This is a genomic window from Nostoc sp. JL23, assembly GCF_017115065.1.
Lineage (GTDB): Bacteria > Cyanobacteriota > Cyanobacteriia > Cyanobacteriales > Nostocaceae > Nostoc > Nostoc punctiforme_A.
Map to the genome: position 1 here is coordinate 57672 of NZ_JABXKN010000014.1, position 57671 is coordinate 115342.

Below are 57671 nucleotides of genomic sequence, written 5' to 3' on the forward strand. Positions count from 1 at the left end.
AGAAAGCGCCAACTTACTAGGTACGCTAAATTCTGATTACGCCATTTTGGAAGTTGATGAAAATATTGTACCAAGAGTATTAGCACCACTCCAGCCGCGAATCATTCTCTGTTTAAACTTGTTCCGCGACCAACTTGATAGGTACGGCGAAGTAGACACAATTAGTAAGCGTTGGACAAAAGTTATTTCTACACTACCACCAGAAACGGTGGTAATTCCTAATGCTGATGACCCAACTTTATCTAATCTCGGTCAGCAGTTACCTCAACGGGTGTTATTCTTTGGCTTGAATGAACCAGAACATTATCTAGAAGCTATTCCTCACGCTGTTGATTCTATCTATTGTCCCAAATGTGGACATTCTCTAGATTACAAGGGTGTTTATTTGTCTCATTTGGGAGATTTTACTTGTCCTAAGTGTGGTTTTAGTAAAAGTAAACCGACTCTCGAAAGTGGTGAATGGTCGCAAATTCTGGTTGGTTTATACAACAAATATAATACTTTGGCGGCTGCAACTGCGGCTATTGAGTTAGGAGTTGATGAAGCAACAATCAGAGATACTATTAACAACTTCCAAGCTGCTTTTGGTCGGGCTGAAGATTTAGTAATCAATGGTAAACGAGTACGAATATTGTTATCAAAAAATCCTGTGGGAACGAATGAAACCATTCGCGTAGTTACTCAAAGCACAGATAAAACCACACTGCTAGTTTTGAACGATCGCACACCCGATGGCACTGATGTATCCTGGATTTGGGATGTGGATACCGAGAAATTAGTCGAACGAGGCGGGACTTTAGTAGTGAGTGGCGATCGCGTCTACGATATGGCACTACGTCTACGTTACAGCCAAAAGTCCCTTGAGAGCAACTTAAATTTAATTGTCGAAGAAGATTTGCGACAAGCGATCGCAACTGCATTAGAGCATACACCAGAGAATGAAACTTTGCATATTCTACCTACCTACTCAGCCATGCTAGAAGTGCGAGAAGTTCTGACTGGTCGTAAAATTCTTTAAATTTGTCATTGGATAAGAGTTTTTTCCTATGCCCAATGCCCCATGCCCCATTCCCAAAATTTATGAGTTCTCAAAATTTAGAATTAACAATTGGTTGGCTTTATCCGACGCTGATGAGTACTTATGGCGATCGCGGTAATGTAATTACTATAGAACGTCGCGCCGAGTGGCGGGGATACGATGTAAAAGTGTTACCCTTGGATCAAAATTCCACAGCCGCAGATATTAAAACTGTAGATGTAATCGTTGGTGGTGGCGCACAAGACCGTCAGCAAGAAATTGTCATGCGTGATTTGCAAGGTGCGAAAGCTGACGCGATGCGCGACAAAATCGAAAATGGCACACCGGGAGTATTTACTTGTGGTTCACCCCAATTATTGGGACATTATTATGAACCAGGCTTGGGACAACGAATTGATGGTTTGGGAATACTCGATTTAGTTTCCGTGCATCCTGGTGAAAATACTAAGCGGTGTATTGGTAACTTGGTAATTGAAGTCACAGCCTCACGTCTGGCGCGAGATTTAAAAGAGATGACGGGTAGCACACCGTATTTGGTAGGCTTTGAAAATCACGGCGGACGTACCAAACTGGGGAAAGTGGAAGCTTTGGGACGTGTGGTATACGGCTTGGGAAATAATGGTGAAGATGGAACTGAGGGAGCATTTTATCAGAATGCGATCGCTACTTATTCCCACGGCCCTTTGTTACCGAAAAATCCTTTTGTCGCCGATTGGTTAATTCAAACAGCGCTACGGCTAAAGTATCAACAGGAAATTACCTTAGAACCTTTTGACGATAGTCTAGCTATACAAGCACGAGAAGCGATGTTTAAACGATTGAAAGTGAGTTTACCAAATGCTGCGGCGGCGAAAGTTTAACCTAAGTTCGCTGATTAAGCCTCTCTCCGTGTCGGGGAGAGGTTTGGAGAGGGGTCAAATTTGAGATAAAGCATAAGGCAAAATGACTTACTTGTTTTATAACTCATGCTTATGAGGAATAATGGGAGCATCCCATTTCCTAAAGGAGCGATCGCTTCTCAGTTCGGAAATTAAAGAAGCACTCAAACCATATTTTATTGTTATTGAAGTGCAAACTTCATATCTGTCAACTCTAATTCTCCTCCGTTCGTCGTTAATACTAAATTAATTGCTAAAACACTTTTTCCTGTACTTGTATAGTTCGTCGGAAGTATTTGATTAGTCAAATCAAAATTCATAGCACTTCCATATATCATTTGATATGGAGTTGGTTTCTCGCCAACTAAAAATGATGATATAGCTATTTGTGCTGGTGCTTTCTTGACTACACCTTTTAAAGCTAAAGGCACAAGCCTAAATTGCTTTTGAGTATTAGAGATATTAATTCTAATAATACATCTAGCCCTTGGCGATTGTGCGTTTACAGTTAGATTAGAGCCAAGTGTAAACTGATTTATTTGCGGATCGAAACTTATATTACATCTCTTATTAACCAAAAATTTTGGCTGGTTATCTATTGCAGCAGCAGTGCTAGATGAATTGGCATCATAAGAATAGAAAAAAAACAAGCACATTAATATGAAAAAATTACGTGCATTACTTAATCTCAACATCATCTTATTCTCCATCAACATAAATTTATAATCTTAAAGAAGAATACATTCGGTAGATTCAATGAGTGCGGGATTTAGATCCATCACTCATTGAAGACCACCAAATTTAGAATCTGGCTCGGTGTATCACCATCTATCTATCCGCAGAATCGCTAAAAGGAAGGACTAGCAACGTTTTAGGTCAAAATAAAGTCTCACATCCCCAGCATTGATATCGGCTGTATCAACGAAAATAGAACTTCCTCGCGAGGATTGTGCAATCAGATTAATACCTAATAGTCCTTGCCCACCACCACTACATAAACCTGTAGCAGCTACAACAGTAATCTCATCTTGCTCCGCAAATGCCTTACTAGATTTAAAATTAGTAGTTTTAGGGGGAGCTACGGCTTGACCAAGAGCACCACCACTAAAGCTATAAGTTCTGTTTAAGCTGGTACCTTTACTCCCTCTATCAATATCAGTAGTTCCTTGGTACAGTACTTGTACCTCTTGGACGATGAAACCACTTGGAATAAAAGTTTGAACACGTAAAATACACTTTTGACGCTGACCACTGAATGCACTAAAGTTATCCAAGACGATCGATAAGCTTCTACCATCCTCTCCAGGAAGCTGATCGGCAACCTTACATCCACCAGAACCGAGTGCATCTCCAAAAGTAATACTAGGCTCTTCAGCCAAAACCTTGGTCGCAATCACGTTGAGTCCAAGAATTGTAGTTAGAGACAGTAATAGACCAAATTGTTTAAAGTTCATATTGATTGTACCTATGTTGTTAAAGTTGTTTTTTCATGGAAAATGCAGTCAAAATGCATCTACCCCAATTCTTTAACTAGTACAGGATAAATTGCTAGAAGGTTTACTTTATTTAGAAACTAAATCGTTTTTAACTGTGGCAGGAATTAACTTAGTGTAGGTATAGCACCACCTTCGTAGAACTCACCTGTAATAGCCTAAAGTCTTGAGATTAAAAAATGGCAATTTCTCTGTAAAATCCATGAGATAACTCTCCTGTAGATGCAAAAGTAGAATTAAGCCTCAATACTTTGCTAAAAAAAGAGGTAGTCTAGCTTTTGCCGAAAGACCCCAACGCCAGAAGGCTGTAAACTCTCAAGCTAATTACTGCAATAGTTGAGTGTCTTTATCTTGAAGTTATAAAAATAATCTGAGGAACTTGTGAGGAAATATAGTACTTATTAAAACTTAAACTTTGTCAGGACTAAGGCTATATTTTACTGGGATATCAATAAAATTAATCTTAAAATTACAGAGATATTTATGTCCTTTGTCCTTATATGTCCTTATATTAGATATCTGATGAAAAAGAATGTGAGGAACTTGTGAGGAAATACAGTACTTATTAAAACTTAAATTTTGTCTAGGATTCAGGCTAGAGTCTTCTGGGATATGAATACAACTAATATTAAAGCTAATGAACACATTACCAATATTGGCGGAACTCTCTAGTTTGAATAATTTTTAGGTAAGGGCAATACCCTGCGGGAAGCCGCTTCTCTACAAGATACTTTGCGAATGCGTCTACATGAGTTGCCCTTACCTAAAAATCTATTTCAACTCAATAATTATAAAATTTTAGGGGTGGTTATGAAACCACCCCTTTATTCTCCTAATATTTAGAATTTACTTGCAGACCCCTTAATGGGAAAGTTAATTTACTCAGAAATGTTAATCGAACTTTCAACTTGAGAAGTGGCCAATGTTGGTGCAGAGAAAATCCGCGAGTACAGACTTGATGGTTGTTGATGAGCAACAACTGGTAAAACTTGACGAGCATGAGCAGCTAATTCTACTGCTTTCACATCATAAGTCTGCGTTGCCAACTTGGGATAAAACCCGATTCCGATGATTGGTAGCAGCAAACAAGCGGTAATAAATATTTCGCGGGGTTTGACATCAGATATTACAGCATCCAAGTGCAACTCTTTATTTTGCTCGCCGTAGAACACTTGACGCAGCATCGACAGTAAATAAATTGGTGTCAAAATCACGCCAATCGCTGACAACAGCACGACTACAACTTTGAAGCTGGAACTGTAAACATCACTGGTGGCAATACCCAGAAATACCATCAACTCACCCACGAAACCACTCATTCCTGGTAAGGCGAGAGAAGCCATTGAACCAATGGTAAACAGAGCAAAGGTTTTGGGCATTACTTTAGCCATACCGCCCATTTTATCCATCATCAAGGTGTGGGTGCGATCGTAAGTCACGCCAGACAGGAAGAACAAGCTAGCAGCAATCAAGCCGTGGGAAACCATCTGTAACACTGCACCACTGATACCCAGTTCTGTGTAAGAGGCAATCCCAATCAGCACAAACCCCATGTGGGCTATTGAAGAGTAAGCCAAGCGGCGTTTGAGGTTGGTTTGAGCAAAAGCACAGCAAGCACCGTAGACAATATTAACCACACCCAAAACTGCTAACACTGGGGCAAAAGTCACATGGGCATTGGGCAACATTTCCACATTGAAGCGGATAAGAGCATAACCACCCATTTTTAACAAAACACCAGCCAAAATCATTGAACCGGGTGCTGATGCTTCACCGTGGGCATCAGGTAGCCAAGTATGTAAAGGGAAAATTGGCAGTTTCACACCGAAGGCAATCAAGAAACCTGCATAAACCAACAATTCTAAGGTCTTGGGATATTCTTTCATTCCTAGAGTCGCCATGTCGAAGGTGACGGTATTTCCAGAGAATGCCATTGCAAAACCAGCAATCAAGATAAATATTGATGCAGCAGCGGTGTAAAGAATGAATTTGGTAGCGGCATAACGGCGGTTTTGTCCTCCCCAGATGGAAATCAGCAGGTAAACCGGCACTAACTCGATTTCCCACATTAGGAAGAACAACAGCAAATCTTGGGCAACAAATACGCCAAGTTGGGCGCTGTACATCGCTAACATCAAACCATAAAATAATCGCGGCTTGGTGTTAACTTTCCAAGCCGCGAATATTGCGAGGGTATTTATTAAGCCTGTCAGAAGTAGCAAGGGCATCGATAAACCATCAACCCCCACAGCCCAATGCAAACCTAACTGCGGTATCCAAGGATAGTTTTCTACGAGTTGGAGTGTTGAGCTTTGGAAGTCGTAGTTATACCAAAAGGCATAAATCATCAGTGCAAAGTCGACAAAAGCAACTCCCAGACCATACCAGCGGACAGTTCTACCTTCCTTGTCTGGGATTAGGGGGATGGCTAAGGTAGCCACCAAGGGTAAAAGGATTATGGCTGTTAGCCAGGGAAATTCAATAGCATTCATCACTTCTGACAATCAATTTGGCTTATCGCTTTTAATTTCATTGTATTAAGGAATCAATACTTTTGTAAACATTCTTTAACTCTATGAATATTAAATTTTTGACATAGATAAGAACATATACTCATTGAATGTCAAATTATCAGGATAAATAAGAATAAATACTTATCGTTTTTTGACGATTCCATTCTAAATGTAAACTTTTGCAACGTCAACTAAAGCCACCGTTACAATACAGTTACATTTCCTGCTTCAGTCCCATTGTCAGGGCTATATAGTCTACGCTTCTAAGTTGAGTCATAGACTTAACCTCCAACCCCTTTCCGAAGCGGAGAGGTGAGCCAGATTTCTTCCCTTTCCCTTGTAGGGAGGAAGGGGGTTAGGTCTGTTGAGAACAAGCTGTGGAAATACGCATCAAAACTTTATCAAGATCGTGTCTAACTTCTTCATTTTTAATTGGCAACAAACGCAGTCCCCTAGCTGACAAAACTTTGTCCCGTTCTGCATCATATTCGGCTTGTTGTTCATGAATTTTGCCATCTACTTCTATCACTAATGCAGTTGAGTGACAGTAGAAATCTGCAATAAAGCCATTGATAATCTGCTGACGGCGAAAGTGCAAACCATTCAGGCGATTAGCACGAAGATGTTGCCAAAGAATTTTTTCTTCTGGTGTCATTTGCTGACGAAGTTCTTTGGCACGTTGCACTTTAACTAAGTCTGCTTTGTAGCCGATTACAATATTGCGAGTTCTCTCTTTTTTCGGTGGATAGGGTTCTTCGGGAGTTGGATTATTCATTTATAAAGTATGAAAATAGGTGTTTATTTTTAGATTATGATTGACCTCTCCCCCAACCCCTCTCCGAAGCGGAGAGGGGAGCCAGATTTCTCCCCCTTCCCTTGTAGGGAAGGGGGTTGGGGGGTTAGGTCAGATATGTTGGGATGGTCGTAATTTATTCTAAAGTTCCAAAGGTTTGCTACAGGCTATTAAAACTTTTCTATATATAAATTAAACTCGAATATCCAAAATATCCTCAAGCCTGGGCATCTCTTCCAACGGAATCACGCGCCCTTCATCCTCAAAACCTGCGATTTGATCAAAGTTCAAACACCGATACAAATCATCCGCAAAAGGATGAATTCTACTCGCCACAATATCCAAATATTCCTCCACTGTGGGAAGCCGCCCTAGCAGCGCACAAACTGCTCTAAATCTTCTTCTTTTTCTTCAACAGATAAAAATTCATGTAATTCATCTATTGAAACGGTAGATTTATAAATATTACTTTCAGACTCATAAACAATTTCAAAAGATTCAATTGCTTCTTTCAGTTTTTTAATTGCATCTTCTTGACTATTTTCCTGCCCGACAATGCCGTTTTCTAAACATAAAGTAACCCAATAACCAGAATTTTTTCTGAGTACGACGGTATAAAAATTCATTCCTTCCTCCAACTTAATAAGTATTTTTTAAAGTTTCTTCTAATATAAAAGGAGATTCTTGAGGAAAGAAATTTAATTTAATTCCTGTTTCCTCAGATGCTTTGAGGCGAGCTTTTTGGTAACAATCTTCAAATATTTCTGTAAGTAGAGGTTGCAAACTGGGACTATCTTCTAATAATGTTTCAATGCAGATACGTTGTTCAGAAATGGTACTGCGCCAACTTTCGCTACGTTTTTCTAATTGATATTGCCATTTCAGTAAGTGCATCAATAGTACAATTAATCTATTTTTTAACTCGCGTTTTTCACTCCTCCCTATGCTTTCAATTTCTTCGATTAAATTAGGTATATCTATTTCATTAAAATTATGTTCTTTTAACTGCTGGGCAATTGTTTGTATCCACAAATAAAAGTCTTGTTCATAGAGATTTTTTTCGTTGATAAAAGATGGACTAGTCATTAATATTCCTCTTGGAAATGCTAAATATTAGGTGGGCATAATACCCACCTAATTAAACTATACTAACAAAGCTTGCTCCTCTTTAGAAATCACGCGTCCTTCATCCTCAAAACCGAGGATTTGATCAAAGTTCAAATACCGATATAAATCATCGGCAAAAGGCTCAATTCTACTCGCCACAATATCCAAGTATTCCTGCACTGTCGGAAGGCGTCCTAGCAGCGCACAAACTGCGGCTAATTCTGCTGAACCAAGATACACTCGTGCATCTTTACCCATGCGATTATTGAAGTTGCGGGTAGAGGTAGAAAATACTGTTGTGCCATCAGCAACTCGCGCCTGATTACCCATACACAAACTGCATCCTGGCATTTCTGTTCTAGCACCCGCAGCCCCAAAAACGCTGTATACACCTTCTTCTTTTAATTGGTGTTCATCCATGCGGGTTGGTGGTGCTATCCACAGACGAGTTTTAACTTCACCTGCGCCTTCTAAAACTTTCGCTGTTGCCCGATAATGACCGATATTCGTCATACAAGAACCGACGAATACTTCTTGCACTGGATCATTAGCAACTTCTGATAATAATTTAACATTATCGGGGTCATTGGGAGCAGCAACAATTGGTTCTTTGATTTCGTTTAAATCAATTTCAATTATTTCGGCATACTCTGCATCGGCATCACCTTCTAATAACACGGGATTTGCTAACCATTCTTCCATCTTGGCCACACGGCGCAGCATGGTACGCGGATCGTGATAGCCTCGTGCTATCATATTTTTCAGCAGCGCTACGTTAGAACGCAGATATTCAGAAATTGTCTCTACACTTAGCTTAATTGTGCATCCGGCACAAGAACGTTCGGCACTGGCATCGGTGAGTTCAAAGGCTTGTTCAACTTTTAAATCTGGCAAACCTTCTATTTCTAGAATTCGCCCAGAGAAGACATTTTTCTTATTCTGTTTCTCTGCTGTCAGCAAACCTTTTTGAATTGCTACGTAGGGTATGGCATTCACGACATCGCGCAGGGTGATACCTGGTTGCAATTCTCCTTTAAATCTTACCAAAACTGACTCTGGCATATCTAAAGGCATCACACCCAAAGCAGCTGCAAAGGCTACTAATCCAGAACCGGCGGGGAAGGAAATACCCAAGGGGAAGCGGGTGTGAGAGTCGCCGCCAGTTCCCACGGTGTCGGGTAGCAGCATCCGGTTTAACCAAGAGTGGATGATACCATCACCGGGGCGGAGGGCGACGCCGCCACGAGAAGCGAAGAAGTCGGGGAGTTCGTGATGGGTTTTGATGTCTACTGGTTTGGGATAAGCTGCTGTGTGGCAGAAACTTTGGATCACTAAGTCTGCACTGAAACCAAGACAGGCGAGTTCTTTCAATTCGTCGCGGGTCATGGGGCCTGTGGTATCTTGAGAACCAACGGTGGTGATGATGGGTTCGCAAGATGTGCCGGGACGCACACCAGGTAATCCGCAAGCTTTACCTACCATTTTCTGTGCTAGGCTGTAGCCTTTGCCTGTATCAAAGGCTTGCTGGGGACGGGTGAAAACTGTGCTGGGTTCTAAACCGAGTGCAAGACGAGTTTTATCGGTGAGGGTACGTCCAATAAGTAGGGGGATGCGTCCACCTGCGCGGACTTCATCGAGGATGGTGTCAGGTTTGAGGGCAAAGGTGGAAATGACTTCGCCTGTTTCGTTGGTGATTTCGCCTTTGTAGGGATGGATGGTAATTACCATGCCGGTTTCGAGTTTGGTGACATCGCACTGAATAGGCAAAGCACCGGCATCTTCAGCTGTGTTAAAGAAGATTGGTGCGATCGCACCACCTAAAACATAACCCCCAGCGCGTTTGTTTGGCACAAAAGGTATATCATTTCCCATGTGCCACAATACGGAGTTGATGGCAGATTTACGAGAAGAACCTGTACCAACTACATCTCCCACGTAAGCTACGGGATGCCCTTTTTTCTTCAGTTCGGCAATGGTTGCCAAGCTTCCCGGTTGCCGTGACTCTAGCATCACTAAGGCGTGTAAGGGAATATCTGGGCGAGTTGTGGCGCTTTGGGCGGGGGATAAATCGTCGGTATTGGTTTCGCCAGGAACTTTAAAAACGGTGACAGTAATCGCTTCTGGAACTGTGGGGCGAAGGGTAAACCATTCAGCTTCCGCCCAAGAGTCAACCACCCGCTTGGCGAAAGGATTGGTTTTAGACAACTCTAAAACATCGTGGTAAGCGTCATACACCAAAAGGATTTTGCTTAAGGCGTTGGCGGCGTAGGCGGAAATGGGTTCCTTTCCTTGTCCGCCCATTACTAGAGGTGTTTCGGATGAGTCGGAGAGGGATACAGTGGGCAATTGCAGCAAATCGATTAAAGATTGCACGTTATAACCACCGATCATTGTGCCCAGCAATTGCACTGCTTCAATGGGCGCAATCAAGGGACTGGTGATTTCTTCCTTGGCAATGGCGGTGAGAAATCCAGCTTTGACATAAGCTGCTGGATCAACACCAGGAGAAACGCGATCGCGCAATAAATGTAATAATATATCCTCTTGACCCTTGGGCGGATTTTTCAGTAATTCACATAATTCTGAGGTTTGCTTCGCGTCCAATGGTAAAGGGGGAATACCGAGTGCTGCTCTTTGGGCAACGTGTTTACGATATTGTTCTAGCATTTTTATCTTCTCCATTGGGATTTTCTCCCTTCAATTATGAAATATTTTTAGGCAATACTCGGCTATAAAAGTTTAGCTTACTTTTATTAGTGAAAGCCTTACTGTTAATCGGTTATTAGCAACTTTTTTATACTGAAGGTATAGCTTGAAAAGTATTAGGCGAATAAAATTCGCTACTAGGCAAACATTCGCCCTTGGCGTTCCGCAGGGTGAGCCACCTCCGTGGACTAAGAGGAAATCAAGGATTTTTAACCCACGTAGGTGGCTTTTGTATGTATAGCCGCGACTTTTAGCCGCCAGGTGTAGTAATAATGAATTAGATTGATTGTTGGTTTAACCAAGTTTCTAAATCAGCAACACTAGAAAAATCTAGCAATGCCTCTCTTAAATTCTCTAATTGTTCAATGGATAAACCTTTAATTCGCCCAATTAATGATGCATCAATTTCACCAATACGGCGATTTAGTAGACGCAGTATTAAGTCTTCTTTTCCTTCTTGCCTTCCCTCTTATTTGGCTTGTTCTCTGTCTCTTTGATAAAGTGGTTCTAATCGCATAATTAACTCTTTATCAATCGAAATAAATTAGATTGATTGTTGGTTTAACCAAGTTTCTAAATCAGCAACACTAGAAAAGTCTAGCAATGCTTCTCCTAAATTTTCTAATTGTTCAAGCGATAAGCCTTGAATTCGCTCGATTAATGACGTATCAATCTCACCAATACGGCGATTCAGTTGACGTGTAATTAAACGTTGTTCTCCTGACTGTACAGCTTGTTCTCTGTCTCTTTGATAAAGTGGTTCTAATCGCATAATTAACTCCCTATCATCTGCTTCTAATTCTTGGTTTACTCTCAAGTTTTCGCGCAAGTTGTAAACTAATTCGAGAGTTGCTTTCTGGTATGGATGATCTAATGGTAACGCTTGCAACTCGATAACTGCTTGTGACTGCACGCTTCCCCTACCTAAAAGCCTTAACCATAATGTCTCTGGTGTTTGGGGTAGTTGGTGTATTGCCACAATTGCTGTTCGCAAGGCATCTGGCAGAAAATGCACTCCTGATAACCAAGCTGCTTTTTGTATAGTTCCGAAGCTAGACAATCTAGTTTCAGATATGGTAGGTGTAAGAACCCACAATTTGGGAATTTCTGAGTCCTGAAGTTTGGTTTTATTTGTCTTAGCTTCTCGTCGCAGGAGAGCCTTTATTTCTAATAATTTGAGAATACAGTCGCAGATTTCATCGGTAGAAGCTGGATTGCGGTATGGTTCTATAATTGCAGGCTGTTGGGCAAATCTTCCTAACAAACCCAGTATTTGTAGATTAGAGCTTTGCTGTTTGGCAGGAGTGAATAAAACATCTATTTCTTTAATCTCTCCTGATACTTTTTCTGATGCTTTAACTTCTCCGTAATCTTTTAGTAGTTCTTCTAGATAGTCTTTGGCGAATTTATCATGTATAAACCTGGTCATTCAATTTTAATATTTCGGAAGTTCTGGGTTAATACAAAGTTTATTATATAGCATTCCTGAATCATTACTGATGGAATAGATCCTCGACTTACTTAAAAAAGTCGGGGATCTGCTGGACACTTTTAATTTTCACAGATACTATTCTAAAAAAGTTAAAAGCAGATTTTATAAGCCTTTTGACTTATCGTTAGGGCGTGGCGGTTATTGCATTTTAATTTGATGTTTTATCTGTGTTAGATTTCAAGCGTGTTAATCTGCTTTTACGGATACGTTCGCTGTCTCTAACGCCGCCTGCAAGTTCATATTCGTTGCTGTTTTTGCCGTACTTGAAACCAACCCCAGTCAGCATTTTGTCAGAAACCTGACTTAAGGTTTTTTCCATCTCATCCAGCTTTTTTCTAGAAGAGTCAATCATAGCTAGAGCAGCGTTATACTCATCAAGCATATTGTGAAAATTGTCTATTAATTGAGTCAGGTTTTGCAAGTTGCAAGTATCATCAAAATTGATATTCGGATCGATAGCTTTCAGCCCGGCAACTCTAAATTCAGCTTTTTCTAAAATCCGAGAACTACGTTTTTTTCGAGGCATAATTTTACGCTTTTAATAGCTTTACAGGGCTATTTTCTCTCAATTAACCTGGATTCTGGTTCAGCAAAAAACGCATTTTTTTAGTAAAAGTTTTTATTTATGTCCGTGATTTCTCGGAATTTAATCATCAAAGGTTGATTTTCAGCAAAATAATATTATGTTTAAGCAATAGACAATCTGGCTTTTCACGTTATGTGGAAAAGCTAACGATTGACCTAACCCCCTAACACCGTAGCCTTAGCAAGGGGAGGGGTAAAATAAATGCCTGTGGAATAAGAGTTTAAGCTTAAGTTGATACCAATGATGCTGTGCCCCTACAAATGGTCTGTATTCCATGTTGCTTTAACTTTAAGGCTTAATGTTGTAACCTTAAGCCTTTATGTTTTAGCTCTAAGGCTTAATGTTGTAACCTTAAGCCTTTATGTTCTAGCTCTAAGGCTTAATGTTGTAACCTTAAGAGTCAACCTTATAACATTGATGACTAAAGTTTCTTGGTGAGTGCAATCATCGCTACATAGTGTATATTGTTGATTTACAGCGATCGCAGAGTTGGAAAAAATTTCAATAAAAATGAAAAGCTTATTCTATAAGCCTTTTGGCTTCCGCGTAGGGTATTAGTCTGTGATACATTAACAGAGATACTGCCAAAAATCTCAATAGTATGACAACTACTACAAACTCTCGCTATGTTACCCGACAACCTGATATTTTATCAGGTGAACCGATTATTAAGGAAACGTAGAACGCCTGTGAGAGCAATTGTTGAAAATTGGCGTTTAGGTATTAGACCAGAAGAAATTCCGCTACATTTACCTCATTTAACTTTAGCGCAAGTCTTTGATGCTTTGAGTTTTTACTTAGATAATCAAGCAGAAATTAATGAATATATCGAGCGTAATCATGTCCCTGATGAATTAGTCCATCCAGCGATTAAAGCTAGATTAAATCAAAAATGACGATTTTTGCTCAAGTTTATATTGATGAAGATGTAGATGTTCTTGTAGCTACCTTACTCTTAGGCAGAGGTTTTGATGCAACATCCGTGTCACCAATTCCACATAAAGCGACCAAGCCACCTTGTTTTGTATGGTGTCAACTTTCCAAGACATGGAACCAATGCCAAAAGGCTGACTTAACAGATACAGTCTCTCAAGAAACGCGATGCCTACGGCGGGCTACGCCTACGCGCAATTTATAGTAAGCAAATTTAACTAATATATTTGTGTATTGTATAGTAAATAATGTTACTAATCTATAACTTATTCAGAATTAGTTGCTATAATTGTCCCTCTTTAACCTACACTTTTATAGTGACATCTGGATATTTTTAATTAATTCAGATAAAGTAATACATTTGTCCGTAGCATCACGCTTGTTTTGTATATGCCCAAAATTTACACCGTAGAAATTGATCACCAAGGCAAAATTCATACCTTGCAAGTTCCTGAAAATGAAACGATCTTATCAGTTGCTGATGCTGCCGGTTTGGAACTGCCGAGTTCTTGCAATGCTGGTGTTTGCACAACTTGCGCCGGTCAAATAAGCGAGGGAACTGTGGATCAAACTGATGGTATGGGCGTTAGTCCAGATTTGCAAAAGCAAGGTTACGTATTGCTTTGTATTGCCAAACCCCTTTCTGATTTGAAAATTCAGACAGAGAAAGAAGATGTAGTTTATCAGTTACAATTTGGCAAAGGCAAATAATCAGCGAACAGTTATCAGTATATCGAATGATTAGCATAACTGAATAACTGTTCACTGAGATTACCAAATCTGATAAATTACGCAAGGATTTCATCGCAGATGAAGTCAGCTATTCTAGAAACTACAAATCAACAGGATTTACCAAAATGACGACTCATTTTATTACCGCAGAAATTGATTTACAAGAAACTCCCGCAGAATTACTAGAAGTAATTGAAACAGAGTTGAAAAAACAAGGCGAACCTCTGCGTTGGGCAGTTACTTCTGTGGATGCTGACGAACAAAAAGCGACAGTTGAAGCTGTGGTGACTACAGTCGGTAGTTAGAAGTAATTCAATTTTGGATTGATGGAAAAATCTAAAATCCAAAATTTGAACAGTTAGAGGTTGTTTGAAAAGTAGTTGGCTGTGATTTTAGGCACTTATTGATCCCCCCTAACCCCCCTTAAAAAGGGGGGAACCCGGAATCAAAGTCCCCCTTTTTAAGGTGGATTTAGGGGGATCAAAAATGTTTGCTACCAAGAAGAGGATTTTTCAAACATCCTCTTATAATTTTATAGCTTCTGATTTTTATAAGACATCTTTATAAATTATGTTTTAACTCAGATTGACGATAATTAATATTATGCTTGTATGCCTGACTCATCTAAAACAATTCAAAAAAAATATGACGATTGGTTCTTTAATAGTTTCAAGCTGCTAACAGTCGTTTTGATAATTACAGGGATATTGATCAGATTTATTAATATTGATGGAAAAATAACTTGGGCAGATGAAACATTTACTTATTTAAGAATTTATGGTAATACCAAAGCAGATTTAATGCAGGAAGTAGTTAATAGCCAAATATTAACTGCTGGAACATTATTAGAAAAATATCAAAGTCCTGGTGTTGGAAAAAGTATCATTGATACTGTTAAAGGTTTAGCGGTAGAAGATCCAAAACATCCACCCTTATATTTTGTGATGGCAAATTTGTGGGTGCAATGCTTTGGAAATACAGTCGCAGCCACAAGAAGTTTTTCTGCCTTTATCAGTTTATTAGTTTTTCCTGCTCTCTATTGGCTATGCCAGGAATTATTTCAATCAAAAATCGTCGGTTTAGTAGCAATTGCCATTATAGCTGTATCACCATTTCATCTTGTGTATGCCCAGGAAGCAAGAATGTATAGTTTTTATACACTAAATATCTTGCTATCTAGTGCTGCATTGCTCAGAGCAATAAGGTTAAATACAAAACCAAGCTGGAGTATTTATTTTGTCACTTTATTGCTAGGATTCTACACAAATTTATTGTTTAGTTTGGTAGCGATTGGACAAGGTATTTATGTAGCTGTCAATCAAGGACTCCGAGCCAAGAAAATATTAATTCCTTATCTGAGCACATTATTAGCTGGAATATTAGCTTTTCTTCCCTGGTTATTTTTAATTATTACTCAATCAGGCAAAGTTCAAGAAACAATAAAATGGTCGAACCGTATTGTGCCGCTAAATGATTTAGTAAATACATGGCAGATTCATTGGGCGCGTATTTTTTTTGATATAACATCGGAGTATAGTTACCCAGATCAGCTAACAAATAGCCTTTGGCTTTTAATCATTAGACTTTTAGTAATTTTATTACTTTATGCAGTTTATTTTCTTTGTCGGAAAACGCCCAAGTCAACTTGGTCTTTTATTTTAATATTAATTTCATTAACAGCACTAGCTCAAGCCATACCGGATGTAATTTTTGGTGGGGTTCGTTCTGTAATTATAAGATACTCAATTTCTGTTTATTTAGGATGCCATTTAGCTGTAGCTTATTTATTAGCTCAAAAAACTATCTTATATCCAGATAAAAAAATGCGTAAGCATTTATGGAGGTTATTGCTTCTTGGGTTAATTTCTCTACAAATAATATCATGTGTGATTATTTTACCGAAAAAAACTTGGTGGAATAAAGCTTATAGTTCCGATAATATTCCGATAGTAAATATTATTAAGCAATCTGTAAATCCTTTAATTATTTGTGCAGAGTGTGGTAAAGATTGGGGTTGGGGAAATGTATTATCTATAAGTTACCTTCTAGAACCACAAACTAAATTTCAATTATTTCCTGATACAAATATTAAACAAATCCCTGATACTTTTACTGATGTATTTTTCCTCAATGCTTCTGAAGAATTACAAGATACCTTGAAAAAAAACATGACTGGAACATAGCTTTAGTTTTCAAGCGCCATCTATCTCTATGGAAGTTAAAATCAAGCACAGAGAATAACTAAACAGCAGTAGATAAATGCAAGAAAAAGTCCAACAACTTAAGTAATATCAAAAGAAACTTTAGTACTTGATCGCACCAAATTCTATAGGTAAATAAGTTTGTAATAAGCACTGAAGTGCTTACTATATACTAGGCAAAGTTGCTGTGATGGCCCTAATTCATAACTCAACACTCAATATGCGTCCATACACTGCTATTTTAATCGTACCAACTGGGGTTGGGGCTGCCATTGGGGGCTATGCAGGAGATGCTTTACCTGTTGCTAAAGTCATCGCACAGGTTTGCGATCGCCTAATTACTCACCCCAATGTCCTTAATGGCGCAAGTTTGTACTGGAATCTCCCTAACGCTTTCTATGTTGAAGGTTACGGACTTGATAAATTCGCCTCTGGGTGCTGGGGTTTGCGTCCAGTCCGCAACAACAAGGTAGGTTTGCTTTTAGATCAAGGTATTGAGCCAGAGTTACGGCTACGACATATACAAGCAGCAGATGCAGTCAGAGCAACTTTGGGATTGACCTTAACAGATTATGTAATTACTGATGCGCCATTAAATGTAGAATTACGGACTACAGCATCGGGAGCGAGTTGGGGAACAATTGGCAATCCAGATAGTTTATTACGGGCAGCTGAGATATTAATTAAAAAAGCGGGGGCAGAAGCGATCGCAGTTGTTGCTCGTTTCCCCGATGATATGGATGAGGAAGCAGTACAGAAATATCGCCAGGGTGAAGGTGTTGATTCCTTAGCGGGTGCAGAAGCCGTAATTAGCCATTTGCTAGTGCGAACCTTTCAAATTCCTTGCGCCCATTCTCCTGCCCTTTTGAGCGAACCTCCACAACCTGATTTATCTCCCCGTTCCGCCGCCGAAGAATTGGGCTATACATTTTTGCCGTGCGTCCTTGTAGGATTAAGTCGTGCCCCACAATTTATAGTAGATAAAGGAGCGATTGCATCAGAGAAAGGAGATATTTGGGCAGATGAAGTGGATGCTGCGATCGCACCAGCAAATGCTTGTGGTAGCAGTGCTTTACTGAGTTTAAGCCAAAGACAATGCCAAATAATTACAGTAGAAGAAAATAAAACTCTGATAAAAGTTCCTGCCCAATCCTTGGGGATCAAATCTATACAGGTAAACTCATATTTAGAAGCAGTAGGTGTATTGGTAGCACATAAAGCAGGCATCAATCCCTGCGCTCTCCGTCCCAAATTATTACCTTTGCAGTCAATTAGTCATTAGTTATTTGTCATTAGTCATTTGTCATTAGTTATTAGTTTTCTCCCCCTGCTCCCCTGCCTCCCCTGCCCCTCTCCCCCTAAAACCTGTGATTGAACAACAAAAGCAAGAGCCAGAAATTCCATACCTGACGCGCATCCAAGTACTTGGGGCGATGGGAGCGACTGCAATCATTTTGTTGATAGTCGCCAAACTTTCGTTATACTTTGGCAACTTTCCGCTATTTTCTTGGGACTTGAATCTAAGAGAGTTGCTGTTAGGTGTAGGGTTGGGGTTTGTACTCACCGCGTTGAGTGGCTTAACTTACCGCCTGTGGACTGCCTATCGTAAAAGTGCAGATTATTACCTAGAAGTAGTATTGAAGCCTTTAGCTTTACCAGATTTGATTTGGCTGGGGTTGCTACCAGGGTTGAGTGAAGAATTGTTATTTAGAGGTGTGATGCTACCAGCTTTAGGCTCTGATCTGACAGCTGTAATTGTTTCCAGTCTTTGCTTTGGCATCTTGCATTTTAGCGGTTCCCAACAATGGGCTTATGTAATTTGGGCAACAATTGTCGGCATGATATTGGCATATAGCGCCCTGCTCACGGGCAACTTGTTAGTGCCGATTGTCGCTCATATTATTACCAATTTGATTTCTAGCTATTTCTGGAAAATGCGGCAATTTTCGGCGATTAAAAAATAAATAAAAGTCGCGGGTCTGAATCCCCGACTGATAGCGAACGCGTTACGTCTCGTAGAGAAGCGTTAGCGAGTCCGCGTACTCTTACAGAGAAGCAAGCTACGCTTTTAACGTCTCGTAGAGAGCGTCTTGATTCTGACTCCTGAATTCTTCTTCAACACAATTTATGCTTAGTTTTTGGGCATTGGTTACATTGGATAACATCATAAGTTGATAACTGGTCTAATTTATTGTTGTAGCTGGGCAAAAGTTCAACTTTTTTTACTTTCTAGTTAGCCAACTGTGCGCTGCAACGCTTCGATACGTCTATGAGGGCGCAGTGCTGCACCGGACTATTAACCAGGAGACTACAGCAATGATGAAAGCTGAAGATATCATGACCAAAGACGTAGTTACCATTCGCGGTTCGGCAACTGTTGCTGAAGCGGTGGGGCTGATGAAGGATAAAGGATTGCGGGCGCTGGTTGTGGATCGTCGCTATGACAATGATGCTTATGGCATTGTCACAGAAACGGATATTGTTTATAAGATCACAGCCTACGGGAAAGATCCAAAGCAGGTGCGGGTTTATGAAATTATGAGCAAGCCCTGCATTGTGGTCAATCCTGATTTGGGTGTGGAATATGTAGCGCGGTTATTTGCTAATACTGGTATTCATCGCGCACCTGTGATTCAAGGCAAGTTGTTGGGCATCATCTCGATTACCGACATTTTGACTAAAAGCGACTTTGTGGAAGCGCCAAAAGCGCTACTGCTGGAGCAGAGAATTCAAAAAGCAATTGAGCAGGCTCGTGCTATTTGCACTGAACAAGGTGCTTATTCTAAAGCCTGTGCAGCTGCCTGGGATGAGGTAGAAGAACTTCAGGCAGAAGCAGCTCATCAGAAAGCTGAGGGTATGATATCAGCTAAAGTCTCTTTTGAAGAATACTGCAAGGAAAACCCCAATGCACCAGAATGTCGAAATTATCACCCGTAATTGAAGTGAGGGGATGAAGATGAAGGGGGCATTGGGAATTGGGCATTGGGCATTGGGCATTGGGCATTGGTCAATAATCAATAGTTCTTTTTCCCCTGCTCCCTGCTATCTCAATTTAACGTCTGGCAACTCGCATCAATAAGAATAAACCTATTCCTAAAAAAATAAAGTTGGGCAACCAAGCTCCCATAAAGGGAGAGAGGACACCTGCTTGTGCGATCGCTCCACTTATAAAGAAAATTAAGTAGTACGAAAATATAACTAGGACACTAATCCCAAAGCTGGTACCTCTTCCCGTCCGTTGCGGTATGCTTCCCATCGCTGCCCCTACCAAGCCAAAAACCACGCATACAAAGGGCAAAGAGATTTTTTGTTGAATCCGCACTTCAAGTTTACGAATTTTTTGGCGATCGCCACCAAGATTTTCCACTTCTAGTTGCTGTAGTGCTTCAGAAATATTCATCTCACCATAATCCCGGCTTTTTTCTGCCAGACTTAAGGGCGTGCGCGGTAGTTGCAGTTGTTGGTGTTCAAATCTCACGATGTTGCGATAAGAGCGATCGGCAGCAACAAAATAGATCGTGCCGTTGTAAAAATCCCAGACATTTTCAGAAGGATTCCATTGAGCAGATTCTGATACCACAATTTGATTCAGATTTTTTGTTGAGCGATCTATAATTGTCAACCCTTTCATCCGCTTACCATCAAATTGATCGGCGTAAAACAAGCGTGTCAATATCCGATTCTTAGAGCCATCCGGCTGGACAACATCCTGGTATTCAGGATAGAAAATATTTTGCTGTTTAAAAGTGGGCTTGTCTGATTTTAGGGCTTTCTCTAAAGTCATTGCCGCTTGATAATTGGCTGCTGGTGCAATTTCCTCGTTAAACACAAATGTCATTCCTGTGACTACAAGACTTAACATCACAGCAGTTAGCACCATGCGATAGACACTGACGCCACAACCACGCAGGGCAATTAGTTCGCTCTCGCTAGAAAGACGACTGTAGGTCATCAAAGTAGCCAGCAGCGTAGACATCGGGAAAGCTAAAACGATAAAATTGGGAAATTTTAACAAAAAAACTTGAATAGCAATGTCTATAGGTAGCCCAGATTCGACAATTTTTCTGACGAGATCGAATACAGCATCAATGGTGACGCCAATTGATGAAAAAGCTCCGACACCAAAGAAAAACGGCGCTAACAATTCGCTGGCAAGGTAGCGATCCATGATCGTAAAAGGCAGCAGCGAATAAAGACTATTAAAAAACGTGAGCTTCTTTGAGATCATAAGCAACTTGAAAATTTAGATATTGGCGACCCTGGCAAAGCAAAGCATCTCTAGTGTATTTAATATCAAAATTAAATACTTAATGGCTAAAAATTAACTAATAAATTCATGCTGAAGAATCAAAAATCAAAATTTTCTAGGAAATTATTAACTAAATAATTGTTAATTTAGACTTGAAAATTATCCCCTAAATAATATTGCCGCACGAGGGGATTGCTGTAGAGTTCGTCAGCAGCGCCAAAAGCGAGGATTTGTCCCTCACGCATGATGTAGGCGCGATCAGTGATGGCAAGGGTTTCGCGGACATTATGATCTGTAATTAAGATTCCCATGCCGCGATCGCGCAGTTGGGCGACGATTTGCTGAATTTCTGAGACTGCGATCGGATCGACTCCCGCAAAAGGTTCATCCAAAAGCAAAAATTTTGGCCCTTCTCGTCCAGCAGCTAAAGACCTTGCTAATTCCGTCCGTCGTCGCTCACCACCAGAAAGTTGAATTCCTTTACTTTTAGCTAATTTTTCCAACCGAAACTCCCGCAGTAAAGTTCTAAGTCGGATTGACCACTCCCATCGTGGCACATGAGTTTGCTCTAGCACCAGCAGAATATTATCCTCTACCGATAGTTGACGAAAAACACTTGCTTCTTGTGCTAGATAACCAATACCCAGTCGTGCCCTTTGATGCATTGGCATTCCCGTCACATCTACATTACCCAGCCAAACTTTTCCTTGATTGGGTTTTTCTAAACCTGTGGCAATATAAAAAGTCGTCGTTTTACCAGCCCCATTGGGGCCTAGTAAACCAACGATTTCGCCCTGAGCAACAGAAAGATTGACACGATTGACAATTACTCGCTTACCGTAAGATTTGTGAATATTCTCTAAAACAATTTTCACGCTGGAAGCACCCTTTCTTGGTGGTAAATGCTAATTAGAAGGCTTCAAAGGTGGTGTTTGTGGGGCAGGTGTCGCAGTTTGTCCGCTATTATTTGATTCCTCGATCATGTAGATGGACTCTACCTGACGGTTGGATTGGGGTAAAGCCACAAATCGCCCTTCATCAATTAAATAGGTTACTTTCTCTGCTCGGATACTGTTACCGCCCTGTTGCAGAATATAGACGTTACCACTGAAATCAATTCGGCGTTCTTTACTAAAATACTGTGCTTGGGCAGATGTTGCCTGAAGTTGACGAGAAGGATACAACATTTGCACGTTGCCGCGAGCGGTAATTACTTGATTTTTAGCGTCATATTCTTGCACATCAGCGCGGATAGTCAGGGGGCGATTTGCTTGAGATGTTTGTGCAGTAGCGGTTTGCACTTGGGTAGGGAAGGCAAAAGCGCCTAAGAGTGCAGCTGGCAGCATTAAAGCTAATCCAAAGCGACGTATCTGGGATATGGGCAATTGATAGCAGGGCATCATAGCAATTGGGGATTTAGGATTTCAGCTTGCATTCTAATTATCTCAAGTACTTTATCCAGATATGAAGTATACAATCTGGAGTGATTGCCGATAACTACTGGCTGAAATAGTGACGCTAGCCCCAACCTCAAGGTTTCAGGTAATTGACATCTGAGTAAAATCGACGTAGGCACAATACTCTTCTTTTAACGGAGACGCTACGGGTAGCTTGCTTCCACGTAGTGGTACAGGAAGTCGTCAGCTAGATGAATTTTCTACCAAAGATTTCAGGCAACGCAAATTAATTTCACCTGAATAGGACTTACGCAAAAACCCTCTCAAACTCTCATTCCTCCGTGACCTTGGCGCTCTCTGTGGTTCGTTTTCCGTTACCTGTGCGTAAGTCCTACTGAAGTCTAATCAGTAGTTACCACAATTCTAGGCAAAGATAAGACTTGATTTTCGCCCAGATTGCCAGCAACAATTTTATCTGGCCCTATTTGTTGTAAATTTGTCAACAACGCTGCGCTCTGACTCAATAGCTCATCTACGTCAATGCCGCCGTAACTAGATGGGTAACGGCGTAGGCGATTGCCGCCTTCTCCCAATAGAATTACCGCACCTCGCCAGTTGCGATTTTCCAAATGATACAGTGCCACAGCAATTTGGAGAATGCCTTGATAAAAGCTTTTTTCCGGTTCGCCAGCTTCAATCCACAAAGCCTCTAAAGTGTCATGACAAGCGTAGAACTCTCCAGAATTGAACTGTTCTACGCCTTGCCAAAACTCTTGGGGGATGATTTCGCTCATCCCATGCTGTCTCGTACTTCTTTGATTGTTTCCAGAGAGATTTCTTGTTTGTCTCCAGCAAACTCGTTGTCAGGGGTGAGGAATAACATGCAATGGCACTCTTTGCGTTCTCTCATTGGCACACAAGGACAGTTCCAATATGTGGCGTGAATCTCAGCTTCTTTATCTTCGTAATGGCGACAAGGACATAAAGGCGCACCCAGATCGTCTTTATGTTTGGCTAGTCCTTCAATCACGACTGCGGTGACAGAAGGTTCAGAACAGAAATATGTTCCAGTACGCTTGGCGTATTGTTCGGAAAAATGCCGCATTGCCTCTAGGCTTTTATCGCTGGATTTTGTGTTATGTTCTGATGTGATCATGTCGCTCATAATTTAAATATTTCTTTGCATTGTACCTCAGCCTCACTAAGGGATTACTGGGTGTATTTCCCCAACCTTAGCTGATCAAATTGTTTTACCTTTGCTCAAAGGCTGATATATCCTGTGTGCAGGGATCAGAGAAAATCCCATAAATCGCAGAAGCTGAACTTGTCAGCAGTCTTTGAAATTATAAAATTTGAATTGACTTATGAATGTAATGTTTTTTGTAGTTGCGGTTGCAGTGGGCGATCGCTTTGCAAAACTATACCAGTGTGTTCCCAATTAATTACCTCTGGTTCTGTTGCTAAGGATATACTTGGCCACAAAACCCAGCGACTACCTTGAGGAAGAGTAGCGAGGCTCAGGGGATTTTGAGTCAGCCAAATCAAGGGATAGCTTTTAGGAACAACTGAACTGGCATCTTCTAAGGCTGCGGTTGCTGCTAAGGTTTCTAAAACAAAGCGATCGCCTTTAATTAAACTTGTTGATGCTGTCCATAACTGCACCTGTAATTGTTGTTGTTGTGCATAAAAGTACAGCGATGCTGCGGCAATTACTGCTTGTTCAAAGTTTTCTTCTTCCCAATTGCTAGCACTGTCAAGGGCAATAACTATTTCTTGTCCACCTGTTACCATTTCTAACTCCCGCACCCTTAATTCACCATAGCGGGCACTAGTTCGCCAGTGAATCAGACGGGTAGGATCTCCGATGCGGTAAGGACGGAGCGATCGCACCAGCCCGGTTGTAGCTGTGTGCAACGGTCTACCACGAGGATCGCCCCTTTTGCTCTCTTCTTGTCCCATTTCATCTACTAAGGGGCAGGTAGCCAAGGGTAACACTGTGGGATAGACGATCGCTGTAGCAGCACAATCACGCTGACGGCGACACCAAAACAACCCTAAAGGCGCACCAGAACCCAGTTCGACTGTGTGCCAGCGATAAACACCCCGACGCTGAGTCGGGTGGTAATATACCCAACGGTAACTACCTTGGCTAGGAATTGTTTCGATTGCCTTTTGTACTGGTTTCCCTAAGATAAAGGGCAGTATATCTTCAACTTGCAATAAGCTTACAGGCTGCTGTGTCTGATTGCAGATTTCTAATTCCACCGTTAGATCGTCACCGGCTGACACTGGTTGCATGGGACGGCGGGTGATAGATAGACCTGTGAGCGATCGCGGCGGTAAGATAGCTGCTACACCCAAAAGGGCAAAACTAATGCCGCTAATGGCGTACAGCCAACCAGCCATCGTATTGATACCTGCGCCAAAAAAACAAATAGCCGTTGCTGCTAGTACCCAACCGCCATAAGTAGGGGCACAAGCACGGGTTTCTAACCAATTGGTGATGGGTTTGATGATTTTCATGTTTCTTTTTTAACCCAACGCCATCCTAAATTCACAGTGTCTCAGGGGTTCGGCAAAAAAGCTTTTAGTTGGATTCCTCAAAAAGAGATGGAAAGTTACGACGACCACTTACAACCCGTAGAATTTCGATACCATCATCTAATACTCTGTAGAAAACGATATAGCCTTGCAAGGATACACCTCGGAGGTCTGGACGAATTTTTGCGTAACTTTTACCACTGTTTGGAAAGGCAACAAGTTGTTGGCACTTACGGTTGAATTCACTGAAAAATCGCTCTCCTGCTTCAATGCTAGTTTCAGCAAAGTAGTCGGAAATTTCATTGATATCTCGGCTGGCAAGAATGTTGATGACGTAGCGACTCATGCTTGCGCCTGATGTCCTTGTCGAAACCGCTCTAGAATTTGGTTTACGAATGTCTCTCCGTCAATAGGTGGCGTTTGGTCTGAAGCTAAAATCGCCGCATCAATTTTTTCTCGCACATTTTCGACCCATTCAGCATCAGCGCGATCGTATTCATCAAGCAACCGTAAGGCAATTTCAAGGGCTTCTTCTGCTGAACGATATTTCCCAGACTGGAGCTTAGTTTGAATAAAGCGTTCTTGATCGGGTGTGAGACTGATGCTCATAAAAAACCTCTATTCAGATTATTCACCATTTTAAGTCAAAAAACTCACCAGAATATCAACGGCGAGGAGCAATCACATATTATTAAAATATGGAATAGATGTGGAAGATGCGTTTGATGCAGTTAGTCAGTCGGGAGCATATTGAAATCTCTTCTGATGTGCGAAGTGGCAAACCCTGCATTGTCAATACTCGCATTGCTGTAGAAGATGTGGCAGTGATGTATTTAAAGCTAGGATATTCCTTGCTAGAGATTGCTGGTAAGTATGACCTGTCACTGGCATCTGTTTATGCAGCAATGGCTTATTACTTTGATCACCGAGACGAGATTGATCGCCGTACAGCAGAAGAGAATGAGTTAGTTGAAGTACTGAAGCAAAATCATCCGTCACGTCTTCAAGAGAAACTCAGACAGTTGAGGAATGAGTGAGCGAATTCGCTTTCATCTTGATGAAAATGTTGATCCTGCAATTGCCCTTGGCTTGCGCCGTTATGGAATTGATGTCACGACAACTAATGATGTATAATTACGTACTCAAAGCGATGAAGTCCAGTTAGCATTTATTCAGGAAGCACAGCGAGTACTATTTTCACCCAAGATGCAGATTTTTTGATTATTGCAAGTTATAGGCTTGATCGTCCTGGTATTACTTACTGCAAGAAAGGGACTTGCTCAATTGGCGAAATCATTGAAACTTTGGTTTTGATTTATGAGGTGATGTCACCTGAAGAGATGTTGGGACGTGTAGAGTTTTTGTGAAATGAAAGTCCGGCCTGGACTTTTGCCAATAACTTCTATTGTGTATAGATGTGGTACGATTCACCACAATATCTGCACAGGATAACTTTCAAACACGCTGTCTTTAGTAATTATAGGTATGCTATCCACTAAACTTTGAGAAATTATGAGCCGATCAAATGGATCTTTATGGTAAAAAGGTAACTTTGCTAACTCATCTAAATGTTCTGGTCGTATTTCAAGCAATTCAATAGCATTACCATAAACTTGTTGCTTGACCAACTCAGTAAAAGTCATTTCCAGTTTTAGCTTGTCGATACTGACTTTGATAGAAATTTCCCAAAGACTTGCAATGCTCAAAAATCTTTGATTTCTCCGATCTTCAATCAAGTTTTTTGCTGTGTCACTGAGGTTGAAACTGCCCTCAATAAACCATAAAAACGTATGAGTGTCGAGCAGAAGCCTCATTGAGTGTATTCCTCAAAATCTGCCAACGGCTCATCAAAATCATCTGACATTTTTACTAAACCCCTAGCACTACCAAACTTGGGGCGTGCTTCTACTCCACCAAGCGGCACAATTCTGAAAGATGTCCCATCATTACGCGTGATGATGACTTCTTCTCCACCAGCCGCCTCTTCAATTAATTCTGCTAGACGAGTCTCAGCTTCTTTCAAATTAACTTGGTGCATTGATAGTCTTTACCAGTTCTCTGGATTTTGGTGGTTTGCATCTATCAATTTATAATTGTATATGATTACATTATCGAATGTAGGTAGAAGGTAAAAATATGACAATTACTACCAACTTAAAACAACTCTATGAAACCGATGAAAATTTATGGTTAGAACAAACTATTGAATTATTAAAACACAAACAGTTTAACCAACTTGATTTAGAAAACTTAATTGAGGAATTAATCAGTTTGGGTAAAAGAGATTTAGCTAAAGCCAAAGGTCTTTTAAGGCAAATTATTATTCATATATTATTACTCCAATATTGGCAGGTGGAATATGAAAGAAACTATCGTCATTGGATTGGAGAACTAAAAACTTTTAGATATGAATTAAATAATCATTTAACGACGAATTTAATAAACAAGTTACAGGATGATTTAGAGAATATTTATCAAAGTGCAGTTGATTTTGTGAAAGTTAAAACAGATTTAAATATTTTTCTAGAGAAGTGCCCTTACACTCTTGTACAATTATTAGATGAGAATTATTTACCTTAAAGATATCAGTATTATCTGACTTTTGTGAAATCAAAGCAGCACTAAAAGCGATATCTACGACGGGCTACGCCTATGCAGTTTCACGAATAGCCATCACAATTACTTCTGCAAAAATTTTTATTCTGCTAGTTTACCATCTGAATAATTCTCTATCAGATTACCTGCGCCTGCTGTCTCAATGATTGCCCCTTCATAAATTTGATCAAATAATCTGATCTGATCCAGATCGGGTCGTTGTGTTAGGCTGCTGGCGCTGGGCAACCTGGATTAACAACCTTAATGCCTCATTCACTGCTTCATCGTTGGGAAAAGCTTGGGCAACATCGGGAGCTAAAAGTACTAGGTTCGTTTTTCTACTATACCGTTCAACATATTTACCTCTAACCCCGCTTCCCATTTGAGCAAAGTCGTACTCAGAACGTAATTCATCTTCCATTTCGTTTTCAACTTCCTTGTTCATAAAACCTCTTCTCTTGGCGAGTAGCATTTCGGGCGCTGATAATTCGTATCTTTTCCCCTCTATCAGTATGTGCAACAACTAAAAGTTGTTCAAACCTAGATAAGCCAATAATAACGTAGCGACTTTCTCTAATGGAGTGGTCAGGATCAGGAAAAGTTACGGATAGAGGGTCATTAAATACGGTTGCAGCTTCCTGAAAAGAAACACCATGTTTCTCAAGGTTTAGTGTTGCTTTATCTGGATTTCATTCAAATTCCATGTAAAACTTTCCCCACCTTTTTTCCCAGAGTTTAAGAAGTTGGGGAGATACAAAATATAACCTATCGCCTTAATTCTGCCAATTGAATCAACTCGTCTACCACTAACCGAACACCTAATCGAATTTTCTCTAAGTCAGCACGGACAGCATTGTATCGCCTGTTATGTGCTGCACGATCGCCTATTACTTTTAAGTCACGCAAAACATTCTTCGTTTCACGGCCTAGAGAAAGTCCATTCTTATCAGCAGCATCCGCAATAATTCCTGACAGCATAAAATAATTGCCATCCGAATCAGCTATACGGAATTGAGTCTTCTCATGTTCGTAACACTCAATTAGAAGTGTTTCAACGAGCCGACGAATAAGTACTGATGCACTATCATAAAAACCGTATTGAAAACAACCATTAACCTGAAAAGCTATTTTTTCGATATAACCCCTTGTATTCTTCCATATTTCTTCTGGTAAGTAACCATGCTCTAAGTCAACGTCAGCAGGTGGCGTTTCAAGAATTGGTGCAAGCCAGTCTTTAATAGTACCCCGCTCAGTCGGTTTAAGCTTGAATCCTGCATTACTTTTTGTTGTGAGTTTTGTCTTAGCAATCGCTTCTTCAAGCTGTGTTGGATTAGGGTTGCCCAGCCCAGTTTTATAAATGATACGTGCCAACGTACCAGCCTTTATATAAGTACCTGGTGTTGCAGAATCATGGAACCATAAAATAGCCAGAGCGCGTTCGGCGTTCGACAGTTCAATCTGATTGAGTCGAATACAAAAATCTTCTATTTCCATCTACTATCTCACGAATCTTTTTTTATCTTGGGAGCAGGTAAGTCATGTTCAACCAAATTCTCACCGTGGTTAGTAATTTTAATGTTGCTTCGCTCCGAGGTATCAACCCATCCTTTCCTCGTCGCAGTATCTCGAATTCTTTGAGGCATATTTTTTGGTGTCCGTAGTCCGACATCCTTAAAGCATGTAAAAACGTGTTCTGCTGTTATTTTGTCTAGCTCTAGGACTCGCTTCAAGTAATAAACTGCCACAGTAATAGCTTGCTCTTGATTTTTTGGATTTTTCTGAGAATGGAAGTCCCGATATGAAGGTTCGCGTTCTGGTCGTAGGTTTAAATCTTTGACAATTGTCATTGTGGGAGGCTTGTACGAACTCTTCTTCTGTTTCGAGTTTGTAGAAACACTCTCAACACTCACATCTTCCTCTTCGTCTTCTGTGTCAAGCTCTTCGACAAGCTCATCTTCATCACTAGGAACCGCAGAAGCCGATAAAACGTTTATCGTTTTTGGAGGAGACTGAAAGATTTTGTTAGCTGCTACGTTAATTACCTGTAAACCTTCTTGAATAGTTTCATCATCGCCCTCAACCTCTGCGAAAAATACACGGATGCGCCCGCGCTCTCCTTTGTTTGCCATTTTCCTTGCTAAAAAGACTTTAATCAGTCAGTATAGCCTTAATTTTAATCAGTTTACTACTATGAGCTTATTAGCTTCACTGGATTGTTTAAACAGGAACTTGCTACTCAAGAAACTTACAAAACAAAAAGCCCGCATGAGCGGGCTTTCTAAATTAATTAAGTTATTGCTTTACTTACCGTTTTGCCAACTTCTTCGACATCTTCCGCAGACGAATCGATTGGGGTGTAACTTCCACCAATTCATCGGGGCCAATGTATTCCAAAGCACGCTCTAGACTCATGTCTATTGGTGCTTGCAACTGAACCAATTCATCACCACCAGCAGCCCGGTGGTTAGTCAACTGCTTGGTCTTACAGATATTCAATTCCAAATCTTGGGAACGATTGTGTTCTCCCACAATCATACCTCTGTAAACCTTTGTGCCGGGAGTAATAAAGAATGCTCCTCTATCTTCGGCATTTCTCATGGCGTAGAAGGTAGAAACACCCTCTTCAAAGGAGATTAAAACGCCTTTGTTACGGGCTTCAATATCGCCACTGATTTGACGATAGTCTAAGAAGCTGTGGTTCATGATACCTTCGCCACGAGTCATCCGCATGAATTCACCCCGGAAACCAATCAAACCACGGGCGGGAATGACAAACTCTAGCTGGGTGCGATCGCCACTACCTGGTTGCATATCTTGCATTTCGCCTTTGCGTTGTCCCAGGCGTTCAATACAGCTACCCACACCATCAGCAGGAATGTCTAACACCAAGAGTTCAAAAGGTTCGCAAGGTTGACCGTTGATTTCGCGGTAAATTACCTGTGGCTGAGATACCTGAAACTCGAAGCCTTCCCGACGCATGGTTTCAATTAAGATACCCAGGTGGAGTTCTCCACGACCGGAAACGAGGAATTTATCGGGAGAATCGGTTTCTTCGACACGCAAAGCAACGTTGGTTTCAAGTTCGCGGAATAGGCGATCGCGTATTTGTCTTGATGTCACCAACTTGCCTTCTTGACCAGCAAAGGGCGAATCATTCACCCAGAAGGCCATTTGCAAGGTTGGTTCATCCACTTTAATTAGTGGTAAAGCTTGTGGTTCATTGGGGTCAGTAATCGTTTCCCCAATATAAGCATCAGCGAAACCAGCCACCGCGACAATATAACCTGCGGTTGCTTCTTCCATCTCTACGCGCTTGAGTCCATCAAAGCCCATCAACTTGGTAATTTTACCCTTGACAATGGTGCCATCTTCTGTAACTAAAGCCGCTTGCTGCCCTGCGCGGATAGTACCGTTGTGAATTCTGCCAATGACAATCCGTCCCAGATATTCAGAATAATCTAGGGTTGTGACTTGCAATTGCAGAGGCTTATTGCTGTCGCCTACTGGTGGTGGAACGTGTTGCAGAATCGCATTAAACAGGGGTTGCATATCTACCGATTCGGCTTCTAGGCTTTCTTTGGCGAAACCTGCCATACCGGAGGCAAACAGATAGGTAAAATCACACTGGTCTTCATCTGCCCCTAATTCCAAGAACAGATCCAATACTTTATCGACAGCAACGTGGGGGTCAGTTTGACCACGGTCGATTTTGTTGATGATAACGATGGGGCGCAGGCCTTTTTCTAAAGCTTTTTTCAGAACAAAGCGTGTTTGGGGCATGGGGCCTTCATTGGCATCGACAATCAGAAGACATCCGTCAACCATGCCGAGTACACGTTCAACTTCGCCACCAAAGTCAGCGTGTCCAGGAGTATCAACAATATTAATTAGTGTTTCTTTGTAGCGAACTGCTGTATTTTTGGACAGGATAGTAATACCCCGTTCCCGTTCTAGGGCGTTGGAGTCCATAACGCAATCCGGAACGTCTTCGCCTTCGCGGAAAATGCCGGATTGTTTGAGGAGTGCGTCAACCAGGGTGGTTTTGCCGTGGTCAACGTGGGCGATAATGGCGACGTTGCGAATTGGGAGCGTCATAGAAGCTTTTGGTAAACTCTAGAGGGTGTTTATAAGATTTACATTTGAATGCTAGGCTGTTTTAACAGAATTGGGGATGATCGGCAAACTCTGTAAAGAACCTTTAATAATTCTAGCGTAATCGTCACAATTGCGGTGAGTTTTGTAAACCCCACAATGTAGATGTGTGGTAATTACGGCGTTGGTGGGATAAAAAAAGCTTCTGTGACAAACAGGTGTTACCTGAAGGGCAGTATTGCTTTTGAGAATTCCGGTTGATTCGCATAGAGAAATTTAGTCATTGAAATACTTTGGTGAAAAGTGCGATCTTTGTCTCAGAGAGATAAAGTTGCTGGCTGCTAAAAGTCAGGGTATTTCATGTTTGGGATCAAAGATAAGCGATCGCCAAGTTTGGTTTTTCTTGACTAGAATGGGGTGGGTATCTCTACAAAAATATTCAACTTACACAGAATTCTCACAATGTAGAGCGAGGTTAATTGTTTAGGAGAATAAAAGGCGATGTCTAGGACGGGCTATTCGGCGTCGCCATTGTCTATGTAGAGACTTTACAATGTAACGCTTCTAGGGAATTTAAGGTATATTCTAAAAACTAATAAAATGACAGCGATAATTATATGGTCTGCTGCCTAAATCCTAATTGCGAGAATCCCAAAAATCCTGACGGAGCAAATTTCTGCCTCAGTTGTGGCACAGAGTTGGTATCGCTATTGAGAAATCGTTACCGAATCATCTCACCATTAGGGAGAGGAGGGTTTGCACGCACATATATCGCAGAAGATATAGACAAGCTCAATGAACAATGTGTTGTTAAGCAGCTGGTTCTAAGTCAATTTTATGGCAGTCAGGGTAGTCAGGCACATAAAAAAGCGACTGAGTTGTTTGAACGAGAGGCCAAACGTCTCAAAGAACTAGGAGAACATCTCCAAATTCCCAATTTGTATGCATATTTTAAGGAAGCTGAATATCTTTATTTAGTGCAGCAGTTTATCGAAGGGCAAAATCTGTTGCAAGAGTTAAAACAACAGGGAGTTTTTGATGAAGCCAAAATTCGAGATTTTTTAAATGATTTATTATCTGTACTGGTAGATATACATCAACAACAAGTAATTCACCGTGATCTTAAGCCAGAAAATATTATTCGCCGTCAAAATGATGGGAAATTAGTACTAATTGATTTTGGGGTGGCAAAGCAAAAGACGGAACCTACAAACACCGCAGTGGGGACAATTATTGGTTCATTAGGTTATGCACCAATTGAGCAAATGCAAGCGGGTAAAGTTTTTCCTTCCAGTGATATTTACAGTCTAGGAATAACTTGCTTTCATCTGCTGACCAATATCTCTCCTTCAAGTTTGTGGATGAAACAAGGCTATGGTTGGACTTCTAGTTGGCGGCAGCATTTAACGCAACCCATAAGTCAAGAATTAGAGATGATTCTTAATAAGTCCCTACAAGAAAATCACGAACAGCGTTATCAATCTGCACAGGCTGTCTTACAAGACTTGAAGAAGTTGCCACCGCTAAAATATACATCAGCTCCTACAGTTATTCCGCCTACTATGCGATCAAGATCGCAACCACAAAATCAACATCAATCAACTCGATATCTACCACAATTATCTAACATTCGATTATTATCTGGAGCAATAATAGCAGGGTCGGGCAGTTCATTTTTAGCGATCGCACTTATAAGTTTTCTCGGAACTACTTGGATTAGCTCTGGATTGTGGTTGCTCATTTTAGGAGGATTAGTCTTTATTCAATCTCGCCCACTTCTAGAAAAAGCTTATTTAATTGTTATTGCTATCATCGCAAATTTACTCATTGTCTTTATTTTCAGAAATCTCCTAACTAATAATCTTCTCAACGCTGGTTTGAATGGATTGCTACTTGTAGGATTGCTAGTTATCTTGGCAGGTTTATTAACAGTTATTATTGTCGGTGTGTCTGAAATAATCAACAAACTGATTGCTAAATATCTTTAGTTTTTTGGTTTTATTCAATTGTCATAAATCTCTTTATTTAAGATAACTTTTGTAATATATTGGTAATTATTCATGACAAATAAAAAAGAAAACTTGAGACTGCTTATTTCCCTTGGTCTGGCTGGGGTAATGGTAGCAGCTATTTTATGGTTAATTAGCAAAGTTTCTTCTACTATCGTCACAACATCATCAAACCCCACACAGACTTCATCTTCATTTACAAATAAGCCTTCACTACTGAATTTGGGTACAAGAATTTTGGTGAAAGTGCAAACATCCCCTGAAAAAACAGATGGAGTTAAAGCTTTTGCTGAGAAAGATTTCAGTACTGCCGTTAAAAATTTTACTGATTCTCTGAAAAATAATCGCAACGATCCAGAAACTTTAATTTATTTAAACAATGCCAAAATAGCACGAGATAATTTAGAAGCTATAAAAGTTGCGATCGTCGCACCAATTAACTTTGATCCTAGTTTAGCAGAAGAGATTTTACGCGGTGTAGCTCAAGCTCAAAATGAAGTTAATAACCAAGGAGGAATTAATGGTAAAAAATTGCAAATTGTAATTGCAAGTGCTGATAATAGAGAAGATTCTGCACGGTTAGATAATGAATTAGTTCAAGATAAAAGCCTTGTAGCTGCCGTGGGTGTTAGACGTAATGCAGAAATATATAAAGAGAAAGGTTTGGTTTTAGTCTTACCCGTCGAGTTACCAAATCAAGCAGAAAATACCGAAAAATTAGATAATAATACAGTAAATCTTCAGCCTAATAGTTCCACAACTAACTACTTGTTTCATATCAATCCATTATATGATAATTTAGTAGATACTCATTCTCGCTACATTGCTCGACAAGCAAGAAATGTTGCTATTTGTGGCGATGTTCGTAATTCAAGAGATAATTCCACCTCTTCATCAAATCAGATACTTGTAGAACAGTACACTCAAGCTATCAAAAAATATGGCAGCAACGTTATTAGTACGCCTTGTAATTTAGCAGACAAAAATTTTGATCCTAGAGCTTTTGTGGATAAAGCCATAGAAACAGAAAATGCAAGTGGCTTTTTACTAATGCCTTCAATCAGAAATATATACTTTGCCACCAAGGTAGCACAAGAGGTTAAAGGTAGAAAGCCACTGTTTGCTTCTGAAACTATGTACAGTGCTACAACTTTACAAAATGGCAAGGATCTCGAAGGAATGGTTTTACCTGTGTATTGGCATCGTAATGCTAATAAAGATAATCCCTTTGCAAGAAATGCCTTTCAGCTTTGGAATGCACAAGTAAATCAGAGAACAGCGGGAGCTTATGATGCACTCCAAGCAATTATTGCTGGCTTAAAAAAAGACAGTACCCGCGAAGGATTACAAAGGGTATTATCTAATCCCAATTTTTCAACATCTGGAGCAACCGGAATGATTCAGTTTTCGCCATCCGGGGAGCGTCAAGGAGAAGCAATGCTAGTCAAAATTGAGCGTTGTGAGTCTTGCTCTAGTGGAACTGGTTACGATTTTGCCCTCTTGAATAAGAAGTAGTTTTGTTGATGTTAATTTTCATTCCAAAGATATAGATTACTCCCAAATCAGTAATCTATTCAATTTGAATGTCATACTAAACTACTTGATTTGATTGCAACCATGAATTGAAGCGATCGCTTTAATTTTTCTCTAACGAAAAGTTTTTTTCTCTACCCAGAGTTGTGAGCGCGATCGCTCAAAAGAAAGATGGAATCTCCCTAACCTCTGTGTCAAGGTTATATCAGTAAGAATTACGAACACTTTGCCGACGGAGAACACAGATGGTAACGACTTTAGATGATACGAAACGCAATGCTATTGCCGTAAAACTTGCAAGTCTTAAAGCTCTTCAACAGTTGGTCATCGAAAATGAACAATCGCTTTTGACGCAAGGGCTTGATGCTGAAATTGCCGATCGCATCCGAAATTTTATCAAAGATGATGAAAAAAATCTTGGTGTTTTAGAAACCGTAATTGGTCAGTATGGGATTCAGGCAGAACCCAAAAAAAATGTCACACAATTCATTGAAAAAGCTCGCGAATTGTTCAAAGGTTCTGAGTTAAGCCTGTATGAGAAAGTCTCTCAGCATGAATTGCTAAAACATCAATTAGTAATGAGTGGCTTGATTGTTCACAAAGCTGCTCAAAAAGTTGGTGCTGACATTTTACTAGCGATCGCACCTTTGAATACTATTAACTTTGAGAACCGCGCTCACCAAGAGCAACTCAAAGGCATTCTGGAAATTCTGGGTGTCCGTGAACTCACTGGACAAGATGCAGATCAAGGAATTTGGGCACGTGTTCAAGACGCTATGGCCGCAGTTAGTGGTGTAGTTGGTAGTGCTGTCACCCAAAACAGTGACAAAAAGGATCTAAATATCCAAGATGTTATCCGCCTCGATCACAACAAGGTAAATACCTTATTCACCGAACTACTACAAAGCAACGATCCACAAAAAATCCAAGAGTACTTCGGTCAAATTTACAAGGATTTAAGTGCCCACGCTGAAGCTGAAGAGGAAGTAGTCTACCCAAGAGTACGTCCTTTCTACGGTCAAGATAACACCCAAGAATTGTTTGATGAACAAGCTCATGCCAAGCAAGCGTTAGAAGAAATTAAGGCTCTTAGCCCATCTTCACCACAATTCAAAGAGAAAGTCAAAGAGCTATTGGCTGCTCTCGGCGATCATATTCGTCAAGAAGAAAGCACAATGTTTGCTGCCATTCGCAACAACTTGACTACTGAGCAAAGCGAGCAACTGGCTACTGAATTCAAAGCCGCTAAGACCCGAATTCAAGAGAAATTGGGTGTTGTTAGCGAATCGAATGTGTAGAATGCTTTCGAGCTTTTTATATCCGCTAAAAAAAGTTAGTTAAACAAAAACTCCCAGCGTTTACCTGCTGGGAGTTTTTGTTTACAAATTTTGCTGACAGTATTTATAAGCTGTGTATGCCATAGTTACAACTCCGGTGATAATGGCAGATTCATCTACTTCAAATTGGGGATGGTGTAAAGGGTGATTAATGATTCTTTCTTTGTAGCCGACACCCAAGCGAAACATAGAACCAGGGACATGTTCCAAATAAATAGAAAAATCTTCAGATCCAAGGGAGGGTTCAGGTAAAACTTGAACGCGATCGCAACTCCAAGCTTCTTCTGCGGCTGATTGTAACAATTGCGTCAGGGCGTAATCATTTTGGACGCTGGGTACACCTTGGCGATAATTGACTTGATATTTTGCTCCGTAGGTATGGCAAACATTAGATACAATGTTTTCAATCCAGTTTGGGAGATGGGCACGGGTTTCAGGATGGAGCGATCGCACGGTTCCCAATAACTGCACTTTATCGGCAATTATATTCGGCGCTCTACCACCATTAATTTTCCCGATACTCAATACTACAGGGCGCAAAGGATTCTGCGTCCGGCTGATGGCTTGTTGCAGTGCAGTAATCACTTGGCAAGCAATCCAAATCGCATCAATCGCCTCATGGGGACGTGCCCCGTGTCCAGATTCTCCCATAATCAGAATCTCTAAATCATCAGCGGCGGCTGTCAATGCTCCGTAACGCACCCCAATAGAACCTGCGGGTATAGAAGGGAAAACATGAACCCCTAATACAGCCGAGACATTTTCCATCGCTCCATCCTTCACCATCCAGCTTGCCCCTTGAGCAATTTCCTCGGCTGGCTGAAATAAAAACCGCACTTTCCCACCCAACTCCTCAGCCATTTGGGACAGCACCATCGCCGTTCCTAACCCTACAGTCGTGTGGACATCGTGACCGCAAGCGTGCATAATCCCATCTGCACGAGAGGCATATTCCAAATTAGTGCCCTCTTGAATGGGCAAGGCATCCATATCAGTACGAATTGCCAATAAACGGTCATTTTGACCACTGCCTTGCAGTTCACCAATCACGCCCGTTTTACCAACTCCTTCTTGTACGTGTAGCCCACTGGAAGACAAAACACCAGCTACAAAGGCTGCTGTTTGATACTCCTGACCGCTGAGTTCTGGGTGAGAGTGGATATGGCGGCGAATTTCAATTAAGCGGGGCGCTAGTTTTGCTGCTAGGTCTTTTATATGGGTAAGCATCGATTTAATTAATCTATAGGCTAGGCTTTTTTCCCATGATAAAGAACTGTTAACAAACAAAATGCTTTTGCTATACAAGGATAGTGGTTTAAGGAAGAAGCAGAGGGGCAGGGTGCAGGGAGTAAGGGGGAATTATCGAACAACTCTCTCCCTTATCTTTCCCTCTTCCTTGTCTACCTTGTCTCTTCTCAATGCCCAATCCCCAATGCCCCATTCCCTAGTCTATTTTGAATAGCAGGTTGTGCCTAAAGTATTTTCGGGTTTGTACTCGTTACATTCTCTGGGATTTTGACGCTCTAAGGACCAGCCATAAGGTTTGTCGGAGGTGACGACACCATTATTTAAAGTTGTTAGTCGGTAGTTAGCCCCCCGAAAATTAGTAAATTGCAATTTGGCATCTTTTAAGTTTGCTGCTTCTAAATTGGCACTGATGAAGCCAGCAAAAGACAGATCGGCATTTTCTAGGGATGCTGATTTTAAATTTGCTCCTGTTAAAGAAGCACCACTGAGATTCGCCGAATTCAGAATCGCACCTTCTAAATTTGCACCGGTGAGATCGGCATTCGTGAGATTAGCTTGAGATAATGTAGCGGCGCTCAAGTCAGCCCCTCGCAAATTTGCTCCAGTTAGATTTAGCTTACTTAGGTCAGCGCCACTCAAATTACACCGAGGACAGGCACTTGTTGCCTTCAACTGATCCAAATCTAGCTGATTTAACGCAAGAGCCTGCTCTGCAAACCCTAAACAAGCTAACAGGCAGACGGTGGCAACAATCTTAAGTTTCATATTTTTTACTGATATTTACAAAAATGATAAGTTACGAACATCACGTACTGTCATCCTTACATATACTGCTTCTCTAAAGAAGTACCGGGATGAAGCATTGATTAAGAAGCTGTAAAAATACTATAAATTCTAATAGTAAGACTACTCAAACGGAAATATAGGCTATAGAATCAAATCGTAAGGAACTATACCGAACCAATTATAGACTACCAAATATGTGATCCCCCTAGCTCGATAAAAATACGACTAGGGGGATCTTGTTTTTAGGCACTTGATTGACAACAAAGGCAGAGGACAAGAGGGATTTATTCCAATATCAGCAATTCTCAATTTAGGAAAACTTCCCCAAAGTGCGATCGCCCCTTATCCGTCACCATCCAAAATACTGCTGATATCTTGTGTTGAGTAGCGCGCGCGATCGCCTACTCTGCATCAGGTTCAATACGCGCTTGCCGACTGTGGCGAACATGAATAATAGCCACAACATCCTCCTCAACCACAAACAACACTCGATATTGTCTACGTTTGCCAACGAAGAGTTGACGAATTTCTCGCCCAATTCCTTGTGCTTCCGGTGCTATTGGGCATCGTTTGGGAAACAGTTGTAGGGAGGCAATCTCATCTTGTAGGTCGTAGTACCATTGATTAGCAATTTCAGCATCAAAGTTGTCACACATCCAACGGTAAGTGTTTTCTATGTCTTGAAACGCGGTTGGCTGGATCAAAACCTGATAAGTCATGGGCGAGGGGGAATCTGGAGTTGATGACGCAGTTCTTCTAACGCTTGGGTGGCAGGAAGTCCTTCACCGCGATCAAATTCGGCTAATCCCTGCCGAAGACTGATGATGGTTTCCAGGGTGTCAAGTTCAAGATCAGCGGATTGAATAGGATGCGCTTTGAGGAATTGCAAAAATTGCAGCACTGGTAGCAAGAGTTCATCAGACGCGTTTGCTAGTTCGTGTAATAAGAGTTCGCGTGTCGTCATGATGGCGATCGCCTTTTCTAGAAGTTGTTCTCAGTATACCAATCGCACTTTTCCTCAATCAACGTACACTTTTATTCCTTCTTTCCTGTTCCCCGTTCCCTGTTCCCTCCCTATGCAAATAATTTCAGGAATCAAAGCGGATTCCTATAGTACTAAAACTCTTTCTAAGTATTTGTTATCCATTGCTGCCAAAAACTGCCTCCTGCCTTCTTCATCGCCATCCTAAAAGGCGCAGTCCAGGGACAATTAAGTAATAACTCACTCCTAACCAGAAGCTGATAAAGAAGCCTACAGAGCCAAAAAAAGTCAGAGGCAAGTATAACTCTGACCAGGCTGGTTGACTAGTAAATTGGAAGATTGGAGGTGCTAACTTCAAAAGAATCAAAACTGCATAGCCGATCGCACTGCCAAAAGCCGCGAACACAGCGTACACTAGATGATGGCTGCGAAGTCCTAAACTCAAGGTAAGTAGGCAAACTGCCACTAAAATCACTGCCACTAAGCCCTCGCCGCTATCTTTTGGGGTGATTAATTGCAAAACTAACCAGCCGAAGCCATAGCTAATCATGCCCATCAGGGAAGCTACTAAAAACCGCCGCCGTTGACCAAAACACCCGGATACTGTCAGTCCCCATGCGGTTCCCCAGCCTGCGGCGACGAACACCAAAATATCTGCCCCGAAGACGGGTTGAGTATTTGGCACTAATTGGTTTAGCTGATTCCCAATCAATTCCACTACCTGACGCCCCAAGCTGGTACGATAGGCCAAAATAAAACCAGCGATCGCACCAAAATAAGCGCCGATAGTACTCAGGATCATCGCCCAAATTGTCGCCAAACAAGCTCGGAAAATTTTGATGATTGTCTGAGCGATAAAAACAACGGTTTTGGTGACAGCTTGGCTAAAGTTAGCTAAAACTTGTTCAATAGCTTGTGTTATCAGTGTAAATCTCTGGGAAACTTGCGTTGAGGCTTGCTTAATTTTGTCTTGCAGTTGGGCAAATAACCCTGGTGGCGGTAATGGTTGAGAAATCTTCGCCAAACGTTTTTGAATTATAGCTGCATTGGCTGGACGCGATCGCACATCCTCCTGCACCATCTCATCCAGCAAATCCGCTAGTTGCGGGTTGACATTCACCGCAGTTCGCCAGCGCAATTTACCCGTTTGCTGATCTTCCAACTCTAGTGGATATTTGCCTGTTAGTAGTTCAATCACCGTTCGACCAAGGGCATAAAAATCGGCACTTGGCCCGACAATACCTCCAGTGACTTGTTCTGGTGGACTGTAGCCAGAAGAAAATAATCGCGTGGAACTAGACTGAGAACGCAGCTTAGAGGCACTAAATTGTTTCGCTCCGCCAAAATCAATTAGTACCAGGCGATCGCCCTCTGCTTGCCCTGGAGACGCGATTGAAGATGGCAAAGAAGTGCCCAGCATTAAATTAGAAGGTTTGATATCCCGGTGAAGAATCTGACGTTTGTGTAATTCTTGTAAAATCTGTACAGCTTGGGCAAACCAGTTTAAAACCAAACTCTCTGGACACCCTTGGGGAAACTTTTTTAATATCTCCTCTAAAGTCCGCCCATTGATTTTTTCCATTACTAGACAAGGCAGTTGGTGCGGTTTGGGATTAAACAGTTGTACCTGAAAATACCCTTCGGCATCGACTCTGGGGACACCTGGATGATGCAAACTAGATAAAACCGCCGCTTCTTGGGTAAATAACTCCAGTGCCTTTGGTGAATCTTCTACCAACACCTTCAGCACTTTCTCGGTTTGAGTTTTTTCATCCCAAACCGTGTAGATTTGAGCAAATCCTCCCGATCCTAATGGCTGAATTGGAACATAGCGGTCTAACAGTTCTAGCGGTGCGCCACAACTGTTGCAAAATTTGTTTCCCCAAGGCTGAGGATAAGGACGTTGACAATCAGGATTTATGCAGTGAACCGCACTCTGAGTGATGTGGGACACAACCGCTACAATACAAAGGCTGACTTGATTTTAGCGTTTCTTTAGGTTTCCTGATTTTAAAATAGACAAAAGGAAAACCCTCATAGAATCTATGAGGGAATTCATTCATATTTACAGCGGATTTCAAAGAAGGTGAAGTACACAAGCTAAATCTCAAAGCAAGGTATAAAGCCTGTTTGACTTCTGAATTCTGTTAGCGCAGCGGGGCGCAGCCCATTCTGACTCCTGAATTCTGCTGTATGTCAGCCCTTAATTACGAAAACTTCTCTTACTTTGTCTGTGCTTGGCAACTTCTTTGCGCTTGCGTTTTTCTAAGGGTGTTTCAAAATGACGATGTTTTCTCATGTCTGGAAAAATTCCAGCCTTGGAAACTTCTCGTTTAAATCGTCGTAAGGCTGACTCAATGTGTTCATTGTCACCTACAATTACTTGGGTCATTATTTCTCCTACTAAGTTGACTTCATCAATGGCTATGCAGGCGGTAACATTACAAAAAAAAGACAGACTCTTGTTTGTCTGACCTTAAGACTCTTGGTAAATTTTTTGTTTCCAAGATTTAGTAGCGTCCGCCGCGTCCACCGCCGCCGCCGCCACCGTATCCTCCTCTGTTACCACCAAAGGAACCTCTATCACCTCTGTCTTCCTTGGGTTTAGCCTTATTCACTTTCAGGTCACGACCCATCCACTCAGCACCGTCAAGAGCTTCAATGGCAGCAGTTTCTTCAGCTTCAGTTCCCATTTCCACAAAAGCAAAGCCGCGCGGACGACCTGTTTCACGGTCAGTAGGTACTTGAACGCGCTTTACAGTACCATATTCTGCAAAAATACCACTTAAATCTTCTTGTGTAACATCATAAGAGAGGTTACCTACATAAATTGACATCGATTCTCTCCAAAATCATCACTGTGTAGAGATTTTAATTTCTCTCAGAAGTCTGTAAATACTAAAAGGAAAAAGCCTTTCAATACTAAAACCAAAGACATCGCTGAATTAACTCTCATAAATCTAGGATGACATACGAGCCAACTCTTTGCACCCAGTAGATAGTTAACTAGTGATGCGATCGCACCTAAGCGATCGCCCGCCCCCACATACCCTAAGTACAATCCACCGCAAAAAGGGGTTGGAAATGGAAGAAGATAAATTCTGTAGGGTGATATAGAAAATCAGACATGCAGGGGCGCATCTTTAATATCCGAATTGAACGTTTGACTGCATTCACCATGAAGCATTACTTCAAAATTTTAATACGAAAGGCAAAGTCAGGCAACAAATATAAAACTATTGTGACTTGTACTTTTTTGGATAACCCGCTGTCAAACCAACTGTGATGCTTACAGCGGCAAGCTACGCGAGTCTTTTTTTTGGCGCAAGCCTCTCTTTTTGGAAAAGGGGAGCAAGTGGCGTAATGTCATATTCGGTTAATTAACCCAAGTTGCAATGTTAAGTTGCCGAACATCACCTTTCCAAGCTGTCTCCAATTCAGCTTTGACAACTTGAGCGGCCTCTTCTTTGCTTAGTGCTTGTAAACTTGCTTGCAAGCCAAATAGAGAACGTCCATTATGGGGATACTTTTTTAAATCGGCACGAAAGACTTTCTCAGCTTCTCTATAGTCACCCTTAGCCAAAAGCACAGCACCCAAAGATTCTCGCGTCGGAAAATACCAGTCTGGTGGTTCCACATAATCGAGGGCATCTTCTGCTGCCACCGCTTTTTCTAGCAATAAAATGGCAGATTCATAATCATGCTTTTCTCTAGCAATTTTGGCGTCTAGAACTTTTGAGGCAATGTCTAAAATGCGATTGGCGGGACTGAATCCAATGGTTGCTGCGGTGGAAATTCCCTGTTTGGCAGCCAGTAATGCCCGACTTTCACTTGCTGCATCTTCAAGTTTACCTGTGGCTGCGCTGGCCATACCGCGAGCAAAATGCCAAAGCGCTGAGGTAGTGGGCAATTTAGCTTCGGGAGCAGGAGTTTTTAAGATGGCATCCCAATCACTAAAGCGTGTCTGAATCAGCATTTTGCTGCCCAGGAATCCCTCAAGCATTGGTGCATACGGATCAATAGCAGTAGCATTTGCGACTAACTGTTCTGCGGCTTGGAGAGCATCTTGATATTTTCCCGCCATACTGCTAGCCACCATGAAGAAATCTACATTGTGGTTGTAGTACATCATGGGGTAAGTACCCTGGACTTGATATTTTTTGATGTAGATATCATCTTGAGCGATCGCCTGCTTGTTTGCCTGCATTGCCCCTTCATAATCTCCCACACGAAAATAAATATGACTTGGCATGTGTACCAAGTGTCCCGCTGCTGGCGCTAGAGTTCCGAGTCGGTTAGCACTGACAAGGGCCCGTTCTGGAGAAGGTGAGGCTTCCACTGCATGGATATAGTAATGATTAGCTCCTGCATGATTCGGGTTACGTTTGAGAACTGATTCTAAAACAGCCACAATTTCTTCTGTATCTGGCTGGGGTTTACCATCTTTAGTCCAATGCTGCCAAGGATGCAGATCCATCAGGCTTTCAGCGTAAAGTGTCGCCGCATCCAAATCATCAGGATAGCGCTTGACTAGGTTTCCCATTGCTTTGGCGTAGTAAAGCGCTAGTTGATACAAATCAGCATCGGCATTTTGAGAGTAACGTTTTGCTAAGGCAGTAATGTAGTCTCGTTCTCGGGTAGAAGCTTGGCTAGAAAGTGCCAAAGCTTGCTGTACTGCTTGGTAAGCAGCTAATTCTCGGTTGGGATCTATTGCCGAGTTAATGTTGGGGCCCAAGGCTAAAGCAATACCCCAATATGCGATCGCTAAATGCGGATCGAGTTTGGCAGCGTATTGAAAAGAACGCACCGCCTCATCATGATTGAAAGCGTAAATTAAATTTAATCCCTGATCGAAAAACTCTTGGGCTTGGGGATTAGAAGTAGAAACTGGATGGTGGATTGTGCCAAGTCCAGATATTAAGTTGTATGGCTGTTTTACTTCAGCGTAGACATGTTGGTGTAATTTCTCATCGAGAAGGGGCTTGTTGTCAGCCATTGCCGCAGGAGGAGCGACTAAAGAGAATATAAGCACCCAAATTAGAAATAAGTACTTCATTATTATTTTTCTTCAAGCTCTTTTTTAATATTCAAATGCCACAGTTTCTCTAAAGAGGCAACTTGTCGGCGGAAAACAGCAACCCGGTGTTTCTTATAAAAATTAAACCCTACAAACACAATCATTGGAATCAATATAGAATATCCGATGAAAATGTTAACAGATGAATCAGTTTGGATAGTAGAGTCTATATATTGGGAGTTGGGAGTTGGTTGAGTAGTAAAATTTGATTGCATAAATATCTTCATAAATATTACAAGTAAGAAGCTATAAAGAAACGTGGATAATTGTTCCTGCTGTCTTTGAGGAGAAATTAGTTACAAGTTATATTAGGTACTTCAAAGCCGCTGCTGAGACTTCTCTATGCCTTCTTGCACTAGCTAAACTATTCTTCAGTTAAAACCTGAACAATTATGTTGATTTCTGCTAAATTTTATTACAAAATCCTTATTCTGCAAGCTACTGCTCCTAAAGTATTTACTGAGATTGCAACTATTTTTAGTGCCAGTTATTTCTAGTAATTATTTAAGTAGTCAGAGTTGCAGAAGCAATATACAGCGGATTGCAAGTTAAGAAGTGACTGTTAAGAAAGATGGGACTAATGTATAACCAAGCTATCGGGGAGAGTGCCAGATAGAATGAGTGGCAATACTTATCGGTTAGACATTTTTAATTAGGAATCGGGTTTTGGGAAAAGGTTACTGGGTTTGGGTTAAAGGTTTTTTCTTTCCCCTTTTCCCCTTAACCGAGAACTATTGAAGTGGGCGGGTAGTGTACTCGACTTAGATAAAGATCGCTGTACTTACCATATCCAGTGGTGATAAGCCTAGTTGTGGTTTATTATCAGGACTGTCTACCTAAAGTGATAAATGATTTTGTCTAAAGATAGAATAATAGAATGATCCCTTTCCCTCTTTTGGATATTACTTGAATTTCTAAAGATGAATTTAAAGGTTAAATAACTATGTACAATGGATACAAATATTTGTCATAGAATCATCGTCAGATAGAAGAATTAAAAGTTATTTAAAAGTAATGTATAGATATTGCAGCGCTTTTCAAGCAAGCAATAACTAATCACTACGCAACTTATTTTAGGAACAAATAATATGAGTATCGAAGATAGAGCAAAAGCTTTTGCTAAAAACATTGAAGGTAAAGTACAAGAGGCAGTTGGCGAGGTAACTGGCGATCCTAAAGATAAAGCTGAAGGTAAAGCTAAACAAGCTGAATCCCAAGTCCGTCACACCGCTGAAAATATCAAAGATGAAGTTAAAAAGACTTTGGAATAGTACACTGTGGTAGAGGTTTTCCTGGTTTTAACAAGTTGCTCAAGTAACTAGATTCTGGCGATAGTGTACTAGGTGGAATTTTATTTAGGAAGAAGGTTTAAGTTAAATAATTATTTACTGAACCTTCTACCTTTATGAATTATGTTTTCTATGTAATATTTTTAGGCATTTTCACAATAGCGATCGCAAAATATTTTCTCAAGCTTTCACTGATTTTTTCAAAGGTACTAATTTATAATTAATCTTCTATTTAACCACTCATTAATCGGTTTTTCCAACCAATGATTAAACGCTAAATGACTAAGTGCGTGTAATAACAGGACAGCGATCGCCATAATACTAGTAATATATTTAACCTTTCTAAGCAAAAAAATACGGGAGTCATCCATTGGAATAATTTATTTTTTTATGTCAGAAAGTTTGTTACTGAAAATATACATAACATATTAGATAAAATATACGTTATTAAAACATCTATTCAAACATCAACTTAAACAATAAGATGTTAGAGTCAATACTGTTAATAAAATTTGTCTTTAATCGGTCAAATAAATGGTTGATACTGCCGAGGCTGCCATAAAATTTAGTGTCTTTAGTATACTAATCGCTGTAATCAAAGCTGGTAAGAGAGTAGATATTTTCAAAGGTAATAACCCGCTCACTATTTTTGTGCAGGGCGGCCACATCATGTCAAGAAACTCAAAAATAATCGCATAATAGCTACTTGTTGACACATATTTAGTGTAGGTATAGCCTTTTATAGACATTGCTTTGAGCTTGGGGATTTCCAACAAATAAATTATTCAATCTTGTGGGGTGGGCTTCTAGCCAGCCTTTGACTACGCGCGGGCGAGACGCCCACTCCACAAGAAGTAGTTGAGTATTTTTCTATTTGGAAGTCCTTTAGGAAACTAAACTAAATGATAAATGCTGATTTTTCGTTGTTTTTAACCTTGGTTGCAATCAAGAGTAATTTAAATGCATTTGCCCTGAGTTTTTGTGCTTAATGATGAGACGTTTATTCAACTTAAAGCAAGCACAATAGATGTACTACTTAAGAAAATTCCAAAGCTCAAGAAAACCTCAATCTTGGAATTTTAATGTATCCAAAAAATAGATTTCCTAATAATTATTCATTTCTTCAAGGGCTACGAGTACTTCTTGTAGATAATGATGTCAATTTCTGCAATTCGTTCACGCCGATGTTGCAATCCTATGGTATGAGCGTGCAAGCGGCATTTTTAGGACAAGCTCTGGAAATATTTTTGCAATGGCAACCTGATATCCTATTAAGTGATATTTCCACACCAAATCAGGATGGCTATGCTCTGATTCACCAAGTGAGAACACTTACGGGAGAGCGAGGCAAAGTAGTACCAGCGATCGCTCTGACAAGCGTTGTAACTGAAGATATGTATCAACACGCTCTTTTAGCTGGGTTTAGTCTATGCGTTGCTAAACCCGTGGTTATTGATGATTTTGTTGCTGTACTTGGCATTTTAGCAATTGCTAATAATCCTCATCCTAACTAGCTTTAATTAATGTCTTAGATATAGTAATTTAAGTTTTGAGAATTAATGGTATGGGTCCTTTATGGGTAGGGATAAATATTTTTCAAATGCTACTAATGAACTTGATAAACGATAGGATTAATCTCAGGAGTTATCACATGAATGACTTAAGTCAATTAGTTTTGCTTTTGAGTAGCGGAATTATTGGTATTGGATTTATTCTAGTTTCTTACTTCTTGGCAGTGACTTGGATTTAGAAAATTTAAATATTTATAGTTTATATTTTGGGAATATAGCACTCCTGTTTGATTGCGTGAAAAAAATCGGTATAACTCGAAAAGATCGCGATTGCGCTGCGCTTTTCTGCGATACGCTTCTCTACAAGAAGCTTCTCTTTCAGAGACGCTAACGCGAACGTGTACCACCCAAAGCAGCCTTAATTTATTTTATTTATACTCAAACTATTATTAAATACAGGGCAAATAAGTAAACTGAATCTAAAATATAAACCTTAGTTGCCAAATCATTGCAGTGCTAAACTTCATCCTATGACATCCGATCAACGCTCTGAGCAACCTGTATCTGAATCTACCGCTAATGAAGTGTTCGACGTAGAGCAACAAGATATGGCAAATGCTTTATTTCCCATCGTTGGCATTGCCGCCTCTGCCGGTGGATTAGAGGCATTTACGCAGGTACTCAAGCATTTGCTTACTGATACAGGGATGGCATTTGTGCTGATTCAACACTTAGACCCTAACCACAAGAGTCTGTTGAGCGAGATTCTGGCAAGAACAACTCAAATGCCTGTTATTGAAGTGCAAGATGGCATGACTGTAGAACCTAACAAGGTCTACATCATTCCGCCTAACACTAAGATGATGCTGTCTGCTGGAGTGTTGCAACTGACGCCGCGAGAGAAAGTTGAGGGGAAATATATGCCTGGTGATGCGTTCTTTACTTCATTGGCAGCAGATCGAGGGCACAAAGCGATCGCAGTTGTTCTATCTGGGGCGGATGGAGACGGTTCACTGGGGCTGAAGGCAATCAAGGCAGCTGGAGGCGTGACTTTTGCTCAGTGTGAAGACACGGCAAAATTCGATAGTATGCCCAATACTGCTGTTGCCACCGGGAATGTGGATTTTGTCCTACCGCCGCAAAAAATCGCCGAGGAACTGGTAAACCTCAGTCGCAATCCTTTTATTTCCAACTCTTTACCACCGATCGCGGTTGAGAAATTGTCCGAACAGGGGGATGCCTTAGCGACTATATTTGTGTTACTGCGATCGCAAACTGGCGTTGACTTCAGCCACTACAAGCCCAACACCCTTGATCGCCGAATCCAGAGGCGAATGCTGTTGTATAAACTAGAACGCTTGGAGGACTATGCCGAGTATTTGCAAAAGAATCCGGGTGAAGTCAAGGCGCTCTATGAAGAAATTCTGATCCACGTCACCCATTTTTTCCGCGATCCCGAAGCATTTCAACTTTTGAAAGAGCGAGTCTTTCCTACCATCATCCAAAACAAATCAGCAGAGTTGCCGATTCGGATTTGGGTAGCTGGGTGTTCGACGGGTGAAGAAGTGTATTCCATCGCTATCTCCTTGCTGGAGCTTTTGTCAAATAGAGTAACCTCGCCGCCGATCCAAATTTTTGCCACAGACATCAGCGAGATAGCGATTGACAAAGCGAGATCAGGTATTTATGCAGAGAATCAAATGGTGGAAGTCTCACCAGAGAGCCGCCGCAGATTTTTTAATCCCCTTGAGGGCGGTGGATATCAAATTAGTAAAGCTGTCCGCGAACTGTGTGTGTTTGCCCGACAAAACTTGGGCAGTGACCCCCCTTTTTCTAACTTAGATTTAATTAGCTGCCGGAATGTACTGATTTACTTGGACGAAACGTTGCAAAAACGGATATTGCCCATCTTTCATTACAGTCTCAACCCGACTGGCTTTTTACTGCTAGGAACTTCAGAAAGCACAGGTAAATATTCGGACTTGTTTACTCTGATTGACAAAAAGTATAAAATTTACGCTAAAAAGCTAACTGCAAATCGTCCAATTCTATCGTTCGTTACCAGCAATTATCCGCTCGTAAAAGTGGAGGAACCCAAGCTGACCAATGAGAATCCATCAGATGAGTTTGATTTAGAGAGAAAAACTGACCAACTGATCTTGAATCGCTATTCCCCAGTGGGTGTAGTAATCAACAACAAGATGGACGTGCTGCAACTTCGGGGAGAAATCGATCTCTACCTAAAACTTTCACCTGGAAAACCGAGTCTCAACTTATTTAAAATGGTGCGCCAAGGCTTGCTTGTAGAGCTACGGGCGACAATTTATCAGGCACAACGGCAAAAAATTCTAGTTAGAAAGGAAGGGTTACGGATTGAATCCGGCGATATTTCAAAAATCATCAATCTTGAGGTGATTCCATTCAAGCCTGCGACTGATGAAGAACTCTACTTTCTGGTTTTATTTGAATCAGCCCCACCCACGGTTAACAACCTCAGCACAGTAAATCCTGAGAGCCAAGAGCAGTCAGACTTAGCGCAGGAGATTGTTCGGCTAAGGCTTGAGCTTGCAACTGCCATCCAAGAACGGGCTGCAACTCAAGAATATCTACAAGCGGTGATCCAAGAGCAGGAGCATATCAATCAAGACCTAAAAGTTGCTAATGAAGAAATCCTGTCGAGTAATGAAGAGTTGCAAAGCACCAATGAGGAGCTAGAAACTGCCAAAGAAGAGATTCAAGCAACCAACGAAGAACTCAACACCACTAATGAAGAACTTCGTAGTCGAAATCTGGAATTACACCAAGTTAACAACGATCTCACGAATTTACTTGCCAGTATTAATATTCCCATTTTGATATTGACTTCGGACTTACGCGTTCGACGTTTTACGCCAATGGCACAGCGACTTTTCAATTTAATTCCCGCCGATGCTGGACGACCTTTGAGCGATATCAGAGCAAATCTCGATGTTCCTGAGTTAGAAACTCTAATTTTGGAGGTACTTGACACACTCAGCATCAAAGAATTAGAAGTTCAAACTTTGGGGGGGCATTGGTACAATCTCCGCATCCGTCCTTATCGCACCACAGAAAACCAGATTGACGGTGTAGTGTTGGTGTTAATAGATATTGATGTTCTTAAACGCAGTGCCGCAACGTTAGAACAAGCCAGAAATTACGCTGAAGCGATTGTGGAGACGGTACAAGTGCCGTTAATCGTGCTTGATTCTGATTTCCGGGTGAACAAAGCCAATCGCTCGTTTTATGAAACATTTCAGGTTTCACCATCAGAGACAGCCCAATCTCTGATTTTTGAACTAGGGAACGGTCAATGGAACCTGCCCGGACTGCGATCGCTCTTAGAAGACATTCTCGCCAACGATACCAGTATTCAAAACTTGGAGATAGAGCATCGTTTTGAGCAGATTGGGCAGAAAACCATGCTGCTCAATGGTTGGAAAATTGTTCAACAGGGAGAGGCTCAAATGATTTTGCTGGCGATTGAAGATATTAGCGATCGCAAACAGTTTGAGTTAGAGCGATCTAAGCTTTTAGCACAGGAGCGGTCAGCCCGTCAACAGGCGGAAATTGCCAACCGAGCCAAAGATGAATTCCTGTCGAACCTCTCCCATGAACTTCGTAACCCGCTCAATATTATACTGGGCTGGGCGCAACTTTTCCGTAACCGCGATTTAGATTCTTCAGCAGTCACTCGTGCCTGGGAAGTGGTGGAGCGGAGTGCTAAGGTGCAAGCTCAGTTAATCGATGATATGCTGGATGTCTCACGGATTACGAGTGGAAAGCTTCATTTAAACACTCGTCTAATCGATCTAGTTTCAGTAGTGGATGCCGCCATTGAGTCTGTCCAATTGTCCGCAGAGGCGAAAAGCATTCAAATTGTTTCAGACTTGAACTCGGCGACAGTTGTCGGAGATTTTGATCGCTTACAGCAAGTTCTGTGGAATTTACTTTCTAACGCGATTAAGTTCACTCCACCCAATGGACGAGTGGGAATTATGCTCGAAGCTGTATATACTCATGCTGAAATTCGAGTCAGCGACACAGGAATTGGCATCTCGGCAGACTTGCTGCCATATATTTTTGAGCGCTTCCGCCAAGGAGATTCCAGCAGCAGCAAAACAACTCAGGGACTTGGATTAGGCTTGTCAATCGTCCGTCATCTTGTAGAACTTCACGGCGGAACAGTTCAAGCGCAAAGTCCAGGCGAGGGAAAAGGAACCACGATCGTTGTCAGGCTGCCTCTGCGCTCAATGCCGATGGAGATTACACCGTCAACTTATTTAGAGCCGATCATTTTGTCAGAGACTCAGCACACATTAAATGGTAAAAATCCACCCTTGAGCCTTGAAGGATTATGCATCTTGGCTGTAGACGATCAAGTGGATAGCCGCGACTTAATCAAGTCGATATTAGAAAATTTCAGGGCTGAAGTAGTGATTGTGACATCGGCAAGGGAAGCGATCGCTGCTTTAACTGAATCTCCTGGCAAATATGATGTGCTTCTAGCAGATATTGGGATGCCAGAGGAAGATGGTTTCTCCCTGATTCGTCAGGTGAGAGCGCTTGAAGCTGAAGTTGGGGGACAAATTCCAGCAGCAGCAATCACTGCCTATGCCACCGAACAAGAGCGGCAAAAGGCAATTGATGCTGGTTTCCAAATGCATCTAGCTAAACCGATTGACCTTACTCAATTGGTATTGATGATTACAAATTTGGCTGGACGAGTCACAGATAATTCGTAATTCGTAATTGAAAGTACTGTATTTGATTTGTGAAAATGCACGGTGTCCAAATCCCCGACTTCTCAAAGAAGTCGGGGATCTAATTGTTCACAAATTATTTAGGACTGCTATATATCAATACAGTTCAGAATGAGCAACAAAACCCTCATGTAGAGACGCGATAAATCGCATCTTGAAAGACCAATTATTTACACCAATAGCCCTTAACCCAAGCGTATTGTGCTATATATCAATACGCTTGGCTTTGTGAAAAATTGTAGGTTGGGATACAGAATTGGTATGATATCATGTCAGCTTGATTGCTTATTCAACCCGAAGAACCCCACCCCGCCAAAGCTACGGTGTACACACATCTTTCTAGAAAACCAAAATCGTCGTAGATCCCCCTAAATCCCCCTTAGAAAGGGGGACTTTGAGAGCTTTTTGCCCCCCTTTTTAAGGGGGGTTGGGGGGATAAAAAGGCTGTGGCGCAACTCTAGAATACTTGCGTGTACACCGTAGCCCCGAAGCATCGGGGAGGGGTGTAATGACTGTGGTTAGCATAACTAATTATGCGGACATAATATGACTTTGGAATTCTTTTTTGATAAACGTTTGAATTACGTATAAATTGTTTAATCTGCATCTAAAACATTCTTAAGTTATAGATGATGTTTAACATCTTTACTTAAAAAGATACAAAACATATTTAATTTATTCTATTAAAACAGAAAGTATCAACTATGAATTGAGGAATCAAAAGCATGACTGCAACCTTCATGAAGCTGCCTAAGTTTCGCAATACTCAATGGGTAAGCTTTGTTGGTGGAGAAGGGATTGTACGCAGCTACACTCCTGAATCTGGCACATGGACGTATCTCATTGAGATGGCATTAGGGCTAGAGCCTGACTTTGGCAGAGTTGGTGCAGAAACGATGATACTCCTCACCGAGGCAGATTTGCGGAGGACATAATCAGGCTTTTAACAAGGCTACAACCTAGTATTGCTCTCATCCGTTGGCTGACTTATAGGAATCCGGTTTGATTCCTGAATTTACTTGCGTGGGCAGGGAACAGGGAATAGGGAATAGGGAATAGGGAATAGGGAATAGGGAACAGGAAAGAAGGCATAGATCCGTACTGAGTCTTGTTCAAAAATCAGATAGGAGTCCTATAGTAGAGTTTTGCGTAAAAGCTAACGCATTAACAATGCAAGCCAACGCATTAACAATGCAAGCCGATGCATTAACAATGTCAGCCGACGCATTAACAATGCAAGCCAACGCATTAACAATGTCAGATGACGCATTAACAATGTCAGATGACGCATTAACAATGTCAGCCAACGCATTAACAATCCTGATCTTGCTTTTTTATTACTTTTTCAGCAACCCCTAAATATGTTCTTAAACTTTTGAAACTTTTAACAGTAGAGTCGCTGCGTGTCATATCTTGTTAAGGAATTATCATGAGACAACTTGTTATTGCTGAACGCATAAGCCTTATTGGTCATATCGTGTCAATGATATTTGGATTGGTAGGGATATTACTGGTTGTACCTAATGCCCAAGTAATTTTCGACTTATCTGAGGTTGGACAAACTGCTATGCAATGGAGTATGGCAGGAGGCGGTGTAGTTTATATGATTTTAGGCGCGGCAGGTGTTTTTTTGTATGCCACGCGGACTTTGGGTTTAAGTCGCGCTTTGGCATTTCTGTTGCCATCTGTATTTATTTCTCTAGGAAGTGAATTACTAGGAACCAGTACTGGTTTTCCATTTGGCCATTATAGTTACCTAAGCGGTTTAGGTTATAAGATTGCGGGTTTAGTCCCATTTACAATTCCCTTGTCGTGGTTTTATTTGGGATTTGTTTCTTACCTACTGGCACGTGCAGGTTTAGAAGTGGACAAAAAACCCAACTTGTGGCGTCATATAAGTGCGATCGCTTTGGGTGCTTTGTTACTAACCTCCTGGGATTTTGTTCTCGATCCCGCAATGAGTCAAACTTCCCTGCCCTTTTGGTATTGGCAACAACCAGGCTCCTTCTTTGGAATGCCTTACCAAAATTTTGCGGGGTGGCTGGGTACTAGCTCAATATTTATGAGTGTGACTGCACTGTTGTGGAGAAATAATCCAATTAACTGGGAGCGATCGCAACTTAATATACCTTTTGCAGTTTATTTAAGTAACTTTGGTTTCGCTACAGTCATGAGCTTAACAGCTGGATTCTTTGTACCCGTGTTGTTAGGCTTATTACTGGGTGTCACTCCCGCAGTGCTGCTGTGGTTGAAAGGCTCATCTACACCTGTCCAAGTTCTCATTGAACCACCAGAAATCTCTGTAGCTAGAGTCAAAATTACAGCGAAATAGAAAGGGCATTGGGCATTAGGCATTAGGAGTGCTGAGTGCTGAGTTAGGAGTTAGGAGTTTTGTTTACCCTCTTGTCCCCTCATCTCCCTCACTCCCCCTGCTCCCTGCCCCCTGCCCCTTGCCCCCTGCCATTCCCACTTAGAGAGTTCTTTTATCGGCAACAACAAACTAGCTTCAATCTCCTGCCGCACAACGTCTGTGATTTCACAGTTGCTATTAAGGCAATCGATAAGCAACTGATTGGCATCGTAATATTGTTGTAATACTTGTTGTTGCTGTGGGCTGAAATGCCAGTGATGCTGAATGTTTCGATACTTCGCGATCGCAGTTTTTAACTGTTTCATCCAAGCAGAATAACTTGTTTGCCACCATGTCTGAATCTTTTCTCTACTTTGTTCTGGATTGGGCAGTAGGTCTTTAAGTTCTTGTAAAGCTTGATGTAAGCCAGCATCTTGAACAATTACTAAAGCACTACTCAGAGCATCGTTGCACTCATAGACATCGGCAAAATTAGATTCGCATTCCATTACTAGGTTATCTAATGCCGCATTCAAAAAAATATCTCGCTCGAAGATGCAGACCAGGGCAAAGTACGGGGTAAGGTGAGGAGTCCTAGCCAGGGCAAGATAAAACGCCCGAATTGCAGCAGACTTAGGAGCAGCAAGAGACTTTTGACTTGCCCAAGTTAAAAATTGTTGCAAAGATGGATCTTGAGCCGCTAGCGCATCAACTTCTTGCTTCATCAACTGCACGAAAAAATCTGCATTCCGTAGCATAGCAACCGTTAACAAAAAGATTTCACGCCACCTCGGTTCAGTAATATGAGTCACCAGACGTTCTAACGGTTGTTTTAATGCTTGTAAATTATAACTGGCAACAATTTTTCGAGCAGTCAGGTATTCTTGAAACGTCAAATAAGAGAAAGAGAAAATCCCCCGCACTCGTTCTGCTAGTAATCCATGTTGCAACTCTATCGCCTGAAGTACCCCTTCACTATCTAATTCCAATTCCTCTGGTTCTGTGGAAGCATTCGGCAAATCACTGATATAATCGCTAATGTATTGCTCAACAATGCGTTGTTCAAAAAAGTAATTACCCTGCTCAAATGTCGCGCTAGCAACCTGACTCAGCAACTTAAGTTTTTGTGGTAATGAAAAACCTTCATACACTTCATCCCGCTCAATTGCTTTAGTTTCGTCCCATTTGCCCAGGAGCAGGTCTAAACACTGCTTATAAAACGCAGCTTTTTGGGTTGGAAATTTGTTCTGGTGATGAAAAACCCAGCAGGCGAGATGCAAAAACAAGGGAGTAACAGCAAGTCTTTGAAATTGTAAATTTTCGGGCAAATCTAGTTTCTCAATAAACTCAAATGCCTGTTCTTGTTTATTTTGGATGTTCGTTTTCGTAACTGCTGTAAACCACTTCTGAGCAAAAGCAACAATTTGATCTTGACTAAAAGGGGCAATTTCAACATCTGTAAAGCGTCTGAGGTTGAAAGCTTTAGCTGCTGTGCGGCAGGTGACGACAAACATATTCTTTTGATACTTTTCAGATAGTCTGCGAATCTCATTGACGACACTAATGCTCTGTTGATGGAGTACTTCATCTAATCCATCCAGCAACAGCAATACTCTGCCCTCCAACAACAAAGTTTCCAGCACAGATGGATCTGAAATTCCACAGGTGAAGAATTCTTTGCAAATATAGTTGAGTAAATAGAACTCTCCTGCTTCTTTAGATTCGTCGGCAAAATCTCTTAAGGTGACAAAAATAGGAACCCGATTTGCAGCAAATCTCCCTCGGTTGCATTGAATCGCCAGATGTTGTAAAAAAGTGGTTTTACCTGCTCCCGGTTTACCCAACACCCGCAGCTTTGAGTAAGTTTGAACTGCCGTGATCCCCGCCATTTGTGTCTGGGATACTTCACCTAAACCAAAGCGATCAAATTCTTGTGATGTAAAGTTTTGCAAATCAGCAAACTCTAACCACTGAAGGCTCGCAATCTCCTCCAAAATGTTGACATCGATGTAAATGTCGTCGATTCTAACCGGGCGAGTAACATCTAATAACTGCAAAGTGCCGCACTGGTCTTGAATTTTGTCAAAGCGTTGCGATCGCACTTGTTGTACTAGAGCATCAATATCCAAAAATTCCGCAGCACCAAGTTCTTTTGATTCAGGGAATTCTTCTGGAGGATTAGCCGCAATCTCCCGCCAATTCAACGACAATACAGAACAAATTTCTATAAAGATATGACGCTCAACAGGACGCCCACTAAAAAACCGCCAAATTGGTTGGCGAGTCTTTAAGTTAACTTCAAAAGCCAAATTTTCTTGTGTCCACCCCTTATGAGCGAACGCTTTTTTAGCTTGTTCAATCCCGGTGAGTGATCCCTGGAACGATCGCTTGACCATAGGAGCTTACACACATCAAATAATAATTCTTCAAGTTGACATTATTGCAACATACAGTTTTGGAACTACTTAGAAACTAAGTGAACTATTTTGGCTATTTTTAAATGTTAATGATTTATTTCAAGCATCTTCAGCCAACATCATATATTTGGATTATTAGCAATATAAATTAACTTTTTAAAGTATATTTTATAACTTTGTATTTGGTGTTATGGAAAGTTTTTGTATATCTAGTAGCTTTGTGCTGCGGGAAGTCCAAAGTTTATGTACGATTGAGTAATCACAATTATTGTACCACTTTCAAGAAACAAGGCAGGAGGCAGAAGGGAAGAGAATTTGACTTGTTTCTTCCATCCATAACGGAAGCGATCGCGTCCGTAAACAGCTTCTGTAGGCTTGTGTATGAAAATGCGCTAAATCATATTAGAGCTAAAGTACAAGAAAGAAAAACGAACCGCATACTCCTACGGAGAAGCAAGCTACGCGTAACGTCTCGTAGAGAAGGACGTAAAAGACACAAAAAAAATAAAGAAAGAAAGAAGAAGTAATAAACACGCCTGCCCTGGCGAATGGAAGTCGCGCGCCAGTTGCTCATGGGGGAAACCCCCATCGCCTTGGCGTCTCCCCTTGGGAGAAGACCGCACTGGCTTGGCTATACAAACAAAACCCACCTGCGTGGGTTTCAAATTCTTCGAGTCCGCGTAGGCGGACTTCGTTTGTGTAGCTGCGATTTCTAATCGCCTGGTATATTTGCAAAGGTGAGATGCTCCCTACTTTTAGTTTTTGCCAGCCACAGGTAGACGTATAGTAAATGTACTACCCTGTCCTGGTTCAGATTTCACATCGATTGTGCCTTGATGTGCTTCAATAATGCAGCGAGATAAATATAGTCCCAAGCCACTACCAGAACGTTGGTGTTTCCCTTGACGAAATCGCTCGAATAATATTGCCTGATCTGGTTTAGAAATTCCTGGTCCTGTATCTTGGATATCAATATTTACAGCTACCGGAGTCAGATAGCAGTG

56 protein-coding genes and 2 pseudogenes (2 of these 58 cut by a window edge) are annotated in these 57671 nt (G+C 41.2%); 20 read left to right on the forward strand and 38 right to left on the reverse strand.

Going from position 1 to position 57671, the window contains the following annotated elements; translation table 11 throughout:
* Window positions 1-1018, forward strand: the 3' portion of a protein-coding gene (locus tag HWQ42_RS00985) for a Mur ligase family protein (protein ID WP_292808510.1). It extends 341 nt beyond the left edge of the window; 1018 of the gene's 1359 nt are visible here — the last part of the coding sequence; its start codon lies off the left edge, out of view; its stop codon occupies window positions 1016-1018.
* Window positions 1019-1080: 62 nt separating this feature from the next.
* Window positions 1081-1899, forward strand: a complete 819-nt coding sequence (locus HWQ42_RS00990) for a type 1 glutamine amidotransferase (RefSeq protein WP_292808512.1) — start codon at window positions 1081-1083, stop codon at window positions 1897-1899.
* 200 nt (window positions 1900-2099) lie between these two features.
* On the opposite strand, the gene HWQ42_RS00995 is transcribed toward HWQ42_RS00990, so the two are convergent.
* The 11 genes and pseudogenes from HWQ42_RS00995 to HWQ42_RS01045 all read right to left on the reverse strand — a co-directional run bounded on the left by HWQ42_RS00995 (window position 2100) and on the right by HWQ42_RS01045 (window position 12547).
* On the reverse strand, window positions 2100-2615 hold the full coding sequence (locus tag HWQ42_RS00995) for a hypothetical protein (protein WP_292808514.1): 516 nt from the start codon (window positions 2613-2615) through the stop codon (window positions 2100-2102).
* A gap of 162 nt (window positions 2616-2777) precedes the next feature.
* Window positions 2778-3371 carry a DUF4360 domain-containing protein gene (locus HWQ42_RS01000; protein ID WP_292808515.1) on the reverse strand — a complete coding sequence of 198 codons (594 nt, stop codon included), beginning with the start codon at window positions 3369-3371 and terminating at the stop codon, window positions 2778-2780.
* A gap of 917 nt (window positions 3372-4288) precedes the next feature.
* Window positions 4289-5902 carry an NAD(P)H-quinone oxidoreductase subunit 4 gene (locus tag HWQ42_RS01005; RefSeq protein WP_292808517.1) on the reverse strand — a complete coding sequence of 538 codons (1614 nt, stop codon included), beginning with the start codon at window positions 5900-5902 and terminating at the stop codon, window positions 4289-4291.
* Window positions 5903-6278: 376 nt separating this feature from the next.
* Window positions 6279-6698 carry an endonuclease domain-containing protein gene (locus tag HWQ42_RS01010; RefSeq protein ID WP_292808519.1) on the reverse strand — a complete coding sequence of 140 codons (420 nt, stop codon included), beginning with the start codon at window positions 6696-6698 and terminating at the stop codon, window positions 6279-6281.
* A gap of 210 nt (window positions 6699-6908) precedes the next feature.
* Window positions 6909-7052 carry a hypothetical protein gene (locus tag HWQ42_RS01015; protein WP_292808521.1) on the reverse strand — a complete coding sequence of 48 codons (144 nt, stop codon included), beginning with the start codon at window positions 7050-7052 and terminating at the stop codon, window positions 6909-6911.
* Between the two features lie 35 nt (window positions 7053-7087).
* Complete coding sequence (locus tag HWQ42_RS01020; protein WP_292808523.1) at window positions 7088-7342, reverse strand: type II toxin-antitoxin system HicB family antitoxin; 255 nt, start codon at window positions 7340-7342, stop codon at window positions 7088-7090.
* A 13-nt stretch (window positions 7343-7355) separates the two neighbouring features.
* Window positions 7356-7802, reverse strand: coding sequence for a DUF29 domain-containing protein (locus HWQ42_RS01025; RefSeq protein ID WP_292808525.1), 447 nt, complete (start codon window positions 7800-7802; stop codon window positions 7356-7358).
* A gap of 57 nt (window positions 7803-7859) precedes the next feature.
* Entirely contained in the window at window positions 7860-10490 is a 2631-nt protein-coding gene (gene acnB / locus HWQ42_RS01030) for a bifunctional aconitate hydratase 2/2-methylisocitrate dehydratase (protein ID WP_292808652.1), read from the reverse strand.
* Window positions 10491-10806: 316 nt separating this feature from the next.
* Window positions 10807-11067: pseudogene (locus HWQ42_RS01035) on the reverse strand (DUF4351 domain-containing protein); the annotation flags it as partial.
* Between the two features lie 6 nt (window positions 11068-11073).
* Window positions 11074-11958: a DUF4351 domain-containing protein gene (locus HWQ42_RS01040; protein WP_292808527.1), complete on the reverse strand. Its 885-nt coding sequence runs from the start codon at window positions 11956-11958 to the stop codon at window positions 11074-11076.
* A gap of 211 nt (window positions 11959-12169) precedes the next feature.
* Complete coding sequence (locus HWQ42_RS01045; RefSeq protein ID WP_292808529.1) at window positions 12170-12547, reverse strand: hypothetical protein; 378 nt, start codon at window positions 12545-12547, stop codon at window positions 12170-12172.
* Window positions 12548-13233: 686 nt separating this feature from the next.
* On the opposite strand from HWQ42_RS01045, the gene HWQ42_RS01050 reads away from it, so the two are divergent.
* From HWQ42_RS01050 to HWQ42_RS01085, 8 genes are all read left to right on the forward strand, one after another.
* Window positions 13234-13503, forward strand: a complete 270-nt coding sequence (locus HWQ42_RS01050) for a DUF433 domain-containing protein (protein ID WP_292808531.1) — start codon at window positions 13234-13236, stop codon at window positions 13501-13503.
* Window positions 13500-13745, forward strand: a complete 246-nt coding sequence (locus HWQ42_RS01055) for a hypothetical protein (RefSeq protein WP_292808533.1) — start codon at window positions 13500-13502, stop codon at window positions 13743-13745. The genes HWQ42_RS01050 and HWQ42_RS01055 overlap by 4 nt, the downstream gene beginning before the upstream one ends.
* A gap of 185 nt (window positions 13746-13930) precedes the next feature.
* The gene (locus tag HWQ42_RS01060; protein ID WP_292738058.1) at window positions 13931-14251 is read left to right on the forward strand and encodes a 2Fe-2S iron-sulfur cluster-binding protein; all 321 of its coding nucleotides are present in this window, start codon (window positions 13931-13933) and stop codon (window positions 14249-14251) included.
* 146 nt (window positions 14252-14397) lie between these two features.
* Window positions 14398-14577, forward strand: a complete 180-nt coding sequence (locus HWQ42_RS01065) for a hypothetical protein (protein WP_292808535.1) — start codon at window positions 14398-14400, stop codon at window positions 14575-14577.
* A 306-nt stretch (window positions 14578-14883) separates the two neighbouring features.
* A complete protein-coding gene (locus HWQ42_RS01070) occupies window positions 14884-16455 on the forward strand; it encodes a glycosyltransferase family 39 protein (RefSeq protein WP_292808537.1) in 1572 nt (523 codons plus the stop codon).
* A gap of 238 nt (window positions 16456-16693) precedes the next feature.
* Entirely contained in the window at window positions 16694-17755 is a 1062-nt protein-coding gene (locus HWQ42_RS01075; RefSeq protein WP_292808653.1) for a DUF3326 domain-containing protein, read from the forward strand.
* Window positions 17756-17840: 85 nt separating this feature from the next.
* Window positions 17841-18437: a CPBP family intramembrane glutamic endopeptidase gene (locus HWQ42_RS01080; protein ID WP_292808539.1), complete on the forward strand. Its 597-nt coding sequence runs from the start codon at window positions 17841-17843 to the stop codon at window positions 18435-18437.
* Window positions 18438-18789: 352 nt separating this feature from the next.
* Window positions 18790-19410, forward strand: a complete 621-nt coding sequence (locus tag HWQ42_RS01085) for a CP12 domain-containing protein (protein ID WP_292738066.1) — start codon at window positions 18790-18792, stop codon at window positions 19408-19410.
* A 115-nt stretch (window positions 19411-19525) separates the two neighbouring features.
* On the opposite strand, the gene HWQ42_RS01090 is transcribed toward HWQ42_RS01085, so the two are convergent.
* The 8 genes from HWQ42_RS01090 to HWQ42_RS01125 form a co-directional block, all read right to left on the reverse strand.
* A complete protein-coding gene (locus HWQ42_RS01090; protein WP_292808540.1) occupies window positions 19526-20641 on the reverse strand; it encodes an LptF/LptG family permease in 1116 nt (371 codons plus the stop codon).
* Window positions 20642-20868: 227 nt separating this feature from the next.
* On the reverse strand, window positions 20869-21597 hold the full coding sequence (gene lptB, locus HWQ42_RS01095) for an LPS export ABC transporter ATP-binding protein (protein ID WP_094351303.1): 729 nt from the start codon (window positions 21595-21597) through the stop codon (window positions 20869-20871).
* 30 nt (window positions 21598-21627) lie between these two features.
* Window positions 21628-22125 (reverse strand): LptA/OstA family protein, encoded by a 498-nt coding sequence (locus tag HWQ42_RS01100; protein ID WP_292808542.1) that lies wholly within the window; start codon window positions 22123-22125, stop codon window positions 21628-21630.
* A 395-nt stretch (window positions 22126-22520) separates the two neighbouring features.
* Window positions 22521-22913, reverse strand: coding sequence for a DUF309 domain-containing protein (locus HWQ42_RS01105; RefSeq protein WP_292808544.1), 393 nt, complete (start codon window positions 22911-22913; stop codon window positions 22521-22523).
* Complete coding sequence (locus HWQ42_RS01110; protein ID WP_094351306.1) at window positions 22910-23275, reverse strand: ferredoxin thioredoxin reductase catalytic beta subunit; 366 nt, start codon at window positions 23273-23275, stop codon at window positions 22910-22912. The genes HWQ42_RS01105 and HWQ42_RS01110 overlap by 4 nt, the downstream gene beginning before the upstream one ends.
* Before the next feature lie 206 nt (window positions 23276-23481).
* Window positions 23482-24642, reverse strand: a complete 1161-nt coding sequence (locus HWQ42_RS01115; protein ID WP_292808546.1) for a DUF58 domain-containing protein — start codon at window positions 24640-24642, stop codon at window positions 23482-23484.
* A gap of 64 nt (window positions 24643-24706) precedes the next feature.
* Window positions 24707-25006 (reverse strand): type II toxin-antitoxin system RelE/ParE family toxin, encoded by a 300-nt coding sequence (locus HWQ42_RS01120; protein ID WP_292808548.1) that lies wholly within the window; start codon window positions 25004-25006, stop codon window positions 24707-24709.
* The gene (locus HWQ42_RS01125) at window positions 25003-25269 is read right to left on the reverse strand and encodes a type II toxin-antitoxin system ParD family antitoxin (protein ID WP_292808550.1); all 267 of its coding nucleotides are present in this window, start codon (window positions 25267-25269) and stop codon (window positions 25003-25005) included. Before HWQ42_RS01125 ends, HWQ42_RS01120 begins: the two co-directional genes overlap by 4 nt.
* A 116-nt stretch (window positions 25270-25385) precedes the next feature.
* On the opposite strand from HWQ42_RS01125, the gene HWQ42_RS01130 reads away from it, so the two are divergent.
* Window positions 25386-25697 (forward strand): DUF433 domain-containing protein, encoded by a 312-nt coding sequence (locus tag HWQ42_RS01130; protein WP_292808552.1) that lies wholly within the window; start codon window positions 25386-25388, stop codon window positions 25695-25697.
* Between the two features lie 390 nt (window positions 25698-26087).
* Here HWQ42_RS01130 and HWQ42_RS01135 read toward each other — a convergent pair whose 3' ends face one another.
* Together HWQ42_RS01135 and HWQ42_RS01140 are read right to left on the reverse strand one after the other, a co-directional pair.
* Entirely contained in the window at window positions 26088-26474 is a 387-nt protein-coding gene (locus HWQ42_RS01135; protein ID WP_292808554.1) for a type II toxin-antitoxin system VapC family toxin, read from the reverse strand.
* Entirely contained in the window at window positions 26471-26698 is a 228-nt protein-coding gene (locus HWQ42_RS01140) for a type II toxin-antitoxin system Phd/YefM family antitoxin (RefSeq protein ID WP_292808556.1), read from the reverse strand. The genes HWQ42_RS01135 and HWQ42_RS01140 overlap by 4 nt, the downstream gene beginning before the upstream one ends.
* A gap of 98 nt (window positions 26699-26796) precedes the next feature.
* On the opposite strand from HWQ42_RS01140, the gene HWQ42_RS01145 reads away from it, so the two are divergent.
* Window positions 26797-27240, forward strand: coding sequence for a DUF29 domain-containing protein (locus tag HWQ42_RS01145; RefSeq protein WP_292808558.1), 444 nt, complete (start codon window positions 26797-26799; stop codon window positions 27238-27240).
* Between the two features lie 202 nt (window positions 27241-27442).
* On the opposite strand, the gene HWQ42_RS01150 is transcribed toward HWQ42_RS01145, so the two are convergent.
* The 5 genes and pseudogenes from HWQ42_RS01150 to typA all read right to left on the reverse strand — a co-directional run bounded on the left by HWQ42_RS01150 (window position 27443) and on the right by typA (window position 31350).
* Entirely contained in the window at window positions 27443-27700 is a 258-nt protein-coding gene (locus tag HWQ42_RS01150; protein WP_292808560.1) for a hypothetical protein, read from the reverse strand.
* Window positions 27684-27959 (reverse strand): annotated as a pseudogene (locus tag HWQ42_RS01155) (BrnT family toxin). Before HWQ42_RS01155 ends, HWQ42_RS01150 begins: the two are co-directional and overlap by 17 nt.
* Before the next feature lie 61 nt (window positions 27960-28020).
* Window positions 28021-28749 (reverse strand): DUF4145 domain-containing protein, encoded by a 729-nt coding sequence (locus HWQ42_RS01160; RefSeq protein WP_292808562.1) that lies wholly within the window; start codon window positions 28747-28749, stop codon window positions 28021-28023.
* Window positions 28750-28757: 8 nt separating this feature from the next.
* Window positions 28758-29384: a hypothetical protein gene (locus HWQ42_RS01165; protein ID WP_292808564.1), complete on the reverse strand. Its 627-nt coding sequence runs from the start codon at window positions 29382-29384 to the stop codon at window positions 28758-28760.
* 175 nt (window positions 29385-29559) lie between these two features.
* The gene (typA, locus tag HWQ42_RS01170) at window positions 29560-31350 is read right to left on the reverse strand and encodes a translational GTPase TypA (protein WP_292808566.1); all 1791 of its coding nucleotides are present in this window, start codon (window positions 31348-31350) and stop codon (window positions 29560-29562) included.
* Window positions 31351-31964: 614 nt separating this feature from the next.
* Here typA and HWQ42_RS35395 point away from each other — a divergent pair.
* The 3 genes from HWQ42_RS35395 to HWQ42_RS01185 all read left to right on the forward strand — a co-directional run bounded on the left by HWQ42_RS35395 (window position 31965) and on the right by HWQ42_RS01185 (window position 36187).
* Complete coding sequence (locus HWQ42_RS35395) at window positions 31965-33335, forward strand: serine/threonine-protein kinase (RefSeq protein WP_334813566.1); 1371 nt, start codon at window positions 31965-31967, stop codon at window positions 33333-33335.
* Window positions 33336-33407: 72 nt separating this feature from the next.
* Complete coding sequence (locus HWQ42_RS01180; protein ID WP_292808568.1) at window positions 33408-34871, forward strand: ABC transporter substrate-binding protein; 1464 nt, start codon at window positions 33408-33410, stop codon at window positions 34869-34871.
* A gap of 263 nt (window positions 34872-35134) precedes the next feature.
* Window positions 35135-36187 (forward strand): hemerythrin domain-containing protein, encoded by a 1053-nt coding sequence (locus HWQ42_RS01185; protein ID WP_292808570.1) that lies wholly within the window; start codon window positions 35135-35137, stop codon window positions 36185-36187.
* Between the two features lie 81 nt (window positions 36188-36268).
* Here HWQ42_RS01185 and HWQ42_RS01190 read toward each other — a convergent pair whose 3' ends face one another.
* The 9 genes from HWQ42_RS01190 to HWQ42_RS01230 form a co-directional block, all read right to left on the reverse strand.
* Complete coding sequence (locus tag HWQ42_RS01190; RefSeq protein ID WP_292808572.1) at window positions 36269-37453, reverse strand: M20 family metallopeptidase; 1185 nt, start codon at window positions 37451-37453, stop codon at window positions 36269-36271.
* A 222-nt stretch (window positions 37454-37675) separates the two neighbouring features.
* Window positions 37676-38239, reverse strand: a complete 564-nt coding sequence (locus tag HWQ42_RS01195; RefSeq protein WP_292738107.1) for a pentapeptide repeat-containing protein — start codon at window positions 38237-38239, stop codon at window positions 37676-37678.
* Between the two features lie 422 nt (window positions 38240-38661).
* Window positions 38662-38979 carry a type II toxin-antitoxin system RelE/ParE family toxin gene (locus HWQ42_RS01200; RefSeq protein WP_292808574.1) on the reverse strand — a complete coding sequence of 106 codons (318 nt, stop codon included), beginning with the start codon at window positions 38977-38979 and terminating at the stop codon, window positions 38662-38664.
* Window positions 38976-39224, reverse strand: a complete 249-nt coding sequence (locus HWQ42_RS01205; protein ID WP_099100555.1) for a prevent-host-death family protein — start codon at window positions 39222-39224, stop codon at window positions 38976-38978. The genes HWQ42_RS01200 and HWQ42_RS01205 overlap by 4 nt, the downstream gene beginning before the upstream one ends.
* A 211-nt stretch (window positions 39225-39435) precedes the next feature.
* A complete protein-coding gene (locus tag HWQ42_RS01210; RefSeq protein ID WP_292808576.1) occupies window positions 39436-41196 on the reverse strand; it encodes a serine/threonine-protein kinase in 1761 nt (586 codons plus the stop codon).
* Window positions 41197-41445: 249 nt separating this feature from the next.
* On the reverse strand, window positions 41446-41634 hold the full coding sequence (rpsU, locus tag HWQ42_RS01215) for a 30S ribosomal protein S21 (RefSeq protein WP_012407716.1): 189 nt from the start codon (window positions 41632-41634) through the stop codon (window positions 41446-41448).
* A gap of 118 nt (window positions 41635-41752) precedes the next feature.
* Window positions 41753-42079, reverse strand: a complete 327-nt coding sequence (locus HWQ42_RS01220; protein ID WP_292738115.1) for an RNA-binding protein — start codon at window positions 42077-42079, stop codon at window positions 41753-41755.
* A gap of 539 nt (window positions 42080-42618) precedes the next feature.
* Complete coding sequence (locus HWQ42_RS01225; RefSeq protein ID WP_292808578.1) at window positions 42619-44298, reverse strand: hypothetical protein; 1680 nt, start codon at window positions 44296-44298, stop codon at window positions 42619-42621.
* Between the two features lie 2 nt (window positions 44299-44300).
* Window positions 44301-44534 (reverse strand): hypothetical protein, encoded by a 234-nt coding sequence (locus HWQ42_RS01230; protein ID WP_292738119.1) that lies wholly within the window; start codon window positions 44532-44534, stop codon window positions 44301-44303.
* 873 nt (window positions 44535-45407) lie between these two features.
* Here HWQ42_RS01230 and HWQ42_RS01235 point away from each other — a divergent pair.
* From HWQ42_RS01235 to HWQ42_RS01250, 4 genes are all read left to right on the forward strand, one after another.
* On the forward strand, window positions 45408-45590 hold the full coding sequence (locus HWQ42_RS01235; protein ID WP_292738121.1) for a CsbD family protein: 183 nt from the start codon (window positions 45408-45410) through the stop codon (window positions 45588-45590).
* Window positions 45591-46690: 1100 nt separating this feature from the next.
* Window positions 46691-47122, forward strand: coding sequence for a response regulator (locus tag HWQ42_RS01240; protein ID WP_292808580.1), 432 nt, complete (start codon window positions 46691-46693; stop codon window positions 47120-47122).
* 527 nt (window positions 47123-47649) lie between these two features.
* Window positions 47650-51882: a chemotaxis protein CheB gene (locus HWQ42_RS01245; protein WP_292808582.1), complete on the forward strand. Its 4233-nt coding sequence runs from the start codon at window positions 47650-47652 to the stop codon at window positions 51880-51882.
* 743 nt (window positions 51883-52625) lie between these two features.
* The gene (locus tag HWQ42_RS01250) at window positions 52626-52835 is read left to right on the forward strand and encodes a hypothetical protein (RefSeq protein ID WP_292738127.1); all 210 of its coding nucleotides are present in this window, start codon (window positions 52626-52628) and stop codon (window positions 52833-52835) included.
* A 221-nt stretch (window positions 52836-53056) separates the two neighbouring features.
* On the opposite strand, the gene HWQ42_RS01255 is transcribed toward HWQ42_RS01250, so the two are convergent.
* Complete coding sequence (locus HWQ42_RS01255) at window positions 53057-53212, reverse strand: hypothetical protein (RefSeq protein ID WP_292808584.1); 156 nt, start codon at window positions 53210-53212, stop codon at window positions 53057-53059.
* Window positions 53213-53329: 117 nt separating this feature from the next.
* Here HWQ42_RS01255 and cruF point away from each other — a divergent pair, with 117 nt between their 5' ends.
* On the forward strand, window positions 53330-54232 hold the full coding sequence (gene cruF, locus HWQ42_RS01260; protein WP_292808586.1) for a gamma-carotene 1'-hydroxylase CruF: 903 nt from the start codon (window positions 53330-53332) through the stop codon (window positions 54230-54232).
* Window positions 54233-54282: 50 nt separating this feature from the next.
* Here the strand turns inward: cruF and HWQ42_RS01265 are convergent, their stop codons facing one another.
* Together HWQ42_RS01265 and HWQ42_RS01270 are read right to left on the reverse strand one after the other, a co-directional pair.
* Complete coding sequence (locus HWQ42_RS01265; protein WP_292808588.1) at window positions 54283-56646, reverse strand: NACHT domain-containing NTPase; 2364 nt, start codon at window positions 56644-56646, stop codon at window positions 54283-54285.
* 776 nt (window positions 56647-57422) lie between these two features.
* Window positions 57423-57671: the 3' portion of a hybrid sensor histidine kinase/response regulator gene (locus tag HWQ42_RS01270; RefSeq protein WP_292808590.1), read on the reverse strand. The gene runs 846 nt beyond the window's last position; the window shows 249 of its 1095 coding nt (coding positions 847-1095); its start codon lies off the right edge, out of view; its stop codon occupies window positions 57423-57425.

Excerpts from the sequence above, each read along its gene's own strand:
- HWQ42_RS01190 (WP_292808572.1), bottom strand. The coding sequence starts at position 37,453 with ATGCTTACCCATATAAAAGACCTAGCAGCAAAACTAGCGCCCCGCTTA.
- HWQ42_RS01120 (WP_292808548.1), bottom strand. The coding sequence starts at position 25,006 with ATGAGTCGCTACGTCATCAACATTCTTGCCAGCCGAGATATCAATGAA.
- acnB (WP_292808652.1), bottom strand. The coding sequence starts at position 10,490 with ATGCTAGAACAATATCGTAAACACGTTGCCCAAAGAGCAGCACTCGGT.
- HWQ42_RS01165 (WP_292808564.1), bottom strand. The coding sequence starts at position 29,384 with ATGGCAAACAAAGGAGAGCGCGGGCGCATCCGTGTATTTTTCGCAGAG.
- HWQ42_RS01265 (WP_292808588.1), bottom strand. The coding sequence starts at position 56,646 with ATGGTCAAGCGATCGTTCCAGGGATCACTCACCGGGATTGAACAAGCT.
- HWQ42_RS01020 (WP_292808523.1), bottom strand. The coding sequence starts at position 7,342 with ATGAATTTTTATACCGTCGTACTCAGAAAAAATTCTGGTTATTGGGTT.
- HWQ42_RS01250 (WP_292738127.1), top strand. The coding sequence starts at position 52,626 with ATGACTGCAACCTTCATGAAGCTGCCTAAGTTTCGCAATACTCAATGG.
- HWQ42_RS01075 (WP_292808653.1), top strand. The coding sequence starts at position 16,694 with ATGCGTCCATACACTGCTATTTTAATCGTACCAACTGGGGTTGGGGCT.
- HWQ42_RS00995 (WP_292808514.1), bottom strand. The coding sequence starts at position 2,615 with ATGATGTTGAGATTAAGTAATGCACGTAATTTTTTCATATTAATGTGC.
- HWQ42_RS01110 (WP_094351306.1), bottom strand. The coding sequence starts at position 23,275 with ATGATCACATCAGAACATAACACAAAATCCAGCGATAAAAGCCTAGAG.
- HWQ42_RS01000 (WP_292808515.1), bottom strand. The coding sequence starts at position 3,371 with ATGAACTTTAAACAATTTGGTCTATTACTGTCTCTAACTACAATTCTT.
- HWQ42_RS01055 (WP_292808533.1), top strand. The coding sequence starts at position 13,500 with ATGACGATTTTTGCTCAAGTTTATATTGATGAAGATGTAGATGTTCTT.
- HWQ42_RS01050 (WP_292808531.1), top strand. The coding sequence starts at position 13,234 with ATGTTACCCGACAACCTGATATTTTATCAGGTGAACCGATTATTAAGG.
- HWQ42_RS01245 (WP_292808582.1), top strand. The coding sequence starts at position 47,650 with ATGACATCCGATCAACGCTCTGAGCAACCTGTATCTGAATCTACCGCT.
- HWQ42_RS01145 (WP_292808558.1), top strand. The coding sequence starts at position 26,797 with ATGACAATTACTACCAACTTAAAACAACTCTATGAAACCGATGAAAAT.
- typA (WP_292808566.1), bottom strand. The coding sequence starts at position 31,350 with ATGACGCTCCCAATTCGCAACGTCGCCATTATCGCCCACGTTGACCAC.
- HWQ42_RS01060 (WP_292738058.1), top strand. The coding sequence starts at position 13,931 with ATGCCCAAAATTTACACCGTAGAAATTGATCACCAAGGCAAAATTCAT.
- HWQ42_RS01130 (WP_292808552.1), top strand. The coding sequence starts at position 25,386 with ATGCAGTTAGTCAGTCGGGAGCATATTGAAATCTCTTCTGATGTGCGA.
- HWQ42_RS01045 (WP_292808529.1), bottom strand. The coding sequence starts at position 12,547 with ATGCCTCGAAAAAAACGTAGTTCTCGGATTTTAGAAAAAGCTGAATTT.
- HWQ42_RS01005 (WP_292808517.1), bottom strand. The coding sequence starts at position 5,902 with ATGAATGCTATTGAATTTCCCTGGCTAACAGCCATAATCCTTTTACCC.
- HWQ42_RS01220 (WP_292738115.1), bottom strand. The coding sequence starts at position 42,079 with ATGTCAATTTATGTAGGTAACCTCTCTTATGATGTTACACAAGAAGAT.
- HWQ42_RS01085 (WP_292738066.1), top strand. The coding sequence starts at position 18,790 with ATGATGAAAGCTGAAGATATCATGACCAAAGACGTAGTTACCATTCGC.
- HWQ42_RS01150 (WP_292808560.1), bottom strand. The coding sequence starts at position 27,700 with ATGAACAAGGAAGTTGAAAACGAAATGGAAGATGAATTACGTTCTGAG.
- HWQ42_RS01185 (WP_292808570.1), top strand. The coding sequence starts at position 35,135 with ATGGTAACGACTTTAGATGATACGAAACGCAATGCTATTGCCGTAAAA.
- HWQ42_RS01065 (WP_292808535.1), top strand. The coding sequence starts at position 14,398 with ATGACGACTCATTTTATTACCGCAGAAATTGATTTACAAGAAACTCCC.
- HWQ42_RS01105 (WP_292808544.1), bottom strand. The coding sequence starts at position 22,913 with ATGAGCGAAATCATCCCCCAAGAGTTTTGGCAAGGCGTAGAACAGTTC.
- HWQ42_RS01040 (WP_292808527.1), bottom strand. The coding sequence starts at position 11,958 with ATGACCAGGTTTATACATGATAAATTCGCCAAAGACTATCTAGAAGAA.
- HWQ42_RS01010 (WP_292808519.1), bottom strand. The coding sequence starts at position 6,698 with ATGAATAATCCAACTCCCGAAGAACCCTATCCACCGAAAAAAGAGAGA.
- HWQ42_RS01205 (WP_099100555.1), bottom strand. The coding sequence starts at position 39,224 with ATGACGACACGCGAACTCTTATTACACGAACTAGCAAACGCGTCTGAT.
- HWQ42_RS01160 (WP_292808562.1), bottom strand. The coding sequence starts at position 28,749 with ATGGAAATAGAAGATTTTTGTATTCGACTCAATCAGATTGAACTGTCG.
- HWQ42_RS01230 (WP_292738119.1), bottom strand. The coding sequence starts at position 44,534 with ATGCAATCAAATTTTACTACTCAACCAACTCCCAACTCCCAATATATA.
- HWQ42_RS01225 (WP_292808578.1), bottom strand. The coding sequence starts at position 44,298 with ATGAAGTACTTATTTCTAATTTGGGTGCTTATATTCTCTTTAGTCGCT.
- HWQ42_RS01125 (WP_292808550.1), bottom strand. The coding sequence starts at position 25,269 with ATGAGCATCAGTCTCACACCCGATCAAGAACGCTTTATTCAAACTAAG.
- HWQ42_RS00990 (WP_292808512.1), top strand. The coding sequence starts at position 1,081 with ATGAGTTCTCAAAATTTAGAATTAACAATTGGTTGGCTTTATCCGACG.
- HWQ42_RS01100 (WP_292808542.1), bottom strand. The coding sequence starts at position 22,125 with ATGATGCCCTGCTATCAATTGCCCATATCCCAGATACGTCGCTTTGGA.
- HWQ42_RS01240 (WP_292808580.1), top strand. The coding sequence starts at position 46,691 with ATGTATCCAAAAAATAGATTTCCTAATAATTATTCATTTCTTCAAGGG.
- HWQ42_RS01255 (WP_292808584.1), bottom strand. The coding sequence starts at position 53,212 with ATGCGTTGGCTGACATTGTTAATGCGTCATCTGACATTGTTAATGCGT.
- rpsU (WP_012407716.1), bottom strand. The coding sequence starts at position 41,634 with ATGACCCAAGTAATTGTAGGTGACAATGAACACATTGAGTCAGCCTTA.
- HWQ42_RS01140 (WP_292808556.1), bottom strand. The coding sequence starts at position 26,698 with ATGCACCAAGTTAATTTGAAAGAAGCTGAGACTCGTCTAGCAGAATTA.
- HWQ42_RS01235 (WP_292738121.1), top strand. The coding sequence starts at position 45,408 with ATGAGTATCGAAGATAGAGCAAAAGCTTTTGCTAAAAACATTGAAGGT.
- HWQ42_RS01025 (WP_292808525.1), bottom strand. The coding sequence starts at position 7,802 with ATGACTAGTCCATCTTTTATCAACGAAAAAAATCTCTATGAACAAGAC.
- HWQ42_RS01200 (WP_292808574.1), bottom strand. The coding sequence starts at position 38,979 with ATGACTTATCAGGTTTTGATCCAGCCAACCGCGTTTCAAGACATAGAA.
- HWQ42_RS01090 (WP_292808540.1), bottom strand. The coding sequence starts at position 20,641 with ATGGATCGCTACCTTGCCAGCGAATTGTTAGCGCCGTTTTTCTTTGGT.
- HWQ42_RS01135 (WP_292808554.1), bottom strand. The coding sequence starts at position 26,474 with ATGAGGCTTCTGCTCGACACTCATACGTTTTTATGGTTTATTGAGGGC.
- cruF (WP_292808586.1), top strand. The coding sequence starts at position 53,330 with ATGAGACAACTTGTTATTGCTGAACGCATAAGCCTTATTGGTCATATC.
- HWQ42_RS35395 (WP_334813566.1), top strand. The coding sequence starts at position 31,965 with ATGGTCTGCTGCCTAAATCCTAATTGCGAGAATCCCAAAAATCCTGAC.
- HWQ42_RS01115 (WP_292808546.1), bottom strand. The coding sequence starts at position 24,642 with ATGAAAATCATCAAACCCATCACCAATTGGTTAGAAACCCGTGCTTGT.
- HWQ42_RS01195 (WP_292738107.1), bottom strand. The coding sequence starts at position 38,239 with ATGAAACTTAAGATTGTTGCCACCGTCTGCCTGTTAGCTTGTTTAGGG.
- HWQ42_RS01070 (WP_292808537.1), top strand. The coding sequence starts at position 14,884 with ATGCCTGACTCATCTAAAACAATTCAAAAAAAATATGACGATTGGTTC.
- HWQ42_RS01180 (WP_292808568.1), top strand. The coding sequence starts at position 33,408 with ATGACAAATAAAAAAGAAAACTTGAGACTGCTTATTTCCCTTGGTCTG.